The 46,537-nt window shown below is 44.6% G+C and carries 38 protein-coding genes; 22 read left to right on the top strand and 16 right to left on the bottom strand.

What is annotated here, in order from left to right; translation table 11 throughout:
• Positions 1–148: 148 nt before the first annotated feature.
• Positions 149–658 (bottom strand): GNAT family N-acetyltransferase, encoded by a 510-nt coding sequence (locus ACWNM1_RS22585; RefSeq protein WP_449602708.1) that lies wholly within the window; start codon positions 656–658, stop codon positions 149–151.
• Between the two features lie 124 nt (positions 659–782).
• Between ACWNM1_RS22585 and ACWNM1_RS22580 the strand changes: the two genes are divergently transcribed.
• The 6 genes from ACWNM1_RS22580 (at position 783) to ACWNM1_RS22555 (ending at position 15,297) form a co-directional block, all read left to right on the top strand.
• A complete protein-coding gene (locus ACWNM1_RS22580; protein WP_449602707.1) occupies positions 783–1,640 on the top strand; it encodes a LysR family transcriptional regulator in 858 nt (285 codons plus the stop codon).
• 110 nt (positions 1,641–1,750) lie between these two features.
• On the top strand, positions 1,751–4,837 hold the full coding sequence (locus tag ACWNM1_RS22575) for an ATP-binding protein (RefSeq protein WP_449602711.1): 3,087 nt from the start codon (positions 1,751–1,753) through the stop codon (positions 4,835–4,837).
• On the top strand, positions 4,834–5,946 hold the full coding sequence (locus ACWNM1_RS22570; RefSeq protein ID WP_449602706.1) for a response regulator: 1,113 nt from the start codon (positions 4,834–4,836) through the stop codon (positions 5,944–5,946). The genes ACWNM1_RS22575 and ACWNM1_RS22570 overlap by 4 nt, the downstream gene beginning before the upstream one ends.
• A 253-nt stretch (positions 5,947–6,199) precedes the next feature.
• Positions 6,200–13,627, top strand: coding sequence for an Ig-like domain-containing protein (locus ACWNM1_RS22565; RefSeq protein WP_449602705.1), 7,428 nt, complete (start codon positions 6,200–6,202; stop codon positions 13,625–13,627).
• 180 nt (positions 13,628–13,807) lie between these two features.
• Complete coding sequence (locus ACWNM1_RS22560) at positions 13,808–14,299, top strand: RNA polymerase sigma factor (protein ID WP_042186445.1); 492 nt, start codon at positions 13,808–13,810, stop codon at positions 14,297–14,299.
• A complete protein-coding gene (locus ACWNM1_RS22555) occupies positions 14,296–15,297 on the top strand; it encodes an anti sigma factor C-terminal domain-containing protein (RefSeq protein WP_449602704.1) in 1,002 nt (333 codons plus the stop codon). The genes ACWNM1_RS22560 and ACWNM1_RS22555 overlap by 4 nt, the downstream gene beginning before the upstream one ends.
• A gap of 176 nt (positions 15,298–15,473) precedes the next feature.
• On the opposite strand, the gene ACWNM1_RS22550 is transcribed toward ACWNM1_RS22555, so the two are convergent.
• Entirely contained in the window at positions 15,474–15,818 is a 345-nt protein-coding gene (locus ACWNM1_RS22550) for a winged helix-turn-helix transcriptional regulator (RefSeq protein WP_042186450.1), read from the bottom strand.
• Positions 15,819–15,992: 174 nt separating this feature from the next.
• Between ACWNM1_RS22550 and ACWNM1_RS22545 the strand changes: the two genes are divergently transcribed.
• The 6 genes from ACWNM1_RS22545 to ACWNM1_RS22520 all read left to right on the top strand — a co-directional run bounded on the left by ACWNM1_RS22545 (position 15,993) and on the right by ACWNM1_RS22520 (position 21,749).
• The gene (locus tag ACWNM1_RS22545; protein ID WP_449602703.1) at positions 15,993–16,925 is read left to right on the top strand and encodes an aldo/keto reductase family protein; all 933 of its coding nucleotides are present in this window, start codon (positions 15,993–15,995) and stop codon (positions 16,923–16,925) included.
• Positions 16,926–16,955: 30 nt separating this feature from the next.
• A complete protein-coding gene (locus ACWNM1_RS22540) occupies positions 16,956–17,804 on the top strand; it encodes an NAD-dependent epimerase/dehydratase family protein (RefSeq protein ID WP_449602702.1) in 849 nt (282 codons plus the stop codon).
• A 164-nt stretch (positions 17,805–17,968) separates the two neighbouring features.
• Positions 17,969–18,991 (top strand): SDR family oxidoreductase, encoded by a 1,023-nt coding sequence (locus tag ACWNM1_RS22535; protein ID WP_449602701.1) that lies wholly within the window; start codon positions 17,969–17,971, stop codon positions 18,989–18,991.
• A gap of 153 nt (positions 18,992–19,144) precedes the next feature.
• Entirely contained in the window at positions 19,145–19,804 is a 660-nt protein-coding gene (locus tag ACWNM1_RS22530) for a class I SAM-dependent methyltransferase (protein WP_339269939.1), read from the top strand.
• Between the two features lie 124 nt (positions 19,805–19,928).
• Positions 19,929–20,951, top strand: a complete 1,023-nt coding sequence (locus ACWNM1_RS22525; protein WP_449602710.1) for a CapA family protein — start codon at positions 19,929–19,931, stop codon at positions 20,949–20,951.
• A 540-nt stretch (positions 20,952–21,491) separates the two neighbouring features.
• Positions 21,492–21,749: an AbrB/MazE/SpoVT family DNA-binding domain-containing protein gene (locus ACWNM1_RS22520; RefSeq protein ID WP_042125931.1), complete on the top strand. Its 258-nt coding sequence runs from the start codon at positions 21,492–21,494 to the stop codon at positions 21,747–21,749.
• A 143-nt stretch (positions 21,750–21,892) separates the two neighbouring features.
• Here ACWNM1_RS22520 and ACWNM1_RS22515 read toward each other — a convergent pair whose 3' ends face one another.
• Positions 21,893–22,402 carry a PadR family transcriptional regulator gene (locus ACWNM1_RS22515; protein WP_042186461.1) on the bottom strand — a complete coding sequence of 170 codons (510 nt, stop codon included), beginning with the start codon at positions 22,400–22,402 and terminating at the stop codon, positions 21,893–21,895.
• A 96-nt stretch (positions 22,403–22,498) separates the two neighbouring features.
• Positions 22,499–23,662, bottom strand: coding sequence for an ABC transporter permease (locus tag ACWNM1_RS22510; RefSeq protein ID WP_449602700.1), 1,164 nt, complete (start codon positions 23,660–23,662; stop codon positions 22,499–22,501).
• 194 nt (positions 23,663–23,856) lie between these two features.
• Here ACWNM1_RS22510 and ACWNM1_RS22505 point away from each other — a divergent pair, with 194 nt between their 5' ends.
• Positions 23,857–24,582, top strand: a complete 726-nt coding sequence (locus ACWNM1_RS22505) for an HAD family hydrolase (protein WP_076283333.1) — start codon at positions 23,857–23,859, stop codon at positions 24,580–24,582.
• A 466-nt stretch (positions 24,583–25,048) separates the two neighbouring features.
• Here the strand turns inward: ACWNM1_RS22505 and ACWNM1_RS22500 are convergent, their stop codons facing one another.
• From ACWNM1_RS22500 to ACWNM1_RS22475, 6 genes are read right to left on the bottom strand one after another with little or no spacing between them, the layout of a single operon-like run.
• Positions 25,049–26,179 (bottom strand): YheC/YheD family endospore coat-associated protein, encoded by a 1,131-nt coding sequence (locus tag ACWNM1_RS22500; RefSeq protein WP_449602699.1) that lies wholly within the window; start codon positions 26,177–26,179, stop codon positions 25,049–25,051.
• Complete coding sequence (locus ACWNM1_RS22495; protein ID WP_449602698.1) at positions 26,161–26,679, bottom strand: N-acetyltransferase family protein; 519 nt, start codon at positions 26,677–26,679, stop codon at positions 26,161–26,163. The genes ACWNM1_RS22500 and ACWNM1_RS22495 overlap by 19 nt, the downstream gene beginning before the upstream one ends.
• A 25-nt stretch (positions 26,680–26,704) precedes the next feature.
• Complete coding sequence (locus ACWNM1_RS22490; protein WP_449602697.1) at positions 26,705–27,817, bottom strand: YheC/YheD family endospore coat-associated protein; 1,113 nt, start codon at positions 27,815–27,817, stop codon at positions 26,705–26,707.
• Positions 27,814–29,187, bottom strand: coding sequence for a YheC/YheD family endospore coat-associated protein (locus ACWNM1_RS22485; protein ID WP_042186478.1), 1,374 nt, complete (start codon positions 29,185–29,187; stop codon positions 27,814–27,816). Before ACWNM1_RS22485 ends, ACWNM1_RS22490 begins: the two co-directional genes overlap by 4 nt.
• Positions 29,188–30,366 (bottom strand): YheC/YheD family endospore coat-associated protein, encoded by a 1,179-nt coding sequence (locus ACWNM1_RS22480; protein WP_052404216.1) that lies wholly within the window; start codon positions 30,364–30,366, stop codon positions 29,188–29,190.
• Positions 30,367–30,376: 10 nt separating this feature from the next.
• The gene (locus ACWNM1_RS22475) at positions 30,377–31,744 is read right to left on the bottom strand and encodes a YheC/YheD family endospore coat-associated protein (protein WP_449602696.1); all 1,368 of its coding nucleotides are present in this window, start codon (positions 31,742–31,744) and stop codon (positions 30,377–30,379) included.
• A 331-nt stretch (positions 31,745–32,075) separates the two neighbouring features.
• Here ACWNM1_RS22475 and ACWNM1_RS22470 point away from each other — a divergent pair, with 331 nt between their 5' ends.
• Positions 32,076–32,414, top strand: a complete 339-nt coding sequence (locus ACWNM1_RS22470) for a YlbF family regulator (protein ID WP_042186485.1) — start codon at positions 32,076–32,078, stop codon at positions 32,412–32,414.
• 126 nt (positions 32,415–32,540) lie between these two features.
• On the opposite strand, the gene ACWNM1_RS22465 is transcribed toward ACWNM1_RS22470, so the two are convergent.
• Positions 32,541–33,116, bottom strand: coding sequence for a hypothetical protein (locus ACWNM1_RS22465; protein ID WP_449602695.1), 576 nt, complete (start codon positions 33,114–33,116; stop codon positions 32,541–32,543).
• A 192-nt stretch (positions 33,117–33,308) separates the two neighbouring features.
• Here ACWNM1_RS22465 and ACWNM1_RS22460 point away from each other — a divergent pair, with 192 nt between their 5' ends.
• Positions 33,309–33,593, top strand: coding sequence for a hypothetical protein (locus ACWNM1_RS22460; protein WP_042186490.1), 285 nt, complete (start codon positions 33,309–33,311; stop codon positions 33,591–33,593).
• A 362-nt stretch (positions 33,594–33,955) separates the two neighbouring features.
• On the opposite strand, the gene ACWNM1_RS22455 is transcribed toward ACWNM1_RS22460, so the two are convergent.
• Positions 33,956–34,096, bottom strand: a complete 141-nt coding sequence (locus ACWNM1_RS22455; protein WP_179085720.1) for a hypothetical protein — start codon at positions 34,094–34,096, stop codon at positions 33,956–33,958.
• 101 nt (positions 34,097–34,197) lie between these two features.
• Entirely contained in the window at positions 34,198–35,019 is an 822-nt protein-coding gene (locus tag ACWNM1_RS22450) for a hypothetical protein (RefSeq protein ID WP_449602694.1), read from the bottom strand.
• 177 nt (positions 35,020–35,196) lie between these two features.
• Between ACWNM1_RS22450 and ACWNM1_RS22445 the strand changes: the two genes are divergently transcribed.
• Entirely contained in the window at positions 35,197–36,531 is a 1,335-nt protein-coding gene (locus ACWNM1_RS22445) for a DRTGG domain-containing protein (RefSeq protein ID WP_340968395.1), read from the top strand.
• 95 nt (positions 36,532–36,626) lie between these two features.
• Here the strand turns inward: ACWNM1_RS22445 and ACWNM1_RS22440 are convergent, their stop codons facing one another.
• The 3 genes from ACWNM1_RS22440 to ACWNM1_RS22430 all read right to left on the bottom strand — a co-directional run bounded on the left by ACWNM1_RS22440 (position 36,627) and on the right by ACWNM1_RS22430 (position 37,869).
• Positions 36,627–36,947 carry a YtpI family protein gene (locus tag ACWNM1_RS22440; RefSeq protein WP_449602693.1) on the bottom strand — a complete coding sequence of 107 codons (321 nt, stop codon included), beginning with the start codon at positions 36,945–36,947 and terminating at the stop codon, positions 36,627–36,629.
• Between the two features lie 86 nt (positions 36,948–37,033).
• Complete coding sequence (locus ACWNM1_RS22435; protein WP_449602692.1) at positions 37,034–37,540, bottom strand: hypothetical protein; 507 nt, start codon at positions 37,538–37,540, stop codon at positions 37,034–37,036.
• Between the two features lie 5 nt (positions 37,541–37,545).
• Entirely contained in the window at positions 37,546–37,869 is a 324-nt protein-coding gene (locus ACWNM1_RS22430) for a YtrH family sporulation protein (RefSeq protein ID WP_094874151.1), read from the bottom strand.
• A gap of 326 nt (positions 37,870–38,195) precedes the next feature.
• On the opposite strand from ACWNM1_RS22430, the gene ACWNM1_RS22425 reads away from it, so the two are divergent.
• The 6 genes from ACWNM1_RS22425 (at position 38,196) to pyk (ending at position 46,463) form a co-directional block, all read left to right on the top strand.
• Positions 38,196–41,834 carry a DNA polymerase III subunit alpha gene (locus ACWNM1_RS22425; protein WP_449602709.1) on the top strand — a complete coding sequence of 1,213 codons (3,639 nt, stop codon included), beginning with the start codon at positions 38,196–38,198 and terminating at the stop codon, positions 41,832–41,834.
• Between the two features lie 73 nt (positions 41,835–41,907).
• Entirely contained in the window at positions 41,908–42,408 is a 501-nt protein-coding gene (locus ACWNM1_RS22420) for a phosphatidylglycerophosphatase A family protein (RefSeq protein ID WP_042186505.1), read from the top strand.
• 146 nt (positions 42,409–42,554) lie between these two features.
• The gene (locus tag ACWNM1_RS22415; RefSeq protein ID WP_449602691.1) at positions 42,555–42,743 is read left to right on the top strand and encodes a glutamate decarboxylase; all 189 of its coding nucleotides are present in this window, start codon (positions 42,555–42,557) and stop codon (positions 42,741–42,743) included.
• A 72-nt stretch (positions 42,744–42,815) separates the two neighbouring features.
• Positions 42,816–43,709, top strand: coding sequence for an acetyl-CoA carboxylase, carboxyltransferase subunit beta (gene accD, locus ACWNM1_RS22410; protein WP_042186509.1), 894 nt, complete (start codon positions 42,816–42,818; stop codon positions 43,707–43,709).
• Position 43,710: 1 nt separating this feature from the next.
• The gene (locus ACWNM1_RS22405; protein WP_042186511.1) at positions 43,711–44,712 is read left to right on the top strand and encodes an acetyl-CoA carboxylase carboxyltransferase subunit alpha; all 1,002 of its coding nucleotides are present in this window, start codon (positions 43,711–43,713) and stop codon (positions 44,710–44,712) included.
• Between the two features lie 332 nt (positions 44,713–45,044).
• Positions 45,045–46,463 (top strand): pyruvate kinase, encoded by a 1,419-nt coding sequence (pyk, locus tag ACWNM1_RS22400; protein ID WP_449602690.1) that lies wholly within the window; start codon positions 45,045–45,047, stop codon positions 46,461–46,463.
• Positions 46,464–46,537: the final 74 nt, after the last annotated feature.

Raw genomic sequence — 46,537 nt, 5'->3', positions numbered from 1 at the left:
TTCCGGCCGCTGTTGTCTCCAGATTTCTTGATTATATACCGTGTTTCACGGTTGAAATCCGGAGACAAAGGCGGGCGCTATCGCTCCGACAGTTCCAAGCTTCCCCTCCGCCACTTTTCCTTTTAGAATGTTTTTAAGTTTAAAATGTCTAGCCAATAACTTTATAATAAAAAATCGTCGCATGTAATTCGCCGTTAGCTGATATTGCATAGCTTGGAATACGTCCCGCTTGCATGTAGCCCATAGAAGTATAGAGGAGATTGGAAGGGTCACCTTCTCTTGTATCTAGCACTAATAATGATCGGTCTTCCTGCATAGCTCTTTTTTCAGCCTTTTCCATAAGAGAACGTGCAATACCGTTACGACGATAATTAGGGTGTGTCATTAGTTTTGCGATTTCGGCTCGATGCGTTCCGTTTGCTTTTGTACATAAATGTAGTTGTACACTGCCCACGATAATATCATTCATTGTTGCGACAAAAAGGATCACATCGGGCGCCAAAACATTGTGCCAATATGATGTAGAGTCTGACGGATCTAAGGGTGGTAAAAAACCAACAGAGGCTCCATCCTCCACAACCTGTATCAGAAGCTTTGAAAGCTCATCTATAGATTCTTCAATCGTTAGTAATTGTTCGATGCTCACTTTGCTAACCATATAAATTCCTCCAGCATTTATAAGTTTAAAAATATAGCGAAATCATAACTGAATACGTATAATTTGTATAACGAATTTTATAGATCGTAATCATTAATATTTTGAATCATAGAGGATGTTATCCATGGACTTATCTCAATTAGAAGCTTTTTTGGCGGTATGCAGAATTCGAAATTTCACCAAAGCCTCGGAGCATCTACATATCTCCCAGTCCGCCGTTACCGCAAGAATAAAAGCTTTAGAAAACTCCGTGGGCAAGGTGCTCCTTACACGTGATAACCGGAATGTTAGCTTAACGCAGGCAGGGATATCTTTTGTTCCTTATGCTGAGCGGATGCTTCGTTTGTTTGAAGAGAGTAAGGTGACTCTATCCGAAGAACTGGAGAACTATATCATTTTGAGTGGACCCGGGTCCGTATGGCATTATTATTACCTTCAGCATATTCTTTCATTTAGACGGGATCATCCCAAGGTAGCCATCAAATTCCTAAGTTATATTGATTCAAGCTATATGATCCGTGATCTTTTGCTGGATGGAATAGTCCAGGTTGCTATTAAATATGACCCGCCGAAACACCCTAAGGTGACCAGACACCTCCTGTTTGTAGATGAAATTATTCTGGTGTCCACACAATTGAGAGAAACGCCTATAAGCAGGGAGGATTTTTTTCAGCGGGAGTATTGTCATTTAGAGTGGGGAGGTCCGTTTCCAGAATGGTTTACTAGTATCGTTGGAGCGGGCTATGTGCCGACACTTCAGACCGATCACTCGATGATTATGCTGGACATGCTGCTACTGGGAGCAGGCTTTGGATTTCTACCACGATCTATAGCACAACCTTATCTCGATCAACAGAAGCTATTTCAACTTCAATGTGAGTTAGACACGCCGATTATAAAGGCTTATGCTCTTTATTTAACTGAGAATGCAGAAGATATTCGTGTACGGCTTGGACTGAAGATGCTGGGGGTGGATAGGTAAATAGTTACTGGAAGTGACTTACAGGCGGGAATTTGAGAGATTTTTGTGAGAGCAGCGGGGTAGAATGGTAGAATTACTCGCTGGTGAGAGGAGCCTGAAGGTTGAGGACGATGAAATATCGTGGAATAGTTGGGATGGGGTTGTTTTTTATGCTTGCCTTTTCCCTATTAGTAAGTATTATTTCCCCAACGATTCAGGACCAAGATACCCCGGTGGCCAAGCAGGGCGTACTGGATTTGTCGAGATGGGACTTTAAGAAACAGGGATTAGTTGATCTAGACGGAGAATGGGAGTTTTATGAAAATAAATTACTGAGTCCATCTGAGATTCAGCAAAGTATAGATAAGAAATCTACATATCTATCTGTCCCAGGCACATGGAAAGGCAAGATCATAGAAGATGGAATGGACCGTAAAGGGGCTGGCACCTATCGACTTAAAGTGTTGGTCAAAGATTCGGATGAGATTCTTGGTTTGAAAATAAGAAGTATCCGAATGTCTCAAAAGTTATTTGTCAATGGGAAGCAGGAAGGAGAGGATGGGGTTCCTTCAACAGAAAGTGAGTCATTTAAGCCAGGGAATACTCCATATACGGTATTTTTTCAGTCTAATACCCAAGAGATAGAAATTGTAATTCAAGTGTCTAACTTCAACTTTATTACTGGGGGGATCGTGAATTCAATCCCACTGGGCGTGCACACGGATATTACAAAACTGAACAGCATTCAGACGGGTACTGACATTGGAATTATATTGATCCTGGGGATGTTTGGAGCATATCATCTCAGCTTCTATTTCGTTGGGCGAAGAGAAAAGGCCTATTTGCTCAGCGGTTTATATTTGCTTATTCTTTCTCTGAACAATTCTCTATACGGAGAGAAGATATTTCAACAGTTATTACCCCATATCCCTTTTGAATCAACTTACAAGCTATTGGAAATAAGCCAGTTTGTCGGTTCGATTATCATTATTATGTTTTACTGCTCGGTCGAGTCCCGGTTGATGTCAAGCAAGAGGATGAGGATCGTGTTGTCTCCTTTTGTCCTTTATCTGGTTTCGGTTTTGGTGCTGCCGTATGGTGTGCATATTCGTATGAAGTATCTATTTGTAACCTATCTTGGAATCGTTATGCTGGTAATCATAGTTAGAATGATCTATTTATATGTTCGTAGCCAGAGCCAAACGACGGATCGAAAAGAATTATTTCTGTTCATTGGCGGTGCGATTTCGCTCCTAATTTTTTTCTTAGATGTAAGTCTTTACTCTGAAAATGTTCTGCAGACCGATTTGGTGGGCAAATGCGGAGTCATTGGTTTTATTGTTTTCTTCAATATTATGTTAGCTGTACGATTCTCAAACACTTATGATAAGACGGAAATGCTGTCCCGTCAGTTGCTAATCTCGAACCAGCTTAAAGATGAATTTCTGATGAACACTTCTCATGAGATCAAAACTCCGCTGCATGGCATTATGAATATGACATCCTTTTTATTAGAAGATGGTGAAGATAATCTTTATCCATTACAGAAACAGAATCTTTGGTTAATTAAGGACACTTCTACAAAACTGTCTATGCTCATTCAGGATTTGATTGATGTTAGTCTTTTGAAGCATGGAGAATTACGACTACAGCAGACAGTGGTTGATCTAAGGGTGGCTTCACAAATTGTATTTGATGTGTTGCAGTTTGAGCTCGCAGGGAAATCTGTACGATTAGATAATCAGGTGGAACCCGATGTTTGGGTGCTTGCAGATGATAGTCGGTTAAGACAAGTCATGTACAATTTAGTTCACAATGCGATCAAGCATACGGATACAGGATTTATTACCATAAAAGCTTATGTAGAGGGAAATACAGTGTCTGTTACGGTCGAAGATTCAGGAACTGGGATATCCCCTGATATGCATACCGCCATATTTGAATATTTTGAACAAGTCGATAAACCACTTCCGCAAGATGGTTACACAGGAATGGGTGTGGGTCTGTATATTAGCAGAAAGCTAATCGAGCGGATGGGCGGTGAAATTCGGGTGGATTGGTCCGAGATTGGCCAAGGCACTCGAATGATCTTCACCTTGCCCAAAATCGAGCGGATCCCTGGCTACCGTGAAGTAGCTACTACAGGGGTGGGACAGCACGCGCATTTTGAGCAGACCTCGCTTGATATTGTGGATCAGAGTGGATATACAATCCTAATTGTGGATGATGAAGCTTCTAACATTCATATTCTGCTGAATATTTTAAGACGGCATCATTACAATGTAATTACGGCGTTTTCAGCGAATGAAGCAATGGACAAAATGGAGCAATACCCTAATATGGACCTAGTTATATTAGATGTCATGATGCCGGGGATTTCAGGAATTGAGTTGTGCAGAACATTACGGGTGCGTTACTCCATTCTGGATTTACCTATTCTGTTTGCTACAGTAAAAGATGCGCCAACGGATATTGCACTTGGCTTCAGGGCTGGAGCGAATGATTATATTACCAAGCCATTTGATGGAGAGACGCTGATTGCGAGAATTCAAACGCTGATTGCAATGAAAACATCGATACAGGAAGCTATCCGAAATGAGTATGCTTTTCATCAAGCGCAAATTAAACCTCATTTTCTGTATAACGCACTGAGCAGCGTGATTTCTTTCTGTTATACAGATGGAGAGAAAGCCGCCTATTTATTATCCATGTTAAGTCAATACATCCGTTATATTCTCGATATGGATCGATCCACATTAGTTGTTCCTTTGCACCGGGAGTTAGAGCTGATTCAAGCCTACGTGGAGATCGAAAAAGCGCGGTTTGGAGAACGATTCGATTTTATTTTCAAAATGGATGAGGGTCTACGTTCTGTTGAGATTCCTTCCTTATGTATTCAGCCGTTTGTCGAAAATGCGATCAGGCATGGGTTGTTTGAAAAAGAGGGTCAGGGCAGAGTTTCGCTCACGGTTCAAGCAGGCGGTAACTACATGAAAGTTATCATCGAAGATGATGGTATAGGTATACCAGATGATCTGTTATATCAATTAACCGGAGACGGGCAGCTAGATGGCAGTATCGGTATCCATAACATTCGAAAGCGTATAAGTGCTATTCCCGGAGCTACTCTTACAATTCATTCCGACCTAGGGTTCGGGACCAAAGTAACAATGTATTTACCAGCAAGCCTTGGGGGCATGGAGGGAGAAACACGATGATTCGTGTAGTGATTGTGGAAGATGAGAAGCCGATTTTGAATTTGATGAAGGTACTGATCGGTCGTAATTCAGATTATACCATTAGCGGGGCCTTTTCTAATCCATTGGAGGCACTGGAGTGTATACCTGATTTACAACCGGACGTTGTATTTATAGATGTTGAAATGCCAAGGATGAACGGGATTGAGCTGGCAAGCAGAATTCAGAAGCTGAAGCATCAACCGGAAATTGTATTTACAACCGCCTACAAGAATTATGCACTGGAAGCGTTCGAGGTAAGTGCACTAGATTATATTCTTAAGCCGATCACACCCGAAGCGATCAATAGGGTCACTGAACGACTTGTTAAACGAATGAGACCTGCGGTGATACTAGAGCCTAAGAAAACGAACCCGATGATCTGCTGTTTAGGTGGATTTGAAGTATGTGATAAAGAAGGGAAGCCCATTCATTTTCGAACACGTAGAGCAGAGGAATTATTCGCATATTTCCTATGTAATGCAGGTCGTTACATCAGCAAATGGAAGATAATGGATTTATTATGGCCGGATATGCAGGATGAGAGAGGGGCATCCAATCTGTATAATACGATATACCTCTTGAAGAAAATGCTGAAGGAAAAGGACTTTGGCATGGAAATCCGCAAAATGAATGATGGTTATATGCTGGAGACTGGAAACGAAAGCTATGATGCTCTTGAGTATCAAAGATCTCATCTAGAAATGGCGGAGGGACAACATAACATTGCGCAAATGGAGCGGCTTTGTCTCTTGTATCAGGGGCCTCTGCTGGATGGAAAGCCTTATCTATGGAAGATATCGCTGGAGGAAGCGTATTGCAAGTTTTTCACAACATGCACTCGTATGCTAGTAGACAATGATTGTGCTACTAAGGACTGGCATAAAGCGGAGCAACGATTAGAAAAGTTCTTGGGCTTATATCCGCTGCATGAAGAAATGAACCAGCAAATGATTGATATTTATGCCAAGCTCGGAAATAAAGAAAAGATCGCACGACTTTATGAGAAATTCGAGGGTGCTTATCGTACTGAGCTGGGGCTGGTCCCTTCAGCAGAGTTTAAAGAGCGTGTAGCTGCATATCTAGTCTGAAATTTTATTTAAAAAGAGAAAGCAGAGGGAGAAATCTCACTGCTTTTTTTGTGTTTTTCGGCATTACCCGACAATTTGTGAGATTTTGGTGAGTTCGGATTGATATGATTTTCCTAAACATGGGAGTAATAAAATACATAGGAAAGAAGTTGAGAGTGTGCTTCGATTAGTCAGGTCCAAGAAAGCTATAAGCATTTTATTATTGGTATTGCTGGTCAACATTTGCTCGTCCCTCTTTATTAGAGGCGGAGAAATGGCTTATGCTGACTCCACGGATATGGATACGACATCGGTATTTCAGAAGGCATATGTTACTAGTTATTTAGGTGGTGTGGTAGATGTAATAGATTTAACGAATTTAACGGTGGAAAAAGCGAAGATCAAGGTGGGAAATCAGCCGAATAGCGCCGCCATTAATCCGAATAAGACCCAGGTCTTAGTAACCAACAGACAGGATGGGACTGTTTCTGTTATAGATCCATCCACTGACACTGTGATTTCAACCATTGCAGTGGGGTCGTCTCCTCATGGCGTTGCATTTAATTCAGATGGCAGTAAAGCTTATGTGGCTAATTACTCAAGTAACTCACTTTCGGTGATCGATACAGCTAATCTTTCAGTGATACGTACAATATCTGTAAGTAATAAGCCAGTAGCAATGGCGGTGATTGGAGATCGTCTGTACTTAACCCAAAACGGTAGCAGTGAGGTCTCTGTACTGGATGTTAAGAGCGACACTGTGGTTGCAAAAATACCGGTATCTTCGACACCCTATGGCCTTTCAGCCAATCCAGCGGGCTCCAAGATCTACGTAGCGACAGTTTCGGGTACTACTGTAGATGTGATTGATACAGTAACAAATAAAGTGGAAGCTGTCATTCCTGTTGGCAGTCAGGCTTACGCAACAGAAGTCAGTCCGGATGGGAGTAAGGTTTATGTAGCTAAATCTTTAAATAATTCGGTCGCTGTTGTCAATGCAATAACGAATCAGGTGGAAAAAACTATCTCTGTGGGTTCTACGCCATATGTAATTGGTCTCTCCAAAGATGGAAGTCAAGCATTTACGGTTAATTACGGTGCTTCAACTATGAGTGTAATTGACACAGCAACAAATACAGTAATACAAACTATAAATCTCAGCCCAGGACCTTTTATGGTAGGTACCTTCATGGTTCCTGTAGCTGTAGCTGTTAATACAGACCCCGGGAATAGTGGTGGTCCGGAGGATACGGAAGCGCCGATAGTGTCCACATATTCTCCTGAAAAAAACGAGCAGAATGTGAAGGTCAACTCAGACCTTACGTTGACCTTTAACGAAGGTGTAAAGGCCGTTTCGGGTAAAAATATATCGATTTGGAAACCACAAGTTACTTCTAACGCCAGTGGTTCCGAATATCCGGAGGTGCTTGCAAACTCAATCAAAATAGAGACGATCGCTGTTGATGATACAAGTAAAGTGACGATTTTGAACAATGTTGTAAAGATCAACCCAGCTGCTGACCTAGATTATAAAACGAATTACTTCGTAAAGATCGACCCGGCTGCGTTTAAGGATTCAGCAGGTAATCTCTATGAGGGGTTGTATGGAGAGATAGAGATTCTTGATGGCCAAGTCCATGTGCCGGATGGCTTCACGGGTGCTGAGGTATGGGATTTCAAAACAGGCGCCGGTATTGATACCACTCCACCTATAGCAACAGAGTTCTCTCCTGCAAAAAAAGAAGTGAATGTAGCAGTCGATGCTAATTTGACGTTTACTTTTAATGAAAATGTACATGCGGGTAGGGGGAAATTTATAAAGATTATGGTACCGGGAACAATGTTCTCGGATGGATCATCTAACAATTATACAGAGGCTGTCGAGTTCGAAAAGATTTCCACGAGTGATACTAAAAAAGTGACGATTTCAGGCAATAAAGTTACGATTAATCCAGCAAAAAACATGGAAAATAATAAATATTATTATGTGACCATGGATAGTGGAGCTTTCCAAGATACCTTCAATAATGATTATGTTGGGATGGTCACTTCGGTACAGTATATAAATAATGTACTAATGGAGATGGGCACAGCTCCTTGGTATTTCAAAACCGGAGCTCCAGCGGATACACTCGCGCCAACGGTAGTGGGATTGACTCCTGCGAATGATGCCAAGGATGTTCCAGTGAATACCAACCTCGTATTGGCGTTCAGTGAAAATGTCAAGGTGACTGGTAAAACGATCAAGATTCTTAACAAGGCAGACGACAGTGTTATAGAGACGATAACAGCTAGTGATCCTACGAAAGTTACGGTATCTGGAAGCAAAATAACGATTAAGCCTGCTGCAGATTTGGCGTATGGTACTGGGTACTACGTGCAGATTGAAGCTGGAGCCGTTCAAGATATCGCAGGTAATAGCTATGCGGGTATCACTGACAAGACGAAATGGAACTTCACAACCGTTGCGCCAGATGAAACTGCTCCAACAGTGACCTCTCTGGCACCTGCTATTAATGCAACAAAAGTACCTCTGAACACGGAACTAACTGTCACGTTCAGCGAGAAAGTGAAGGCAGTAGCGGGAGAAGAAAAATATATCAGAATCATGTCGCCGGGTAGTGCTTCTTATTCTGAGAATTTTTATGAATCTCAACCCCCTAAAGAGGAAGAATTGATTGCTATTGATGATACTAATAAAGTAACAATCACAGGCAACGTAGTAACGATCAAACAGACCAAATTGGATTATGGCCGAGAATACTATGTAACCATTGATCAAGGTGCTTTGGTAGATTTAGCAGGAAACAGCTACGAAGGCCTATATGGTTTTGTGGAATACAGATATTTCTCAGGGTCACCTGCGGTAGGTAAGGAAGTAGCAGAAAATACATGGGTCTTTGAAATGGTAGCCAAACCGGACACTACACTACCAACTGTAACGACACTATCGCCTGCTGATGAGGCAACAAATGTTGGGGTGGACTCCAGTTTGAAGCTTACATTTAGTAAAGATGTACAAGGAGTAGCGGGCAAAAAGGTAGTACTCAAAAAAGAGCTAGATAACAGCGTGATTTATACATTCGATATGGGCGATATAACCCGTGTTAGCATCTCGGGCAAAACAGTGACGATCAATCCTTATTTGATGCTGTCAGATCATGACGGAAAATATATGGATTACAATACGAAATATTATGTACAGGTTGATGCCGGAGCAATAAAGGATGCGAAAGACAACGCTTTTGCAGGGATTACGGATAAGACCACTTGGAACTTCACGACAGGATTAGCTCCTGATAAGACGGATCTTACGGCCACAGCATATTTGCCGGTAAAAGGGGCTACGAATGTAGCAGCGGATACAAGCTTGAAGCTGACATTCAGTTCAGCTGTTCAAGATGTGTGGGGTAAAAAAATTGAAATTCGCAAGAAATCTGACGATAGTGTTGTGTACAGCTTCGAAACAGGTGCTATGGGCGTCAACTTATCGGGTAACAGCGTAACCTTTAATCCAATGCTTGTAACCCCTGGTAACGGTGTGAAGGTGGGTTATTTACAACCAAGTACAGAATATTATGTCCTTGTTGCGGCTGGAGCGTTTAAGGATGCTGTGGGTAACAAGTACGCGGGAATTACGGATAAAGCAACTTGGACGTTTACGACTGAACCAGATACGGATGGGGACGGTATTCCAGATAGCTTAGATCCATTCCCAACCGACCCGACGAAGCCGGGTAACGGTGGTGAACTGGATACAGACGGAGATGGTATTCCAGATAGTCTAGATCCAGATGATGATAACGACGGTCTGACCGATGAGCAGGAAATCGTGCTCGGTACAGATCCGAAGAAGGCAGATACGGATGGCGACGGAATCAACGATAAGGATGATCCATTCCCGACGGATGCAGCGAAACCGGGAAAAGTCGGTGATGAGCTGGATACAGACGGAGACGGCATTCCAGACATTTTAGATCCGGATGATGATAACGATGGTCTGACGGATGAAGAGGAAATCGTGCTTGGAACGAATCCGCAGCATCCTGATACAGATCATGATGGAATCAACGATAAGGATGATCCGTTCCCATTGGATGCGACAAAGCCAGGTAACGGTGGTGAACTGGATACAGACGGAGATGGTATTCCAGATAGTCTAGATCCAGATGATGATAACGACGGTTTGACAGATGAGCAGGAAATCGTGCTCGGCACAGATCCGAAGAAGGCAGATACGGATGGCGATGGAATCAACGATAAGGATGATCCTTTCCCAACGGATGCCGCAAAACCAGGAACAGTAAATGGTGAGCTGGATACAGACGGAGACGGTATTCCAGACAGTCTAGATCCAGATGATGATAATGATGGTCTGACGGATGAAGAGGAAATCGTGCTTGGAACGAATCCGAAGCATCCTGATACAGATCATGATGGAATCAACGATAAGGATGATCCATTCCCATTGGATGCGACGAAGCCGGGTAACGGTGGTGAACTGGATACAGACGGAGATGGTATTCCAGATAGTCTAGATCCAGATGATGATAACGACGGTCTGACCGATGAGCAGGAGATCGTGCTTGGAACAGATCCGAAGAAGGCAGATACGGATGGCGACGGAATCAACGATAAGGATGATCCGTTCCCATTGGATGCGACAAAGCCAGGTAACGGTGGTGAACTGGATACAGACGGAGATGGTATTCCAGATAGTCTAGATCCAGATGATGATAACGACGGTTTGACAGATGAGCAGGAGATCGTGCTTGGCACAAATCCGAAAAAGGCGGACACAGACGGCGATGGAATCAACGATAAGGATGATCCATTCCCGACAGATGCAACGAAACCGGGAAAAGTCGGTGATGAGCTGGATACAGACGGAGACGGTATTCCAGACAGTCTAGATCCAGATGATGATAATGATGGTCTTACGGATGAAGAGGAAATCGTGCTTGGAACGAATCCGAAGCATCCTGATAGCGATCATGATGGAATCAACGATAAGGATGATCCGTTCCCATTGGATGCGACAAAGCCAGGTAACGGTGGTGAACTGGATACAGACGGAGATGGTATTCCAGATAGCCTAGATCCAGATGATGATAACGATGGTCTGACAGATGAGCAGGAAATCGTGCTCGGCACAGATCCGAAGAAGGCGGATACAGACGGCGATGGAATCAACGATAAGGATGATCCATTCCCGACAGATGCAACGAAACCGGGAAAAGTCGGTGATGAGCTGGATACAGACGGAGATGGTATTCCAGATAGCCTAGATCCAGATGATGATAATGATGGTCTGACCGATGAACAAGAAAACGTACTTGGAACGAATCCGAAGCATCCCGATAGCGATCATGATGGAATCAACGATAAGGATGATCCGTTCCCAACGGATGCCGCGAAACCAGGAACAGTAAATGGTGAGTTGGATACGGACGGCGACGGTATTCCAGATAGTCTAGATCCCGATGATGATAACGATGGCCTGACGGATGAAGAGGAAATCGTGCTTGGAACGAATCCGAAGCATCCTGATACAGATCATGATGGAATCAACGATAAAGACGATCCGTACCCAACGGATGCCACGAAGCCATCCTTAAGTAATCTAGTAAATGATTACAATAAGTTGGATATTATCTATGGTGCAGGGGATCATGCGAAGCATGTGACCAAAACATTATACTTGACTGAAAAAGGTTCTTCTGGAAATACATCAATCACTTGGGCATCAAGTAAACCTGATGTCGTTAGTGCAACGGGTAAAGTAGTTCAGCCTGGACCTGATGAAAGTGATATCGAAGTTACTTTAACTGCAACGATTCTTGACAAAGAGACTGGTGAAAAGCGCACAAAGACATTTAAAGTGACCATTGTCAGAATGTCAGATGAGGATGCTGTTAGAGATGCTGCTAAAGCATTAGGGGTAGATAAGGCTTTTAAATTCTCGGATGGAGATACTTGGGAGTCAGTTACAAATGAATTCTTGTTGCTTGGTATAGGAAAACATGGAACGAAGATTACATGGGCCTCGACCAATATCGATGTTCTTAAGCTATCCAGCAAAGATGGTGAGGAACAGGGTACCGTGAACAGACCTGAAGTTGGTGATAAGAATGTAATTGTTACCGCTACGATCTCTAAGGGTACCGCCAAAATCACAAAGAGTTTCCTTCTGGTTGTTACTAACAAGAACATAGTGAAGGAAAAAGAAAATACACGCCAAGAGAGCGGAAGAACGGCTGATGTAAAGGCAAACGCAAATGACACGATTCACACGGAGAGTCTGAACATACTCAGAACAACGCTCAGCAATCAGGTTAAGATTGATACTGTTATCGTTGATCCGTCTAAAGTGGAAAGTCTGACGAATTCTTTTAATCCTCAGGATGGAGATATTAAAAACCGGACGCTAACTGTTGAAATTAAGCAGCAAGCAGATGATAAGGCAGATGAGATTGCCATAGAGATTCCGGCTGCAGCTGTTTCGGCACTGGCTGACAGAAATGCGGGTATGAATATCTTTACCGATGAAGGTTCTGTAAAGTTGAGTCAGGAAGCTTTAAAAGATGCAGCAGCTAAGGGTACAGATCTTTATTTCCGAATTGTACCGGTTAAGAACGTACAAGAGGATAGTGAGGCTAAAAAAGCAGCGAATACTGACCCTAAGGTTACTTTAGCCGCTGCTGGGAATCAGATAAACTTACTGGGTCTGCCAAGAAAGATCGAAACTAACTTTGGTGGATTTACCACAAAGGTTGTTCTCCCATTAAGTGGAATTACTATTCCAACTGAGAATAGACAAGCTTTCTTAGACGCTTTGAAGGTGTTCATCGAACATACGGATGGCACGACAGAGCTGGTATCAGGAACTATACAATATGAGAACGGCGTAGCAACAGGGATCCAATTTGAGATTTCGAAGTTCAGTCGTTTTCAAATCGTGAGTTTCTCTGCTCAGTCGAATAATGAGAATATTCCGGGAGGAACGAACACGCCTGGTGGCACTACGATCAGTAATCCTACTAACAATAGTGGCACAGATAAGGAACAGCCTAACAATCCAAATGTAGTTCATGAATCACATAAAGGATATATTTTAGGCTATGCGGATGGCAGCTTCAACCCGGAACGAATGATTACCCGTGCGGAAATGGCAACGATTTTGGCAAGGTTATGGGGTAAGAATGAAGCACAAGCTACCTCAGCTTATAAAGATGTAAATACAACTTATTGGGCTTTGCAGTCTATTAGTGTAGTTACAGCACAAGGGTTAATGAAGGGGTATGCAGATGGCAGCTTTAAGCCGAATCAGCTAATTACTCGTGCAGAAATGGCTATCATTGTAGAGCGCTTGCTGGATAAGGCTCAAAGTGGGACCAGCAGCTTTAAAGACATTAATAGTGGACATTGGGCAAAAAATGCAATTGATGCGGCCAAAGCAGCTGGTATTATCAACGGATATTTGGATGAAACATTCCGTCCGAATCAGACATTAACCCGTGCAGAAGCCGTTGTGATGATTAACAGACTTTTGGGCAGAGGACCATTGCATGGAGCACAGCAGAAGTGGAAAGACGTCAGTGATAAACACTGGGCGTACGGACACATTCAGGAAGCTAGTATGAACCATTCCTTTGAGAGACAGCAAATTGGTGGAGAGCAATACATTCCTGATGTAAAATAAATGAATCTTTTATAAGTGAATAAATATTTTTTTAAAAGAGAACCCCCTTACGCTATACGGTATCTATATACTGTTAGCGGTAAGGGGATTTTTTTGCGAAACTTTTCTTTTAGAAGTTTTTTCTACCACCAGCTAACTTTCCATGAACTTAATCGTTATACATAAGAAGGGAGGTGCAGGATGAAGCCCGGGCAGCTACATCAGATACTTCAACCGAAAATGTTAGAAATTCAAAAATACTTGATTCGTCTCGGGGCACCTGCAGCCGACGCGGAAGATATCGTACAGGATACGGTGTATAAGGCACTTTTGTACATCGACTCTATTGACGAGAACAAATTTAGTGCATGGCTATATAAAGTAGCGATTAATCGTTATTATGATCTGTGCCGCCGCAGCAAGCGGATAGTCATTCCTATTGACTATGTGGATGTGCCTGATATGGAACTGCCGGAGGATCATGTGCTGTTAAAAGAGAAACGAGAGGACATCGAGCGTGTACTAGATGAGCTTCTTCCTCTCCACAAACAGCTCATTATTATGAAGTACGAGCTGGAGCTGTCCTATCAGGAGATAGCCGAGCTCCTTGGGATCACAACGGATACGGTCAAGTCGGCATTGTTTCGTGCCCGCAAGCAATTCCAAAAAAAGTATAGAGGTGAAGCGGAATGACAGCACCATGGGAACAAAAGGATGATCAAAACCTTTCAAAAATAATTAAGAAAGCAAAACGAAAAACAATGATTCGTAATATGATTATTTCGCTGATTGTGACTGTTATAGTATTGTTCGGCGGCATGCTGGGTATCTCTCAACTGACTAGCTGGTTAGCGATGCGCGGGCTGGATGAGGAGAGGATCATGATGGAAATTAGCAGTCCTAATCTTCATGAGCTGAGAACTGAGCTGGATCTAGGATTTTTATCAGGAAAAGTTGAACTGAGTACTTACAAGGTTGTTGAAGGTGTACCTGTCGTGTGGGATACTAAAAAGCTGGATTTTAGTATGAGCAGCCGCTTTTCTCTGCTTGATAGGGGTTACACTAGTATTAATGTTCCTGATCCTGTAATGACCAGCCAAAATTATGAATATTACCGAGGATATAACAGTCAAAATGGACAGCGGGAAATGATGTTCTATGTACCTGGGGTGAATTATAACGGAAAGGTGTTGAATGACCTACCTGCACTTGAACAAATGGAACCTGATAAGTTGGTAGAAATGGCAGTTTCGTTTGATAAAAGCTATACACAAGCAGAAGTAGAGAAGATGCTGCCAACAGAGCTGACACAGAAGTGGTATTGGGTAGATACGTATGATAATAAAAAAAAGCTTGAGTTTATTACGAATGACAGCAGCCCGAATAAATATGCATTACCGGAATCAGCGAGACAAGTATACGGTTACGGTGTCAATTGGGAAGGGTTATTTAAACCGAAACCAGAGGATTTTTTACAATCACTAGCATATGGGCTTCAGAAAGAGGGCAAGTATTACGGAGAATTTGAGCGAATCTCGAACTATTTGAAAAAGGATAAAGCGGCACCGGATGCCAGTGACGTACAGCTATTGGGAGTTGTTGTTACAGGAACTGCTAAGGAGTTGCAGAGCCTCAAAGGAAAGCCATATGTTAATACGGCAGTTCTCGGCGCGGTTGTGGATAAGTATTAATCTTATAGTAAAAATACTGAAGAGGTTGTCCCATAAGTGTTCAACAGAGCAGCGATTCTCCTGTTATTGGAGGATCGCTGCTCTGCGTTGCCCAAACATTCTGAGTCCATCATAACTAATTACTCTATATACCATGGGTTAAAGTAAGAATAAGTTCGCAACCTACCCAATCAAACCTACGTCCATTTGGCCGACCATAGTTTCATTTCCTTCAAAATTTGATGCAAATCCTCACCTTTTGGAGTTAAAGAATATTCCACTGTCACCGGTACGGTAGGAAAAACATGGCGTTCTAGTACACCGTGTTCCTCCAAATGGCGCAGAGTACTAGTCAAAGCACGAGGGCTGACATTAGTGATTTTTCGCTGAAGCGCTCCAAAGCGTTGGGTGCCGTCGAATAACTCTCTTAGTACGAGAAAAGCCCATTTTCCGCCCAATACCTCAAGTGTTTTTTCTACATTACATTCAATAGTAAGTGGGGTTTTAGGAATATAATTATTGCTAGATTTAGCTGTTGTCAAGGAATCTCCTCCTGTTTTGGTGCCACTATACTCTTGTATAGTAACTACTCTAGAGATCATATAGTAAACTAAATTTCACTTCTTCCTATTATATACAAACTATTCTAGAATGAATATGTGCGTTAGGCAACCTGCCGAAATCATAACACGGAACTATGGAAAGGAGCAGTTATTATGAAATATCGTAGATTAGGTGGAACAGGCCTAAAAGTTAGCGAGATTAGTCTGGGAAGCTGGCTGACATACGGAGGATATGTAGAAAGAGATAATGCTGTTAAAGCCATTGAAACCGCTTACGACCTAGGCGTGAATTTTTTTGATACGGCAAATGTTTACGAAAAGGGTGCTGCTGAGAAAGTGCTAGGCGAGACCTTGCGGAACTATCCGAGAGAATCCTATGTGCTGGCCACTAAAGTATTTGGCGAAATGGGGACGGGGCCTAATGATCGTGGTCTATCCCGCAAGCATATTACGGAACAATGTCACGCAAGCTTGCAGCGTCTCGGCGTAGAATACGTGGATATTATGTATTGCCATCGTTTCGATACGGAAACTCCAATTGAAGAGACCTTACGTGCGCTGGATGATCTGGTTCGTCAAGGCAAGGTATATTATGTCGGTGTAAGTGAGTGGACTGCGGCGCAAATGACAGATGCGTTAGCTGTAGCAGACCGCTATTTACTGGATCATATCGTGGTTAACCAACCGATTTATAATATGTTCGAACGTTATATTGAGAAAGAAATTATTCCGCTCGGCGAGCGACGTGGCATTGGACAGGTTGTTTTTTCTCCACTGGCTCAAGGGCTATTAACTGGTAAGTATAACGCGGACATCCCTGAAGATAGCCGTGCGGCTAAGCTGGATCGGTTGAAAAAGGCGATTACAGAAGAGAAGATTGAAAAGGTTCGCCAACTAAGCGGGGTAGCTGCGGAGCTGAATATTTCTGTGGGGAATCTGGCTTTGGCTTGGATTCTGCGTCAGCCTAATGTGTCTAGTGCGCTAGTAGGCGCCAGCAATCCACAGCAAGTTGAAGAGAATGTTAAGGCTTCGGGAATAGAACTTTCCGAGGATATTTTGAAGAAAATTGAAGAGATTCTTAACTAGAGATAGATTCAAAAAAAAGGAGATATGATCATGGCGAAAGTAGTTGTTACTGGCGGAAGCGGGATGCTCGGCAGATGGGTGGTCCGGCATTTTGTTGAGCAAGGGTATGAGGTTGTGAATGTGGATACACAAAAGTCTCCAGATTCCTTGTGCCAAACGATCATTGCTGATTTGAATAATTTAGGTGAAGTGTACGGCGTACTTGCAGGCGCTGATGCAGTTGTGCATCTGGCTGCGATCCCGGCCGCAAATATAAAGACGAGTGAAGTCACCTTTCAAAATAATGTAGTATCCACCTATAACATTCTGGAGGCTGCGGCTGGACTAGGCATTCGCAAAGCAGTTATTGCCTCCAGTGAATCCTCATACGGTATCTGTTTTGCGGTTAACCCATTGGGGCCGCAGTACGTGCCTATGGATGAGGATCATCCACAACTTCCTGAAGACAGCTATGGTCTATCTAAAGTTGTGAATGAAAAGACAGCAGAGATGTTCCAGCGCAGAACGGGCATACAAGTCGTTTCCCTAAGAATCGGAAATGTCATTGACCCATCGACGTATGAACGTTTTCCTTCCTTCATTCATGATCCCGCGCAGCGTGATCGGATTCTGTGGAGCTATATTGATACACGAGATGTAGCGACAGCTTGCCAATTGGCGATTGAAACGGACGGATTGGGCGCAGTTGCTCTTAATATATGCGCAGATGAGACCAGTATGGCTGTTTCTAGCAGAGAGTTAATGGCCGCACGTTATCCAGAGGTGACGGATTTCCGCCAGCCGCTGGAAGGTCATGAGTCGTTACTCAGCAATGCGAAGGCGAAGAAGCTGCTGAATTGGCAGCCAAAGCACTTATGGCGAGATTGCGTTAACGAATAAATGACGAGCCAGGTTTACTTTTACTATAAATGAGAGTTCAAAAAGTACGGTTTTCAGCACCGGAAGTTTCGCCTGAATTCAATATTCGATGTCGAGTAGTCTTCTTGTGATCCTTCGTGATCAAAAGCGGACTTTTAGAACATCCTCTATAAGGAGCGTGTGAAATGAAGGTATTATTTATCGGAGGTACGGGACTGATTAGCCAGGCTGTATCCCCGCTCGCCGTAGAACAAGGAATAGAGCTGTATTTGTTCAATAGAGGACAAAGAGGCGAATTCGTTCCGGATGGGGCGAAGGTGATTCAAGGTGACATTCGTAATCCGGCAGAGGCTGCCGAAGTATTGCGAGATTATGAATTTGACGTAGTGGTAGACTGGATTGCTTTTACACCGGAACATGTGCAGACAGATATTGACCTGTTTATAGGTAAAACGAAGCAGTACATTTTTATCAGCTCGGCCTCGGCTTATCAGAAGCCACAGCGTAATTATATAATCACAGAAGAGACACCCCTGGAAAATCCTTACTGGGAGTACTCGAGAAATAAAATTGCCTGCGAGCAATTATTGATGGAGGCACACAAGAACAGCGGATTCCCGGTTACAATTGTTCGTCCTTCCCATACTTACGGAAATACAGCCATCCCTGCGGCACTCACGAGCGGACAGCATCCTTGGTCCTTGATTGATCGTATCCGTCGTGGCTTGCCTTTAGTCATCCATGGAGATGGAACATCTTTGTGGACACTGACGCATAACTCAGATTTTGCCAAAGGGTTCATCGGATTGCTTGGGCATCCGGAAGCGATTGGGGAGGCCATTCATATTACTTCCGATGAGGTGTTGAACTGGAATCAGATCTATGCGGCCATTGGGCAAGCGGCAGGTGTGGAGCCGAAAGTGGTTCATATCTCTACAGACTTTATCACAGCCTTCTCCCCACCAGGGACGGCGGATGGCTTGATCGGCGATCAAGCGGTCAGCAGTGTTTTTGACAATTGTAAAATCAAACGTCTCGTGCCTGACTTCCAGGCTGCCGTTCCTTTCTCTGAAGGGATAAAGCAGTCGGTTGCTTGGTTCGAGGCTCATCCTGATCAATGTACAGTCGATTCAGAATGGTCTGCTTTACTAGATCATTTGATCGAGAAACATGGAGTTGAGGCCAAGCCTCTATCCTTTTACTCATAAGATTTGTACGGTTAATATTTAAAGACGGTCTGTTCCTAAGGGAGCAGCCGTTTTTTTTGGGTTTGTCTCGCTCAATGTAAGGTTATGGAATGAATCAGCAAATCATGAATATACTCTCACTACCTTAAATTCCGTTAAAAAGGAGTCCTGGCCATGCCAACACATCCCTTTGTCTCGCGTTTTTTTGTAAACTCAGATGCAAGCCGTGAGAAGTTAATTTATGATTTGCCAGAATCCTGGTGGAGCCGTCCCTTTGAATATGAGTGGTGTATTAACTTTATTTCTCCACATGGTGTGGTGCTGGATGCTGCTTGTGGAATTCCTCATCCCTTGAAATTTTATTTAGCTGGGGTATGTGCAGAGGTTTATGCTTGCGATATGGACAGCAGGGTTATTTACCGGGAGGACATCCTAGATGCGATTACTGATGAGATTGGGGAAAAAGCGGCAAAGCAGGTTATAGCTAGAAGAACGAACAACTTGCATCTTGCTCAGGCCAATCTTACGGCTCTTCCATATGAGGATGAGAGCTTTGACACTATTTTTTGCATATCAGTGCTGGAGCATTTGACCTTAGAGGATACGGTCGGCACTTTACGGGAATTTCACCGAACGTTGAATGAAGAGGGGCTGCTCGTGCTAACGTTTGATTACCCAACGGTAAACTTAAATCTTATGAATGATTTGCTGCTGCAGGCTGGTTTTCAATATTGGGGGGAGACGGATTTTGAGTTGCCTGCAGATGCTGTGTCCACAGATTTGTGGGGTGGATTACAATGCTTCCGGGCTGTTTTGAAAAAATCAAAGGCATAACAGGTCTTCTTACCCTTAAATTAGTAATCTATTTCCAGTAAGCTAGAATAATAGCTAATATAGATTCCATAATGAGGATAGGAGGCTGTATTTTTTGAGATTAGGGTCGAATGTACTGCGCAGCATGCTACTCTCTACACTTCTATTATCACTGATTCTCCCTTCTACGATTGCATCTAGTGCAGCTTCGCCATCTTCAGAACCTATCAGACTTGCTTTTGCTGGTGATATTCTCTTGGACGGTTTTGTGGGTGATCAGATCGCGAAATACGGAGTGAACTTTCCGTTTGTAAAAGTCGCACCTACCTTGCAAAAGGCAGATATCGCCTTCGCGAATCTGGAAACGCCAGTGTCTATTCGAGGGAAGGCAGCAGAGAAAACCTTTGCCTTTAGGTCCAAACCAGCAGTGCTTAGTGGCTTAACCTATGCTGGGATTGACGGCGTATCTTTGGCTAATAATCACATTTTAGATTTTGGAACAGACGCTATGCTCGACACACTGGTACATCTGGATCGAAACAAGATTGGCCATACAGGAGCTGGCAAAGATGTAGAGGAAGCGTTCAAACCGTATACAAGGACGGTAAAGGGGAAGAAGATCGCTATCTTAGGTGTAAGTCGAGTGCTTTCAGGGCCTTCTTGGTATGCCGGCAACAATAAACCGGGAGCTGCCTCAGCCTACACCTCGCAGCCTATGCTTACGGCTATTCAGAAGATGTCTAAGGAGAATGATTTCACGATTGTGTACATTCACTGGAATGAAGAGTTTAAGGATTATCCTGAACAATACGCCCGCACGCTAGCCAAACAGATGATTGATAGTGGTGCAGATATCATACTCGGCGCACACAGCCATTGCCTGATGGGCATCGAATACTACAAAAATAAACCGATCTATTATTCACTTGGAAATTTTGTGTTTAATCGTTCTACACGTGGTGGAGAGAAGACACTTCACTCGATGCTGGTGAATTTTGAGATTAATGAGGCCCAGGTGACTAGTAAGATTACGCCAGTCAAGATTATTGGGGGACAGCCCAACTTTATGGATGATTCTTACAATAGGAAGACGATTAAGCTAATGAATAACCTTTCTTATAATGCAATTGTTGATGCGAATGGCAGGGTTACGGAGAAGCCATTATAACGATAGAATAGATCGACCAGAGATCACTGGTCGGTTTTTTTTGTAATTAAATTCAATTAATTACACTAAATTTATCCAATATTTGATCTTTCTATTAATAATATGTAATACTTATATTAAATCAGTACATAATAGAAAGCTGGATTGTCGAAAAAAGTAGATGCATAAAGCATAAATAGTCTGTATTAATTCTACTAAACGTTTCTTTGCTCTGATATACGTCGGAGTGTTTCCAGACTTGATGTATTGGGTAAATGATGGTATCAATTGGGATACTCTGCAAGCTGATTTGTAATCGCAATGTTGGATATTTATTAATTTCAAGACGAATAAATTGGATCGCTTTACAGCGTTTTGTCGAAACTGTACATATTTTTGTCGAATAATTGTCGATAAATATCATATTTTGTAGAAATAAAATTGACAGGGAATGAATAGCACTTTAATATTAGAGTATAGCGTAATCATTACTATCACATAGAAGCCTACATAGCTTTTAGCAAAAATGATTATTAATGTGAATTCAAGGGAGGATGTACGATGATGAAAGCGACAGGCATAGTAAGAAAAGTAGATGAATTGGGACGTATCGTAATTCCTATTGAACTACGTAGAACGATGGGAATTGACATAAAAGACCCGCTCGAGATTTTTGTAGATGGAGAGAAAATTATTCTTAGAAAATACGAGCCAACTTGTATCTTCTCCGGAAGCGCAGAGAACCTCATCAATTTCAAAGGTAAAATGGTAAGCAAAGATGTTCTCGATGAGCTGATTTCTAGCTTTGACAGAGTGTAGTCGATAGATTACACATTTTTGCTAAAAAAGAACCGGTACAGCAAGCACAATTTGTGCATGCTGCCGGTTCTTTTTTATGATAGCACAACAAAAAAAGCAGCAAATCCCCTAGAATAATAGGAAACCTACTGCCCACGCGATCCTTATTCAGACTCCAGCACACTTTGAATTTTTTTGATAAAGGCTTCATATTGCACAAGGCCCAATTCCATACACAGCTTTTGGTAAGGGGACAGTTTGCAATCTAGTTGTTTTAATTTCTGATCAAGATCATCGTACATTGCCTGCTTTTCTATCAATGCTTGCCGAAGTAGATTATCTATGTTCTCTTTATCGGTCTTATCTCCGAAATACAGATGCATAAAAAAGTCTGAACGCAGAACTTCCTTTTCAGCCGGTGTTTGCAAGTAAGCATGGAACTGATCCAAGCCGGCACGGGTAATGGTAAATACATTTTTGTCAGGTTTGCCTTCCTGCCTTATGGATTCTTTGGTGATTAGGTCCAGCTTCTCCATCTTGCTCAGGGTTGGGTAGATGGTGCCGTAGCTGGCATCAAAGAAAAAAGAAAAGTATTCCTCGAAATGCCGTTTTATCTCATAACCCGAATGAGGTTTTTCACTTAATATCCCTAGAATGACATCTTGTATATTCATGAATCGTTGTCGCTCCTCTCTTTCACCTCCTACCATATCACAACTGCATTTCGCTCTCAATTTGAAAAGGCATAACCAAGGAGGCGAACTAAATAATTACGCATTTGCTGGTACGGGCTCTTGTTCTTGTGATAACTGAGTTTCCTTGCGAATGAAGGTTAGGATAATGCTTAAACCAGCTATTGCTGCACCAATGCAGAGTAGATAGAACATATCTTTCCATACACCATTGCCTCCGATAACTAGGTCGAGCATGCCATTTACCGCGTAGTAAGCAGGTGAGAAGGGACCGATCCAGCTATAAAAAGGAGAAAGCACATCACGAGGAATCGTTGCTCCGGAAGCTAACATTTGTATGGAGAGAAGCGCGATATTTAGCCAGGCGCCAGCGTCGCCGAGTAACAGCAGACTGAACTGTGCAAGAATCATGCAGGAGAGAATCACAGTGAATTCGAACAGCCACATAAGCAGAAAGCCATGGTTGGAGTGGATCCCGAGTGAGTTAACCATGATAGTCCCCACTAGAGAGGTTAGTACAGCCGTTGCACCCATAATGGCAAACCGGGCTCCAAAGCGATCCCATTTACCAAATTGACCTGATAAGTTGGAAGAAGCTTTTTGCAGATTCATGGCGAGTAACATTGCTCCGGTAAAGGAGGCAGTAACAATCATTAACGGAACCATTGTTTGTGCAAAATTAGTTGTGGGATTGATGACTTCAACGTTTGCGGAGATTCGGCTGCTTGCCGCACTTTTGATGATCTCTGCTTGTGCTTGCGGCAGCTTCATAGCTTCGAGGGTTTGGTTTAGTGCTGTATTACTGCTTTGAGTGTTCGTGGCAGCCGTGACTTTAAGTGCTACAGTCTGCATAACATTGCTAACCATTTGCGGATTAGATTCATTTATGAGGTAACGGAGTTCAGTCTTTTCGGATGGATTACTAATCGCTCCGGTGAACCCTTGTGGAATATTGATAATCATGCGGATTTCTCTATGCTCAAGGGCTTCCTTGGCAGCTTTTAGTGGAAGGTCCTGTCTGGTTACGAACTGAAGGGACTGGGTAATGCCATCGACTACAGGCTGAGCATTCGCACCATCCTCGTTCACAATAGCAATGGGCAACCGATCTACCCGATCAGTTACATGGTCATACCCTGTAATCCAGATTAAGCTGAAAAAGACTTGGAACAACAGTGCAGTTATAATCCCGACGATGGTAGCAGGCTGTTTAAGGAAGCGCATGATTAATGGACGTGACATGGTTATCTCTCCTTTATATTTCAACATGTTATATTTCAGGTTGTAATATAACATGTTGAAATATAAACTGCAACAAGAAAAGTGGAGAGCATGGACATTCCGAAGTGATATCATATATCATAGGGCTTGTACTGGAAATTTCGTGCAGATGAATGTGCTTACCTGAAGCAAAAGAGAATGGGGAGGAACAACAGATGAGTAAAGAGGTACAAGGAACAGAACTGAACGCGGTTCACTCGGAGTTGAACAAGCCGGAAGCGATTGTTTTTGATATGGATGGAACATTGTTCCAGACTGAAAGTCTTTTATTACCTGCATATCATAAAATGTTCGATATTTTGCGGGAAGAGGGATTATACTCAGGACCAACACCGCCGGAAGAGCTTATTCTAAGCGGCTTAGGGATGCTGCTGGCAGATATTTGGAAGAAGGTTATGCCTGATGCCGATGAGGCGGTGCACCGCCGTGCAGATGAGCTGCTATTACAGCTTGAGGTCGAAGGACTTGAAGCAGGTGGGACGTTACTGTATCCTCAGGTGGTCGAAACACTGACTGCCCTAAAAGAGCGTGGAGTACGGTTGTTTGTGGCTAGTAATGGGCTGGAGGAATACATTCACAGTATAGTTGTGGTTCATGAGCTTAAAGAGTTATTTGAAGGATTGTATAGTGCCGGTGGTCAAGGCACTGCGACGAAGACAGAATTGCTACGCATTTTGCTGGACAATCATGGAATCAAGAGTGCCTGGATGGTAGGCGATCGCTCGTCCGATGTGGAGGCAGGTAAGGGAAATGCTCAAACCGTCATCGGCTGTGCGTATGCAGGTTTTGGACGTCAGGATGAGCTGAAGGGCTCCGATGTAATTATTACTTCCTTCGATGAGTTGATAGACTTGTACGACAACGCATCGGTTAGCGAATAGGAATATCGCGATTTATAATTGGTAAACGAATAAAAGGCAAACCTCATCTAAGCAGAGGGTTGCCTTTTTTAATGTTAAGGTTCTAAATACAGATGCAGGAATAGCTCAAAGCTAAAAAGATATACATAAACAAAGGGGATGATCCGACAGATCATGGAAAGGGGTTATTCCTATGTGATGATAAGGAATCGAGAAGCATGTTAATGAGCTTCCTTTTTATTGCTTTAAGCGCTGCACTTTGAGTGGGCATGTGGTTTTTAGTAATAGGTATAGTCTTTTCTATTGGTGGCGGAGACTTATTTATAGTTACTCATTATGATTCCTTATTTTTTTATATTGTTGTTTTTTTGTTGTGTATCGTGAGCTATCTTTTGTTTATAAAACATCCCGGAACATCAGAAGTCATACAACAACCGCACTTTCTGCATCTTGCAGAGAGGCGGTCGTTTTGTTGTTGAGTATCATTTTACTCCTCAGTAGTCTTAGCTGTGGTTGGAGCACCTTTGTTATTATATAGCCATAACGCGTATTCTAAAGGTCGCACTAGTGCTTTGCGATAGGTGTTGCCGTCCCCTGATCGGGCAAACACTTCACGTGCAGGCTTTGGATTAACCTCCAACACATAGATTTTTCCTTCCCGATCAATGGCAAGATCCAGTGCAAGTTCACATAAGGCCCCGAAACTTTCTTCCAAGAAGGCAGCGGCATCAAGACCTAACCTTTCAGCAGTTTTCATAACCTTATCGGTCTTATCTTGACTACCAAGCCATTCCTTCAGGAGCGTTTCAGCTCGAACGGCGTGCCCACCGCCATGAAGATTGGAGGTTACGCTTCGGGCCGCACCGACCCTTGCTGCCATACCTGTCAGTTCCCAGACGCCTTGCCCATTCTTTTGAACAAGCATGCGGTAATCATGGAAACGTCCACCAGGCAGACGTAGTGGAATCCCCTGTTGGACGAGGAAACGTCCACCAATACACCATTGTCGAACGATGGAATCCAATCGGGATGCAGAGACCTTTCGGGGTGGAATAATCCGGCGATCTTGACGACGGCCTTGAATATCAAATCCCCCTTTAATGTTCTTTACCCGCTCAATTCTAAGGATACCGCGTCCACCTGTGCCGTTTGCAGGCTTGATATAGAGGACCGGGCTCTGCTTTAACATTCGGTGCAGATCCGCAGAGGAGTTATACAGTAATGTTTCTGGCATATGCTGCCGGAAGCGACTCTTTTGTGAGAACGTTTGGTGAATGGTCCATTTGTTGCGCAGTGGACGATTCAGAAACAGTAGATGTTTATAGCGTTCACGGAAACGAAGCAACTGTTGAAAGCGCGTGCTGCGCTGGATACGGCAACGGTCATAAATCATGTTCGGGAAGGAACGCCATTTGCGTGACCATTTCCCGCTCTTTGGATCAAAGACAAGGGCATGGATCTGTTCTTTGCTGGGATGGACATCCATGGGGGTAAACACAAAAACATCCAGGCCCATTCGACTGCCCTCAATGATCATTCTCCGGTACACGGCCTTTTCTTCAAGCTGCTTGGCTTCATTTATATACAAAGTAAGAATGCCTAAGACGGGCTCTGGCACAGGAGTTCACCTTCTTGTGGAGAGTTTGTAGTACTGACGGTATTCTGTAGTGACCGGATCAATAAAGTTGGCTTGCCAGTAGGGCCACTAGTAAGCGCTACTGCGGCAAGACCAACATTGAAACACATTTTCAGACTGGCCGTATTATCGCTGGCAACACTGCATTCCAGACGGCCTAAACGCTTTAACTGGGCGGCCATAAGGGCGGTGCCGGCATGCCTATTTCGGTATAAGGGATGCACTGCAACGAGACAGGCCTCTTCACCGAAACCGGATACGAAGCTTACTCCTGCTAGCTGGCGCCCATTCTGACCGCGTACGGTGGCGACAAGCAGCGAGACACCCGGCTCTGACAACTGTTCTGGAGTTAATCGGGCCATTACCTTGCAAGCTTGGTTTGTAATCCGACGCTCCCCATGCTCTCTTATAAACTCAAGCAGTCCGGTAAGCCGCGACTTCCATTTTTTGGCATCGGTGTCGTAGATAGAGGATATCTGCATGCTGTGTCACATCCTTTAAGGAAATCTACTTGATATGGCGTGCTAAGTGCTGGCCATATTGAAAGATTCGCTCTAAAGAAAGCTTGCGAATCGCAGGCTCATCAAATTTCATCGGCCGAGAGTTTGCTTCAAAGAACCAGAGTCCACCGTTCTCATCTACACCGAGATCCATCGACATCTCCCCGAGCATAGAATCAGAGGCTCTTTCAATTTGTCTGGCAATTAACAGAGCAGTTGTAGGTACACTTTTTAAGATTAAGGCTGCTCTTTCGGTTCCAAATGTGCTTTCCAGCATGGTGGAGGGCTCCTCGATACTTCCCCCACGAGGTACATGCGTAGTGATGCTACGGGCACCAGCTAGACGCGCACCTATGCCGGTCATTGCCCAGCCGCCTCTGCCATTTTTCTGCAGAAGAACACGTAGATCAAATGGTCGTCCTCGGTGAGTTGCTAGTTCAATAGCTTGCTGTACGATGTAGCGCGAGTTTCCCTTTTCTTTGCCTATCCGTGCCCAGAGGCGTTCTACTGAGGCAGCTTTGTAGGTCACATTTTTTTTGCCGCTTTGAATTTGCAGCCGATAGGGTAATGTGGTATCTGCACGGTATTTTAAACGCATAATTCCTTTACCTGCTTTGCCATTCTCAGGTTTAAGATAGAGACTGGTATGATTATTTAGCATGGCGATAAGCGTATTTGCACTGCGTAAACGTCTGGTTTTTGGAACATGCTTCGAGGTAGCATACGAGCCTTTCAACCATTCAAATAGACTCCATTTATTGAAAAAATATGGATTATATAGCTTAATGCCTGGATGTTCCAGGCATTGAGCTATTTTGCGTACGACAGCAGGTTTTTCCTCATCCTCACGGGTAGGAATTCGATTATAGATGATTTGTGGAAGAGGTACAGGAATGCTGTACCATATTCTTCCGCTGGATGATGGGACATAACCGTTCACCATCCGTTCCTCGAGCTTCAAGTCACGGACAGTGACGACGTAGACAAGAAATCCCAGTTCCTTGCCTGTGCGAATGATGTCCCGGAAATTATTACGGTTGCCATTAAAATGCCTTACTTTATCGCTGGTTGTCAGTATGGCAATAACGGGTTTTGTTTCATCCGGAATATGGGTGTTCACATCTCATCCCTCCTGCGGAATTTGCTGAGGTATAGACAATGCTCCAGAATGTGCTCGATGGAAGCTTTGCCCTCAGCGCGCAGGGAAGGATGACGGAAGATGGAACGTCCTGGTTTGGCGTTGGCCTCGAACATCCAGATGTCTTCATCCTGATCAATGCCGAGATCAAAGCCAATTTCACCGAGCAAATGACGATGCTGGATTTCTAAGGATTCTGCCAGCTTAATGGCTGTACTCTTCGCACGCTGTAATACTTCATCTGCTCGGCTGCCGAATACACGCCCGAGCGCCTGCCCAGGTGTAAGCAATGCCCCCCCGTTTTTGAGGTGAGTGGTGACACTGCCCCGGCCGGCTTTCTTAGCGCCAATACCGACTACAATCCATTGATTACTGCCGTTTTTATGCATATGGAATCGGAAATCAATGGGGCAGCCATCAATTTCAATCAAACGTATTCCTTGTTGGACGATATAATTTTGCAGGCCTTGACCGTGTCGTGACCGAAGCATACGCATGAGGCTTTCAAAGGTAGTGAAGCGCAGAAGTACGTTTTTTCCACCTTTGCGGTAGCGGGCAAAATATCCTTTTTTCGGCAGATAGGTGAGTCGGTAAATCCCGTGACCCAGGCTGCCTGCGGAAGGTTTGTAATATACAAAATGGTGGTGATCCAGCATTTCTCTCATTTTTTCGGAGGAGGGATTGCTGTGTGTCTCAGGTACGTAACGGTTTGCTGCTCCGTCATTCTCTAGCAACCGATAAATATCGGACTTATTGAAAAAGCTCCAGTTGAAGTAAGGGATTTTCTTGCGCATAAAGCGTTCGCGAAGCTGGTTGATATAAGGTGAAGTCTCCGCTCTCCGACTGGGTAGCCGATTGTAGACGACATCAGGCAGAGGAACCATTTTACGTTCGAATTTGCCGCCTGCGGTTAAGAAATAACCATAGACCTGCTCCTGTTGCCAGTTGATATCACGCGGCATAAAGGCAAATATATAACATTTGTTACTGCCTTCCCGCAGTAATTGCTTTATAAAGCCAGTGCGAGAACCGAAGGGTTGATTTGAAGATGCTGGCCCATCGGTCAATACACCGACTAAAGGTCCAAGCTGTACCTCGTCGTTTTGCAGATTGCGTAAATAGATACCACCAGATTTCGGAACCTTGATAGCGCTCTTTACACCAGTGGCGAGGAATAGATGATTTCCGGCGCGCTTGATGGGCTTGATCATGGTCGGGATGGCATCTTTACCGAGTCTAAGGCGAATGTTCTTCTTCCCGGTTAATTTCAAGCTTTTCATCAGTGCACCTGATACATATACAACTCTTTGGGGCTGCTTAGTAAAATGCACATTGCAAAAAGTGAGACTCATTTATGAATCCTCCTTAGGAACCATTGTTATCATTCTCCCGTTTATAACGGAGCTGTCCGTAGATAGGGATGGTATCCGTCGCTGTGTGAGTAGCAGATGGCGCGCATAAGACAGTGGATTCTCGGCGGCGAGCTTAGCAGCCCGGCGGTCGCCCGTCAGCCGGAATACCGTGCGCCCTGGCTTGGAATTTGCTTCAAGTAAATGAATCCGACCGCTCGAATCAATACCGAAATCTAGGCCGAGTTCTCCAAGCCTACCGCATGCGGCCTCCAGAAGAGGAGGCAAGTATGCAGCTTCTGCAGCAAGCTCCTGCATGATGTCTTTTCCGTCCTGACCATATTCTGCAAGTAAAAAGGGCAAAGGAGGAACCGCAGTTCCACCGCCATGCAGGTTCGAAGTCAGTGAACCATGATTACCCAGCCGAACGGCCATGCCAGTAAGATCCCAGCGACCGAGGCCATTCTTTTGCATCAATACACGCACATCGAACGGTTGCCCCTTACGATTAGTTAGGTGCAGATAAGGCTGTATAATATAGCGGCGTGTGCCGATAAATTCATGAATCCAGTTCAGTCCTTCATCTTGCGAGCTGAATACATATTGAAAGGGTGTATTTGTCCCATCACGCCCTCGTACTCTTATGCCTCCTCCAGAGCGTCTATTCTGCAGTATGGCATGCAATGTACGTTTGCCATGGGAGCCTGCTTTGGGTTTTAGGAAGACCCCGTATTCTCTTTCAGCGAGCATATTGCTTAACTTGCGTGTACCGGTATAAAGAACAGTTTCCGGCAGTAAAATAGCGGCTCTTCGGTTGCGCTTCAAGATCTCGTATACGCCCCATTTATCAGGTAAACCTCTTGACCAAGGTAGTGAGCGGTGAAGGAAAGAGAGTGCAGACGAGGCTTCTTTTCTTTCTTTCGGACTATTGTAAAAACAACGATTATAAATGATATCTGGGGGTGTAGAGGTCGTATTGTGCCAGCTTCCGTCTTTCCAGGTATAACCGGTTATAGATGACCCGTCTGCCGCTACTCCATCCGGATGAAACACGAGGACTTTAAGGTTATATCGCGGAGCTGCACGGCATAAATGACTGCAAAATTCTGGCTCGGCAATCGGAGGATTCCCGTGGCGACGGCCCGTCATAATTCCGAGGAACCCCATAGCTGTTTCAGTCATTGTGTCCTCCTTATAAACCGGCCAAATAGCGGCAATACAGAATCATTTGCTTGACGGACGGTCTGATTTTTTGATCGTTTAGTGGTGTATTATCGTTCTTGGAGGGTTTGGAGTTAACCTCCAAGAGCCATATTCGTCCGGATTGATCCAGTGCCAGATCGATTCCGAGCTCTCCGAAATGAGCAGGGATAAAGGTTTCTACGCCTCTTGCAATGGCAAGTGCTGCTCTTGGAAGCTGAAGCTGTACGCTATCCTTGGTACCTGGAGGAAGGCTGCTCTTGCTAACGGCTTCACGGACAGTACTGAGACTGCCACCTCTTGCTAGATTAGAGACGAAATGATTGCTACCAGCGGTGCGAGCGACAATGGAGGTAACGCCCCATTTTCCGGTACCATTCTTCTGTACAAGTGCTCGGAAATCTACAGGACGCTTACCGAGCTCCATCAAAGGTAATCCTTGTTGAATCTGGTAGCGCGTTGTCTTCATCTTGGGAGCAATGGACTGGTACAGTTTAGCTAAAGTCGGGTAGCTTTGCTTGCGTGTACCTATTGAGGTAGTAGATAACAAACGGTATCCTCCGCCTTCATCTTTGGAGATTCGGAGAATGCCTTTGCCGAGACTGCCTCGTACAGGCTTTAGAAACACGCTTGGATATTGGCTGCACATCTTCTTTACAACGGCAAAACCGTTTAAAGCATGCGATTCCGGTAAATACCGCTTCAATAAAGGGTCTTGCGCTAAAGCTTCAAATACTTCTGTCTTGTCAAGAAATTTTTCGTTGAAGAAATGCGTTCCATACCGTGATTTTACATCCGCCAAAAAATGCTGTACGCTAGGTTTATTCTCCACCTTTCGCGTCGTTAGCCGATTGTTGATTACATCGGCGATGGGCAGACTCATTTTCCTCCAACCTTCGTTGTATACCCAGCCCTGGATGGAAGAGCTGCTTGTTTCCAGCGCTTCCGGGGTAAAGAAATATACATAGGCGCCTTGTGAGTGGCAGGCATTTGTTAATTCTCGACAGAACATGGTAATGGGTCCAAACAGCCTGTCGAGATTATCTGGATGGTCACGGCTGACGAGTACACCGATCAACGGTCCAAGTCGCAAGGTACGACTTACGGAGCTGTAAGAGGCGTTGAGGGTTTGCCGATGTTTCCATCCGGTCCGCCGCGCCAGTCCTTCGCTTACACGCAGGCTTTCGGATTTGGGAGCCGGGATAATGGTAACCTCCTGCCGGAAAGAGCCGAAAGCCAGCTGGAGCGTTCCGTGAGCCGGGATTTTGAGTCTTTTCATGGATCGTTCGCCAAGCATTATAGCGTTTTCCTGCAGGATGCCCGTGTGGACCGTATGGACCGGGATCTTGAATTGGGACATCGTGGATCTCCTTCCGGTAGGCAGCATGATGCCGGCAATTTGGTAGCTAAGGGTTACATATCATTCATCATATGGAGACATATGACCCTTGGTGATTGACCTACTCTTTAAAAACCTTGCCGCATCATTTCATAAGTCTGACCCAAGAAGCGAAACAAGCATGGGATGAATCAATATTTGGAAACTTAAGCAACGCTTTCGAAGTGAATTTTGTACGAAGATGAATCGAGAAGTAGTGACTTACAAAACTTAAGCGTATGCTTCCGGTGCGAGTTTTCTACGAAGTAACTCTAGGAAGCGAATGCTAACAAAACTTTTAGGAGGAATCATAATGAGTATTCACGACAAAGCACATGAACTGGCGAAAGCCATTAAAGAAAGCACTGAGGTAGCGGATATCACCAACGCGATGAAACTGGTAGAAACAGATCCTGAAGCCAAGGCGATGCTCGACAATTTCCGCAATGGCCAATTGGAGCTTCAACAACGGATGATGAGCGGAGACATGCCTCCGCAGGAAGAAATGGAGAAGATGGAGAAATTATTCGAGGTGCTTAACATGAATCTTGGGATTCGCCGTCTGTTCGATGCAGAACGCCGTCTGAGTGTTGTAATCGAGGATGTAAACAAGATCATTACCGAGAGCTTGTCGCAATTGTATGGCGAATAAACGCTTTTAGTAAGCGGGTGTTCACCTGAAAAGTTTGATCAGTGTAATCTAAATAGGGTGTTCCCGAAGCCGTTTGGCATTGGGAACACCCTATTTATTCTTGTGACTAGCACATGAGTAAACTCGCTAATCTTGTTTTCCTTCGATTGCGCAGAGAAGTATACCAGCAGCCAAACCTAGGCGGCGATCAAGCATTCCCTTGGGATCCTCAGAGAAGTCAGCGATGATTTTTGTAACGAATGGATTAAAATTTTGTTTGAAAGTCGGGATCGTTGTATCATTCATCTCGATATTATATTTTTGAGGGATAATAGAGATGAAGCGGCGGAGTATAGCCATTGCGGTGCTATCTTCCTTGATTTTTCCGATTTCCTGATCATGACGATCAAGAATCATCCATTCATCTTTCAAAATTGATTTGAGTCCCTTACGACGAAGTGCACCAACATGCTCGCCAGTCTCCGAATCATGCACATCATAAACAGCACTAAAGTCGATGGCATTGCGGGCTTTTATACGCAGAAGCTCCTTTTGCATAGACTCATCCGTGTACAATGCAATATCCTCTTTCAATTTGAATGCTTTCATTTGTGAATAGAGTACAAGCTGCTCGGCGTTATCATAAATATGAAGCTTCGCACCCATGATCGAAAATACCTTTTTTCGAATTATGTATTCGGTATGAGTATAAGTTGCATTCAATTCTAAATCGCCCCCTAAATGAAATTATCATCTCATATATAAGCTTTGCTAGCTATATAAATGCGTATTATTTTATATAATTTTTTGATTAGAAGTATATTTTTATGGACTTGTCTCATATTACGGGCTTCATGTTCATAGAGTAGAGATATAGATTCAATCGAATATCTTGTCTACGAGGAGCTGTTGGTTATGAGAAAAAGAAACAAGTTTAAACATGGTGTCTATCTGTTGCTGGCGTTGGCCATGCTTTTGTATGCTCTGCCGAAGTTATCGCTTGCGAATGGGCCTAGCTGGGTATTTGGTTTTGGGGTGGTCTGGTCACTTTTTGCCTTTATGGTCATTGCGGCACATCTGCATTTTATTATCGGTGTTGATGAGGAGAAGACCAAGCGTTTGGAAGCTGTGCGAAAAGCAAAATTGGAGCAATGGCAGTCCAAATGGAAAGAAGAAACTAGAGTTACACAAAGATCATAGAATTGGGGTAGCTTCCTTAAGTAACTATATTTAAATATTCCCGTGGAAAACGCTGAAATGGCGAAAAGAAGGGTATAAATCCTCTAGATTCCCGTGAAAAACGCCGAATTAGCTAAAAGAGGGGTATATATCCCCCTGAATTCCCGTGAAAAACGCCGAATTAGCTGAAAGAGGGGTATAAATCCCCTAAATTCCCGTGAAAAGCGCCGAATTAGCTGAAAGAGGGGTATAAATCCCCTAGAATCCCGTGAAAAGCACCGAATTAGCTAAAAGAGGGGTATAAATCCTCTAAATTCACAGAAAAGCCCACTAGCTTAAGCCAGTGGGCTTTAAAATTGCCCCGCAAAGCAAGGGGATTAAAGTTATCTTGCACCTGTAAAAGGATTGATCTCATCCGAGAGATCTTTTCCAGCTTTCTTTTCTTCTGCAGATATCCGTTTACCTAGAGCCGCGTAGTACCATACCGCAGGAACGAGAATCGCGAGTATAAAAAGAAATTGCATAAAGTCAACCCCTTTCACCGCTATATAATGACATATTTTTTCCTTTTTAAGGGACTACTCTCCATTCACCAACCCACTACCCAGTTTGTCTAACAAACGAATTACTCTTTTCTGACATAGCATTCTACTTCAAATACATAACTGGCGCTCCCCTGAGCCCATCTTGCTTGGATTATATACAGATGTTTGCCGCTACCTGCTGTGAGTTGAAAACTGTTATTTTCTACGGAAAGAGCTTCGTCCGGACGTTCCTCACCAGGAAATGAAGCCACAACCTCTATCTCTTTGGGTGCAGATGAGAATTTGAGTTCTACCTGATCACCGCTGATGGCTTTGGGATGTACCTTCTGTTTGGTAACTAACTGATCGTAAGAAGCCATATCTACACAGACGCCTTTCCAGCAATAAGAACCTTGAATGGCATCGAATTGCTCACCGCCAACAGTAATTTGAACGTTAGGGGGCTGTGGGTTAGTAAGGTCTGCAGGAGAATTTTTATCTTCTTTAACAGTCGATTGAAATAAGTCCAACAGATCCTTTTTGCTGATATCTGAAAGACGATAATGACCCATTTGTCCCGATTTAATGAGTAACCCACTGTTACTTCCGACGATCCAAAAAGAGAACTCATAACTTATGCCGTCCTTCATGTTTATGGTGGTTCTGTAATCGCTTGGAGCAATATCTAGCTGTCCTTTATCATATTCAGCAGTAGTTATGGCTTGAACGAGACGTTCCAAGGATGATGCTTCAGAAATAGTCGTCACCGGCTGGTCTTTTTCTATTAAGTTAATAGAAACTATATTTTGTGCATCTAGCGCTATTTGACTTGTTTGTTTTACTTCAGTTCTCGTATTTCCACAGCCGATCAGTCCTATGAAAAGCATAGTAATGGTAAATATTATTAACGTGGTCTTGTTCATATCCACAATGCTCCTTTCTTCTTTCTTTAACTCTCAGACTATAAAAAAGAGGAAAAGGTTGCTAAATAATGGGCAGTTAAATTCGAATTCGATGCTTATGAATCGGTTGTACTGTGCCATTCTCTCCGTGTATAATGAGTACAGTATAGTACAGATCGGAGTACGGGGGTGTAACAGTTGGAAGGTCAAGGCGATGCAATTACTAAACACGAGCAACTGCTGCAGCATATTGAAAGTCTTAAGGTAGGCTCCAAAATATCTGTTCGTAAGCTTGCAAAAGAAATGTTGGTCAGTGAGGGAACGGCTTATCGTGCCGTTAAGGAAGCTGAGAATCTTGGGATTGTTATTACAAAGGAACGGATTGGTACAGTACGTGTAGAAAAGAAGCCTCGTAACATTTCTGAGCAGCTGACGTTTGGTGACGTGGTTGATATTGTGGAAGGTCATGTTCTCGGTGGGGCTAGCGGACTGAGTAAACATCTACATAAATATGTAATCGGTGCGATGAAGGTCGACGCGATGATTCGTTATATAGACGCAGACAGTCTGCTTATTGTGGGTAACCGCGATGATGTTCACTCCTTGGCGCTAGAGCAGGGTGCCGGAGTTCTGGTTACAGGCGGCTTCGGGACGAGCCGTGAAGTGAAGGCATTAGCCGACGAACTGGATCTCCCCATCATTTCATCAAGGCATGACACGTTTACCGTGGCATCAATGATTAACCGTGCGATTTTTGATAGATTGATTAAGAAAAAAATTATGCTGGTAGAAGATATTGTCGACAGCAAACCGCGTATGATTACATTGAAAATTTCAAGCACCGTAGGTGAGCTACGACAGATTTCAGAGGAAACTGGAGAGCAACGTTTTCCCGTTACAGATGAATGGAACCGAGTGATTGGGATTATCGGCCGACGCGAAGTAGAGAACCTGGCAGAAGGGCAAAGTATTGAAAAGGCTATGGTTCGGAGTCCGGTTACCGCTGCACTGCATACCTCACTAGCTTCAGCTGCGCAGATCATGATGTGGGAAGGCGTCGATTTCCTACCCATTGTAGACCGTAACCGCAAATTGGTGGGCTCCCTAACACGTAAAGAAGTGCTGCAAAGTCTGCGGGATGTCCGTAACACTCCACAGCTTGGGGAGACTTTTGATCATCTCATTTGGAACGGTTTTGCGGATGAGCGGGATGAAGAGGGACGATTGTTTTTTCATGGCTTTATTACGCCTCAGATGGCGACAGACCTTGGTACCATTTCTGAAGGTGTATTGTCTACGCTAATGACGCTCTCTGCGTTTAAGGCAGCTAAGGATATTACAGGAAATGACTATGTATTAGATAATATGTCCACCTATTTTATCCGGCCGGTACAGATCGAACACGCGATTATTGTAATGCCGAGACTGCTCGAAATTAGTCGCCGTACATGTAAGCTTGAAATAGAGATCAGCTATTCGGATACCCTGGTAGCGAAAGCTGTCCTGATGCTGCAATCCATTGATCACGGCTAATAGATACTGAATCACAAACATGCTAAATAGACTGCCCTCAACGATGATAGTGAGGGTAGTCTATTTTATTCTTGTAATCCTATTAGATGGATAGTCTAGGCTTTCGACTGGTGTTGTTCCTGGCTACGGCTACGGCTGTAATAACTATAGCTGCGTATTCCTGAGAAGATGTTAAACACACCGATTAGAAGAAAGGCAGCTTCAACAATGATATTAACGGTGGATCCGCGAAATAGAAACATGGAAATCAGGGAGAGCGTTACGAGCATAGCGCCCAGCATCACATTCATGACGGAGCGTTTTAGCCCCTTATCTTGGGGATTTAAGGCACGGCGGGAGGATAAGCTGTACACAGCGGCACCGATTACAAAGATCACCAGCAGGACAAACAATAAGTATTTGATAAATAAAACCATGGACAGCCAGCTCCTTTATCATGTCGTGAAAAACCTTGAAGTAATTTCCACTTTTGTCTGTCCATTATTGTATCACACGATTGTTGTTAGTTGCGCTTAAAAGGACTGATTTCCACCCAGATTTGCAGAACACCTTCCATGACGAGCATCGTCCGAATTTTGACAGAGTATTCCTTATCACGCACAATGTAAAGTTTTCCATCCAGCAGCAGTCTAACCAGTTTACTGTCTGTGTCAATATCGAACATGCTGCGGCCACGCATGGGCTCCAGATCTGATCGTATTTTACTAAGTATTAATTTTAAAGTTACGGGGTCAACTGAGGGTGAGCCTTCTGCTTGAGCTTTGCTTTCCTCTGATCGAATTTTGATTTCTCTGATTACCGTAGAGGTATTATTGTATTTTTTGAGTGTTTTAATATCCTCTTGATATTGCTCGATCTGTGCACGCAGGTCTACATTATTCAGCCATAACACGTTAAATCCAACATGGTATATAGCGTTGTATATGACGGCTCCTACGACGATCCCCAGCATGAATATAGCGGAAATTTGGGTGAATCTACGAAAACGACTGAATGGTGGAACTCTCACTGGCTTTACCCCCTGCCGCACACCCATTTGACTAGCTCGCTGCCCATATGAGCTCCGAGAAAAGCGAAGGCAAGATACATGATTTGCTTGATGGCGGGGGAGAGGTTGCCTCCAATCATGTTGCTTTCAATGACCCGTAAAGGGTCCATAGTACCTCCTACAGCGGCGGCAAGCGCCCATATTTTAATCCGGTCTGCTACATCTAGCATCGTTTGCGTCGGTGGTTGCAGGGAAACTACAGCGCCGATTCCGCCGACCATAGCTCCGCCAAGTACGATGCCGAAGGCGATAAAGAAATCGAGGATGGCTTTGCTCATAAAAATGCTCATAAAGGCCCCTTCCCGGACGAGGCATCTATAAACGTTGCCTGTCCATGTGCTCTTAATCCATTCTATGGGCGGGTCCCCCTTTAATATGATAAAATAGTTTCATCTTATAGTGCGAGTTCAAAAAGTACGGTTTACAGCAACGAGAAGATTGAAAGAAGGTAGAAAATGAGGAGCGGAGCGTAGTGGAAGCTGCGTGAGCACCGGGAGTTTCGCCTGAATTCAATATTCGATGTCGAGTAAGCTTCTTGGGTTACTTCGTGATCAAAAAGCGGACTTTTTGAACAACTATTTTTGTTTGATTTTTGTAGTAGAAAGGAAGTGGGATGATGAGCCCTTTCGTGCATTTGCATGTGCACAGCGAATACAGTTTACTGGACGGGGCGGCGCGCATTACCGATCTCGTGCGCCGGGCCGGCGAATACGGCATGAAGTCGCTGGCGCTTACGGATCATGGAGTGATGTATGGGGCGATCCCCTTTTATAAAGCGTGTAAAGAGAATGGAATCAAGCCGATTATCGGCTGTGAAGCTTATTTAACCGCGGGCTCTCGCCGTGAGCGAGGCAGTCGTAAAGATCAACCAATCTATCACCTGATTCTGCTCGTCAAGAATGAAACCGGCTACAAGAACCTGATGAAGCTGATCTCTATCGGTCATCTGGAAGGTCATCACTATAAACCTCGTATTGATATGGAGGTTCTGGCCGCTCATTCGGAGGGAATCATATGCCTCAGTGCCTGTCTTGGCGGCGAAGTGCCACAGCATCTGTTGCATGGAAGAGATGACGAGGCGCGAAAAGCTGCGCTGCGATATAAGGAGATTTTTGGCGAAGACTTCTACCTGGAGCTTCAAGATCACGGAATTTCCGAGCAAAAACGAGTAAATCCGAAGCTGATCGCACTTGCCAAGGCCTGTGAGATCCCACTTGTAGCTACGAATGACGTCCATTATTTGGCCAAGGAAGATGCAGAGGTACAGGATGTTCTGATCTGTATTGGAACAGGTAAAACTGTGGATGATGAGGAACGGCTCAAGATCGGAACAGATCAGCTGTTTCTCAAAAGCAGTGATCAGATGGCGGCGTTGTTCCCGCATGTGCCTGAAGCTATCAGTAACACGCTATTGATCGCAGAAAAATGTAATTTGGAGCTTACCTTTGGTCAACATATTCTGCCTGCCTATTCACCAATTCCAGAAGGTAAGGACTCCGCTGCCTATTTGCGAGAGTTGTGCTTTAAAGGGCTTGAGGAACGGTATATAGACACACCGCTTTGGGCATCGGCTGAGCAAAGAGAGACCGCTGAGAAGCGTCTTGCCTATGAGCTTGGCGTCATCGAGAATATGGGTTTTAGCGATTATTTTCTAATTGTGTGGGATTTTATCGCTTATTGTCATCGTCAGGGGATTGCTACTGGTCCGGGCCGGGGTTCTTCCGCGGGGAGTCTTACCGCTTATTCCCTACGAATCACGGATGTAGATCCGCTTAAGTATAACTTGCTCTTTGAACGTTTCTTAAATCCAGAACGGATCACGATGCCGGATATTGATATCGATTTTAGTGATGAGCGTCGTGATGAGGTTATCGCTTATGTGGTGGAGAAATACGGCAAAGAACATGTGGCACAAATCATTACGTTCGGAACCATGGCTGCACGGGCTGCGGTTCGTGATGTGGGCAGGGTACTGAATTTACCTTATAACGAGGTAGATAAGGCTGCCAAGCTCATCCCAGGACAACTTGGCATCAGCCTTGCTAGAGCACTGGAGACTACTCCAGATCTAAAAGCGCTGTATGACAGTAATCCGAAGATCAAAGGCTTGCTGGATATGGCAATGAAAGTGGAAGGTATGCCTCGTCATGCTTCGACACATGCTGCCGGGGTTGTCATTTCCAAAGGTCCGCTAACTGATGCTGTACCCCTTCAAGAGGGCAACGAAAGTACAGCGTTAACTCAATACTCTATGGAGCATTTGGAGAGTGTTGGGCTACTGAAGATGGATTTTCTGGGACTGCGCACCTTGTCTATTATTGAGCGCTGTATGAATTCGATTAAAGAAATGAGTGGCAGTGTTCCAGATTTTAAAATCATACCAGATCATGATCCGCTCACGTATGAAATGCTAGGTGCTGGTGAGACGACTGGGGTGTTTCAGTTGGAGTCGGCGGGTGTAAGACGTGTGCTTAAGGATTTGAAGCCTAATGGTTTTGAAGATATCGTATCGGTTCTAGCGCTATATCGTCCGGGTCCGATGGAGTTTATCCCGAAATATATAGCAGGTAAGCACGGTCAGATCGAAGTAGAGTATCCGCATCCTGATTTGAAATCTATATTAGCGGATACCTATGGGATAATTGTGTATCAGGAACAGATCATGCAGATTGCTTCGCTTATGGCTGGATTCTCGCTTGGTGAAGCGGATCTGCTCCGCCGGGCGGTCTCTAAGAAGAAGCGCGAGACGCTGGATAAGGAACGCAGCCATTTTGTACAGGGGAGCTTACAGCAAGGATATAACGAAACGGATGCGAATGCCGTTTATGATATGATTGTACGATTTGCCGATTACGGCTTCCCTCGTGCACATGCGGCGGCTTATGGCGTGTTGGCTTTCCAGACGGCATATCTTAAAGCGCATTATCCGGTACAATTTATGGCTTCTATGCTGACCGCTGTGATGGGAACCCACCGTAAGGTGGCGGAATATGTACTGGACTGCCGCCGCACGGGCATCGGCGTATTACCGCCGGATGTGAATGAGAGCGGCGTACTGTTTACCCCTGTTCCAGGAGAGGAAACGGGAACAGGGCATATCCGCTTTGGGCTCGCAGCGATTAAGAACGTCGGCACGCTAGCGGTGGAGAATATTATGTCGGTCCGCAAGGAGCGGCCGTTCGACAGCCTGCTCGATTTCTGTCGACGTGTGGATCTGCGGGTCTGCAACAAGCGGGTAGTGGAGTCTTTGCTGCAGGCAGGAGCCTTTGACTGTCTGCCGGGTCATAGGGCCCAGCTGCTGGCTATGCTGGACGAGACCGTTGACGCAGCGACGAAATGGCGCAAGGAGCGGGATGAACTGCAAATCCAGTTGTTCGACGATTTGGTGGAGACGCCGAATTGGGAGATTCGCTATCCGGATATTCCTAAGTTCACAGTAGGACAGCAGCTGGAGATGGAACGTGAGCTGCTGGGGCTGTATCTATCAGGTCATCCGCTCGACGATAGCGCTGAGCTGCTTGAGGAGCCGGGTATTCAGCGGCTAATGGATCTCGGTGAAGCCGCAGATGAGAGCCAGACGGTTACGGCCGGCATGGTCGTATCCGTTAAGGAAATTACAACGAAGCAAGGGAAATCGATGGCCTTCATCGAATGGGAAGATCAGATCGAGCGCTGCGAAGTCGTGCTCTTCCCTGAGGTGTGGAAGCGAAGCCGCGGCTTGATTGCCAAGGGCGCGCTGCTGGCCTTGCGCGCCAAGGTGCAGCAGGAGGACGAAGGCTTCAAGCTGCTGGCCGAGGAAGTGGCGCTGCTATCCGCGGAGACACTCCGCGGCCTGCTGCAGCGCCGTAGTGCCGCCGCATCCCGCTCGTATAGCGCGGGACGCCCGGCCTCAGCAGGAGCGCCGCCGCGTGGCGCGGCTCCTGCTTCGCAGGCCAGCGGGGCCGCCACTGGCCCCGCTGGCAGACCTGCAGGCGGCGCAGCTGCGCCTGCAACACCTGCGCCGGCTGCTGCACCAGCGCCGGGCTCAGGCCAGCGTGTCTTTATCAAGATCACGCCGGCCGCCGAGAATGCTGCGCAGCTCTCTCGCCTGAAGGAGCTGCTGCAGAATCATCCAGGCCCAGTAGCGACAATTCTGTTCTACGAACGGGATCAGAAGCTCCTGGCCCTTAGCGATAATTATCGGATTAAGCCTACCGAGGAGCTAATCGCGGCTATCGAGTCTATGCTGGGGGCAGGTACCGTAAGAATAAAATAAGAACAATTCCACCCTTTTCCGCATACATTAGGAAACCACAGGGCGAATCCTGCGCGGAAAGGGGAATCACATCATGTCCTATCAAATGGCAGTTGATCTGTTGGAACGTAGAGGCGTATCACTTTCTTCCATTGCTGAAATCGTATATATTTTACAATCGGTCTATTATCCCGGTTTATCCAAGGAAGAATGCCTTTCCAGTGTGAAATCTGTATTGGGAAAAAGAGAAGTGCAGTACACGTTAATGACGGGGATCGCACTTGATGAGCTGGCAGAGAAAAGACTGCTTCCGCAGCCGCTCCAGGCAGTAATGGAAGCGGATGAATCACTTTATGGAGCGGACGAGACTCTAGCCCTTGGCATCACAGGGGTATATGGGATGATCGGACTTACAGGATTTGGGTACTTGGACAAAATAAAGCTTGGAATCATTGGTGAATTGAACGATGATAAGGGGAGGATTCACGTGTTCCTGGATGACTTAGTAGCGGGTATCGCTGCAGCTGCTTCTGCTAGAATCGCTCATCGGCAGGAAGGGGCAAAAGTATATCCTCTGGTCACGGACACGGAATAAATGACCCGATTCATTTCGTTTGAACAAGTTCCTCAGTCTTGCTTCCTTTGCCCTACGCCTGTTGCGGGAAAAAAGAAAACTGTGTTATCATAATTCCATTATACGGGATACGGCTGGGAATTAAGATTGGGGAGGCCTTGCAAGGCATGTGGACGGTAATATATATCGCGCCGACCGCCAAAGTGGCGGATATGATTAAGTTTAAGCTGACTGAAGAAGGTTTTTTAGTAAAATGCCGTCCAATCAATATGTCCAAGCAGCAGTTTGAGATATTGGTTCCTTCGGGTGAACTGGAGGAAGTACAGGAAGTCCTTAATCTTATTCTGCATCCCTGAATTTCTATCAAGAGAAAAGTCATGACAGCGGCAAGCTGCATAACGCAAATAAACGGCTGAAGAGGTGCGGGTGTGTTCAAAGATTTATTTCAGAAGAAACGGAAGTACGCGACTATTCCTTCAGAACGTCTGGAGCGAAGCGGCGTGCCTGCAGAAGGCGAACGCCCCAAACGGGAAATTCCAGAAGGATTAATGAGTAAATGTAATAAATGCGGAACGATCCAGTATAGCAAGGAATTGGAAAAGAATCTAAAAGTATGTCCTACTTGTGGTCATCATTTGCGCTTGAACGCCGTAGAGCGTATTGCTATGACGTTAGACCCAGAGGGCTTTATTGAGTTTGATAGTGAAATGTATTCTATAGATCCGCTGAAATTCCCGGGTTATGCCTCTAAACTGGAGCAACAGCAACTAAAATCGGGACAAACTGATGCCGTGATTACGGGGCAGGGATCTATTGGCGGACATCCAGTGATCGTAGCTGTGATGAATTTCGAATTTTTCTCCGGCAGTATGGGATCTGTAGTTGGTGAGAAGATTACCCGGGCGATTGAAGAAGCCACGGAGAAGCAGCTTCCACTCCTTATTTTCTCTACTTCTGGCGGAGCGAGAATGCAGGAGAGTATTCTAAGTCTTATGCAAATGGCGAAGACCAGTGCAGCGCTTGCTCGTTTCAACGAAGTGGGCGGCCTTTATATTTCTATAATTACGGATCCGACAACTGGCGGAGTATCTGCGAGTTTTGCTAGTCTTGGCGATATTATTATTGCTGAGCCTGGGGCGGTATTCGGTTTCGCAGGACGTATAGTCATTGAACAGACAATTCGCCAGAAGCTTCCGGATGATTTCCAGACGGCTGAATTTAATCTGCAGCATGGCTTGATTGATATGGTTGTGCACCGTAAAGAAATGCGCGCCACACTGACCAAAATTTTGGAATTGCATGATGTGAAAGGGGGATTTTAGGTTGGCAGGAGAGTTGCCTTTTGAAATGCCTCTGGTTGAAATGCGCAAGAAAATTGCCGAGTTAAAGCAGTTTGGCGAAGAGAAAAGTATTGATTTTACGGATGAGGTAGCAAGACTGGAAGAACGGTACCGTGTGCTTGAGGAGGAAGTTTATTCTAATATCTCCCCTTCCCAAAAAATGCATCTAGCTAGACATCAAGGACGTCCGACTTCTCTTGATCTTATGGGGCAGATCTTCACAGATTTTATCGAGCTTCACGGGGATCGAATGTTTGGGGATGATCTTGCAATTGTAGGCGGTATCGCCAAACTTAACGGCGTCCCGGTTACGGTCATTGGCCAGCAGCGCGGTAAAGATACGAAAGAGAATATTTTACGCTTTTTCGGCAGTGCACACCCAGAGGGCTTCCGTAAGTCACTGCGTCTGATGCAGCAAGCGGACAAGTTCAATCGTCCCATTATAACCTTTGTAGATACGAAGGGTGCATATCCAGGAAATACGGCTGAGGAAAGAGGACAATCTGAAGCAATTGCCCGAAATTTACGCGAGATGTCTCAGTTTGGTGTCCCTGTAATCTGTGTGGTCATCGGTGAAGGAGGAAGTGGTGGTGCACTAGCACTGGCAGTTGGTAATAGAGTGCTTATGCTGGAGCATGCCATTTATTCGGCAATATCCCCTAATGGTGCTGCATCGATCCTATGGAAGGATGCTTCGAAGGCTGATCAAGCGGCGGAGGCCATGAAGATAACGGCATCTGATCTGCTTGAAATGGAAGTTATCGAAGAGATTGTTCCTGAGCCAAAAGGCGGCGCTCATCGTGATTATGAAGCTACGGCAGCTGCAATTAAGGATGCATTATGGCGTCACTTGCAGGAGCTGATTCCTCTGGATAGAGCGGAATTGAAAGAAGATCGTTATCGTAAATTCCGTAAAATAGGTGAGTTTGCTGAAGTCCAGCAGGAGCAGATTTTCCTTGAAGAAGAAGTGGAATCTGAAGTGTGAATAGTGCCTTTCCATTTGCACTTTAAGACATATAACCATACTTAGTGGACCATATTGAATTAAGTGTAAATTATACGTTTTATTGGAATTAAAATAATCTCGACGTTATGCCGGGATTATTTTAATTTTTTTTGTGCGTTCAGATAATTCGAGCTCAAATTACATCTAAAAGAGCCTACAACATTGATTTTGTGTCTAAGTTGCAGTAATATTCATAAGGGCGTAGTTAAAGGCACATGTGACAAAGTTCCTATTTAATTAGTTAGCCTTGTAGTAGATTTTGTAGTTGGAAAAAGTGAGACAGAGAGAACGAAAAAACGGAGGAAAACCTAATGCGGAAAAGTAAAATTGTATGTACGATCGGACCTGCGAGTGAATCGTTGGAGAATATCAAAAAATTGATTTTGGCTGGTATGAATGTGGCCCGTTTGAATTTCTCCCACGGCGATTTTGAAGAGCATGGTGCTCGGATTAAAACGATCCGTCAAGCATCTAAGGAACTGAACAAAACTGTTGCTATCCTGCTCGACACAAAAGGACCGGAGATTCGCACAGGCAAGTTGGAAGTAGAACCGATTGAACTAGTTCAGGACGAGTACCTGACACTAACTACGGAAGAAATCCTTGGCACCCAAGAACGTATTTCCATCACGTACAGCGAGCTTCCTAATGATGTTCAAGTAGGCTCCACCATCCTTATTGATGACGGTCTGATTGGTTTGACAGTTGTCGACATTCAAGGAACTGAAATCAAGACCCGTATTGTAAACGGTGGTACGATCAAGAGCAAGAAGGGCGTTAACGTACCAGGAGTAAACATCTCCTTGCCGGGTATTACGGAAAAAGACACCAACGATATTCTTTTTGGTATCGAACAGGACATCGATTTTATCGCCGCTTCCTTCGTTCGCAAAGCTAGCGACGTTCAGGAAATTCGTGAGCTGCTTTCGAAAAACAACGCTTCTCACATTCAAATCATTTCCAAAATCGAAAACCAACAAGGTGTTGACAACCTTGATGAAATTTTAGAAGCTTCCGATGGCCTGATGGTTGCTCGTGGTGACCTTGGTGTTGAAATTCCAGCTGAAGATGTACCTTTGGCTCAAAAATTGATGATTCAAAAATGTAACGTTGCTGGCAAACCAGTAATCACAGCTACACAAATGCTGGATTCTATGCAACGTAACCCACGTCCTACTCGCGCTGAAGCAAGTGACGTAGCAAACGCTATTTTCGACGGAACAGATGCAATCATGCTTTCCGGAGAAACTGCTGCTGGTAAATATCCAGTAGAATCCGTTCTTACAATGTCTCGTATTGCTGAGAAAGCGGAGTCCGCTCTGGATCACCGTGAAATTTTCTCGAAACAACAAACTTTACAAGAAACTACAGTTACAGAAGCTATCAGCCAATCCGTTGCAATTTCCGCTTTGGATCTGAACGCTAAGGCTATTCTTTCTTCGACTGTTACAGGTCATACTGCACGCGTTGTTTCCAAATACCGTCCTAAAGCACCAATCATTGCTGTTACGACACAAGAAAGAACTATGCGTCAATTGTCCCTCGTTTGGGGCGTAACGCCAGTATTCGGTAAAGTAGCCACTTCCACAGATGAATTGCTTGAAACAGCAATCCAAGGTGGTAAGGATTCCGGTCTGGTTCAAACTGGCGACCTAGTTGTGATTACTGCAGGAATTCCACTTGGACGTTCCGGTTCCACTAACTTGGTAAAAGTAAGCACAATCGAGTAGTACTCGACTGTGTTTTGCCTGATTCATAGTTTTTACTTAGCCAAGCCAAAACGCGGTTGGCGTCCCTAAAGGAC

Source organism: Paenibacillus sp. Marseille-Q9583 (genome assembly GCF_976954365.1).
This window is presented reverse-complemented; position numbering and strand designations above follow the sequence as displayed.

What these genes read in the sequence shown, in the direction of transcription:
- ACWNM1_RS22585 (WP_449602708.1), bottom strand. Translation starts at nt 658, where the DNA reads ATGGTTAGCAAAGTGAGCATCGAACAATTACTAACGATTGAAGAATCT.
- ACWNM1_RS22580 (WP_449602707.1), top strand. Translation starts at nt 783, where the DNA reads ATGGACTTATCTCAATTAGAAGCTTTTTTGGCGGTATGCAGAATTCGA.
- ACWNM1_RS22575 (WP_449602711.1), top strand. Translation starts at nt 1,751, where the DNA reads ATGAAATATCGTGGAATAGTTGGGATGGGGTTGTTTTTTATGCTTGCC.
- ACWNM1_RS22570 (WP_449602706.1), top strand. Translation starts at nt 4,834, where the DNA reads ATGATTCGTGTAGTGATTGTGGAAGATGAGAAGCCGATTTTGAATTTG.
- ACWNM1_RS22565 (WP_449602705.1), top strand. Translation starts at nt 6,200, where the DNA reads ATGGCTTATGCTGACTCCACGGATATGGATACGACATCGGTATTTCAG.
- ACWNM1_RS22560 (WP_042186445.1), top strand. Translation starts at nt 13,808, where the DNA reads ATGAAGCCCGGGCAGCTACATCAGATACTTCAACCGAAAATGTTAGAA.
- ACWNM1_RS22555 (WP_449602704.1), top strand. Translation starts at nt 14,296, where the DNA reads ATGACAGCACCATGGGAACAAAAGGATGATCAAAACCTTTCAAAAATA.
- ACWNM1_RS22545 (WP_449602703.1), top strand. Translation starts at nt 15,993, where the DNA reads ATGAAATATCGTAGATTAGGTGGAACAGGCCTAAAAGTTAGCGAGATT.
- ACWNM1_RS22540 (WP_449602702.1), top strand. Translation starts at nt 16,956, where the DNA reads ATGGCGAAAGTAGTTGTTACTGGCGGAAGCGGGATGCTCGGCAGATGG.
- ACWNM1_RS22535 (WP_449602701.1), top strand. Translation starts at nt 17,969, where the DNA reads ATGAAGGTATTATTTATCGGAGGTACGGGACTGATTAGCCAGGCTGTA.
- ACWNM1_RS22530 (WP_339269939.1), top strand. Translation starts at nt 19,145, where the DNA reads ATGCCAACACATCCCTTTGTCTCGCGTTTTTTTGTAAACTCAGATGCA.
- ACWNM1_RS22525 (WP_449602710.1), top strand. Translation starts at nt 19,929, where the DNA reads ATGCTACTCTCTACACTTCTATTATCACTGATTCTCCCTTCTACGATT.
- ACWNM1_RS22520 (WP_042125931.1), top strand. Translation starts at nt 21,492, where the DNA reads ATGATGAAAGCGACAGGCATAGTAAGAAAAGTAGATGAATTGGGACGT.
- ACWNM1_RS22515 (WP_042186461.1), bottom strand. Translation starts at nt 22,402, where the DNA reads ATGAATATACAAGATGTCATTCTAGGGATATTAAGTGAAAAACCTCAT.
- ACWNM1_RS22510 (WP_449602700.1), bottom strand. Translation starts at nt 23,662, where the DNA reads ATGTCACGTCCATTAATCATGCGCTTCCTTAAACAGCCTGCTACCATC.
- ACWNM1_RS22505 (WP_076283333.1), top strand. Translation starts at nt 23,857, where the DNA reads ATGAGTAAAGAGGTACAAGGAACAGAACTGAACGCGGTTCACTCGGAG.
- ACWNM1_RS22495 (WP_449602698.1), bottom strand. Translation starts at nt 26,679, where the DNA reads ATGCAGATATCCTCTATCTACGACACCGATGCCAAAAAATGGAAGTCG.
- ACWNM1_RS22485 (WP_042186478.1), bottom strand. Translation starts at nt 29,187, where the DNA reads ATGAGTCTCACTTTTTGCAATGTGCATTTTACTAAGCAGCCCCAAAGA.
- ACWNM1_RS22480 (WP_052404216.1), bottom strand. Translation starts at nt 30,366, where the DNA reads ATGACTGAAACAGCTATGGGGTTCCTCGGAATTATGACGGGCCGTCGC.
- ACWNM1_RS22475 (WP_449602696.1), bottom strand. Translation starts at nt 31,744, where the DNA reads ATGTCCCAATTCAAGATCCCGGTCCATACGGTCCACACGGGCATCCTG.
- ACWNM1_RS22470 (WP_042186485.1), top strand. Translation starts at nt 32,076, where the DNA reads ATGAGTATTCACGACAAAGCACATGAACTGGCGAAAGCCATTAAAGAA.
- ACWNM1_RS22460 (WP_042186490.1), top strand. Translation starts at nt 33,309, where the DNA reads ATGAGAAAAAGAAACAAGTTTAAACATGGTGTCTATCTGTTGCTGGCG.
- ACWNM1_RS22455 (WP_179085720.1), bottom strand. Translation starts at nt 34,096, where the DNA reads ATGCAATTTCTTTTTATACTCGCGATTCTCGTTCCTGCGGTATGGTAC.
- ACWNM1_RS22450 (WP_449602694.1), bottom strand. Translation starts at nt 35,019, where the DNA reads ATGAACAAGACCACGTTAATAATATTTACCATTACTATGCTTTTCATA.
- ACWNM1_RS22440 (WP_449602693.1), bottom strand. Translation starts at nt 36,947, where the DNA reads ATGGTTTTATTTATCAAATACTTATTGTTTGTCCTGCTGGTGATCTTT.
- ACWNM1_RS22430 (WP_094874151.1), bottom strand. Translation starts at nt 37,869, where the DNA reads ATGAGCATTTTTATGAGCAAAGCCATCCTCGATTTCTTTATCGCCTTC.
- ACWNM1_RS22425 (WP_449602709.1), top strand. Translation starts at nt 38,196, where the DNA reads ATGAGCCCTTTCGTGCATTTGCATGTGCACAGCGAATACAGTTTACTG.
- ACWNM1_RS22420 (WP_042186505.1), top strand. Translation starts at nt 41,908, where the DNA reads ATGTCCTATCAAATGGCAGTTGATCTGTTGGAACGTAGAGGCGTATCA.
- ACWNM1_RS22415 (WP_449602691.1), top strand. Translation starts at nt 42,555, where the DNA reads ATGTGGACGGTAATATATATCGCGCCGACCGCCAAAGTGGCGGATATG.
- pyk (WP_449602690.1), top strand. Translation starts at nt 45,045, where the DNA reads ATGCGGAAAAGTAAAATTGTATGTACGATCGGACCTGCGAGTGAATCG.